The organism is Frankia sp. QA3 (assembly GCF_000262465.1).
Taxonomy (GTDB): domain Bacteria; phylum Actinomycetota; class Actinomycetes; order Frankiales; family Frankiaceae; genus Frankia.
Genome location: NZ_CM001489.1, coordinates 2336072 through 2392525, shown reverse-complemented (window position 1 = coordinate 2392525; position 56454 = coordinate 2336072). Strand labels below are relative to the sequence as shown.

Below are 56454 nucleotides of genomic sequence, written 5' to 3'. Positions count from 1 at the left end.
CGCCATGCCCGAGGTCGGTATCGGGTTCGTCCCGGACGTCGGCGGCACCTACCTGCTGTCCCGGGCGCCGGGTGAACTGGGCCTCCACGCCGCGCTCACGACCACCCAGCTCACCGGTGCCGACGCGATTCACTGTGGACTCGCCGACCATTTCGTGCCCAGCCACCGGCTCGATGCCCTGGCCGATGCCCTGGGCCGCGGCGGGCGGGACGGCGACGAGCCGGCGAGCGTCGTGGCGGCGTTCGCCGAACCGGCCCCGGCGAGCGATCTCGCCGCCCAGGCCGGGTGGATCGACGCCTGCTACGCCGCGCCGACGGTCGAGGAGATCCTGGTTCGGCTCGGCGAGGGTGGGCAGGAGGCCGCGTCCACGGCCAAGGAGATCGGGTGCAAGTCCCCGACCGCGCTCAAGGTCACCCTGCGCGCGCTGCGGCTCGCCGCCGGGCTGCCGACCCTCGAGGCGGCGCTCGACCAGGAGTTCCGGGTCTCCAGCGCCTGCCTGCACTCGCCCGACCTGGCGGAGGGCATCCGGGCGCAGATCATCGACAAGGACCGCAACCCGCACTGGTCTCCGCGCAGGCCGGCGGACGTCGGCGACGGCCTCGTCGCCGACTTCTTCGCGCCGCTCGGTGAACACGAGCTCGGACTTGGACTCACCGAGTGGGGAGCACACCGGTGAGCGCCGACGAGGTCGACGAGGTCGACGAGAAGGTCGACATCACCGAACTCGCCGACCGGAGAATCGCCTTCCTCGGCCTGGGCAACATGGGCCGGCCCATGGCGGTCAACCTCGTGCGGGCCGGCGCGTCGGTGACCGGGTTCGACCCGGTGCCGGAGGCGGTCGCGCGGGCCGCGAGTGCCGCCGTCGGCACCGCCGCGAGCGCCGCCGACGCCGCCCGGGGCGCCGAGATCGTCATCACCATGCTGCCCAGCGGCCGCCACGTCCTGGACTGCTACCGGGAGATCCTCCCCGCGGTCGGGCCGGGAACCCTGTTCATCGACTGCTCCACCATCGACGTCGCCGACGCGCGGGCCGCCGCCGCCATGGTGATCGAGGCGGGAGGCCGCGGCATCGACGCGCCGGTCTCCGGCGGCGTGGTCGGCGCCGAGGCGGCGACTCTGACGTTCATGGTCGGGGGGGACCCGGCGTCCGCCGCCTCGGCCGAACCGCTGCTGCGCGCGATGGGCTCACGGGCGATCCACTGCGGAGCGTCCGGGGCCGGTCAGGCCGCCAAGATCTGCAACAACATGATCCTCGGCATTTCGATGATCGCGGTGAGCGAGGCGTTCGTCCTCGGTGAACGTCTCGGCCTCACCGACCAGGCCCTGTTCGACGTCGCCTCCACCGCGTCCGGGCAGTGCTGGGCCCTGACGACCAACTGTCCCGTCCCCGGGCCGGTGCCGACCAGCCCCGCCAACCGGGCCTACGGCGGCGGCTTCGCCTCCGGTCTGATGCTCAAGGATCTCCGGCTCGCCCGGTCGGCCGCCGACGCCGAAGGGGTGCGGACGCTGCTGGGGCGCACCGCCGCCGAGATCTACGCGGACTTCGTCCGCGCGGACGGTCCGGGACGGGACTTCTCGGCCGTCATCACCGCCATCCGCGAGGGCGCCGTGGGCGCCCGCCACGACGAGGAAACCGCAGATGACTAACGCGAACGGCGCCGCTGGAACCGTCGACGCCGGAGCCACCGGCGTGGAGGCAACCACCGGCGTGCCCGAGAGCAACGGTTACGAGACCATCGCCGTCGATCGGCCCCGTCCCCGCGTCGCCCTGATCACCCTCAACCGGCCGAAGGCGCTGAACGCCCTCAACCTCCGAGTGATGGGGGAGGTCATCGCGGCCGCGGCGGAGCTGGACCGTGACCCGTCGGTCGGGGCGATCGTCCTCACCGGTTCGGCGAAGGCGTTCGCCGCCGGGGCGGACATCAAGGAGATGCAGCCGAAGAGCTTCAGCGACGTCTACGCGGCCGACTGGTTCGCCGGCTGGGACGCCCTGACCAGGGTGCGTACTCCGCTGATCGCCGCGGTCGCCGGGTACGCGCTGGGTGGCGGCTGCGAACTGGCGATGATGTGCGACGTGCTGCTCGCCGCGGACACCGCGAAGTTCGGCCAGCCGGAGATCACCCTCGGGGTGATTCCCGGCATGGGGGGCTCGCAGCGGCTGACCCGCGCGGTGGGCAAGGCGAAGGCGATGGACCTGTGCCTGACCGGCCGCATGATGGACGCCGACGAGGCCGAGCGCGCCGGGCTCGTCTCGCGGATCGTTCCCGCCGCGGACCTGTTGGACGAGGCCCTGGCGGTGGCCGGGAAGATCGCCGCAGTGTCGGCGCCGGCGGCGGTGATGGTCACGGAGGCGGTCGACCGCGCCTTCGAGACAACGCTCACCGAGGGCATCCTGTTCGAGCGCCGCCTGTTCCATTCCACCTTCGCGACCGCCGACCAGAAGGAGGGTATGGCCGCGTTCGTCGAGAAGCGGCCACCGGTCTTCCGCAACGTCTGACGCCCGCGTGTTGCCGATGGGCGCGCATCCCCGGAGCGGCCCTGTGCGTCGGGGCCGTCGTGCTGGCCGCCTCCGGGGGTCGTGGGAGAGGTGATCGCGGCGTTCTCTGCGCTGACGGCGACGACGGTCGTGGCCGGGATCGGCGCTGAGGGTGTCGCTGGCCTCCCTCGGCGGCCAGTTCGCCGGCTCGGCCTTCGACGAAAGCAGGCCCACCCTGAGAACCTGACCATTGCTGGCCCCGGACACTCCCACCCCGGTCGCGGGATGAGACGGTGCCTGGGCGGCGCAGCGGCGAGCGCCCCGTGGCGGCGGAGAGGATGGGCATGGTGGCCAAGGATGGCGAGGCCGGCACGGACGGGCCGGCGGCGGAGCAGCCGACCGGCGTGACCGGCACGGCGGACACTGCGCGGGCGTCCGGTGACGGGGATGACGACGCCCGGTTGCGGGTGGGGGCGCCGGCGTCGGCGGCGGCGGGGCTGGCGGGGGTGGGGCACGCGCTGGGGCAGGCGTGGGAGCGGATGGGGCCGCGCCGGGCGGTGCGGACGTTGCGGCTGGTCAACCAGGATCACGGGTTCGACTGTCCGGGCTGCGCCTGGCCGGAGCCGGCGCCGGGGGAGCGGTCGGTGGTCGAGTTCTGCGAGAACGGCGCGAAGGCGGTGGCGGAGGAGGCGACGCGTAGCCGGGTGACGCGGGAGTTCTTCGCCGCGCATCCGGTGTCCGACCTCGCCGGCCGCTCGGGCCACTGGCTGGGTAGCCGGGGGCGGATCGTGGAGCCGGTGTACCGGGCGCCGGGTGCGGATCATTACGTCCCGGTTGGCTGGGAGGAGGCGTTCGGGATCGTCGCCGCCGAGCTGGCGGCACTCGACAGCCCGGACGAGGCAGCGTTCTACACGTCGGGGCGCACCAGCAACGAGGCGGCGTTCGTGTGGCAGTTGTTCGCGCGGATGTTCGGGACGAACAACCTGCCGGACTGTTCGAACATGTGTCATGAGTCGTCGGGGGCGGCGTTGACGTCGACGATCGGGGTGGGTAAGGGGTCGGTGACGTTGGCGGATCTGGAGTCGGCGGATCTGGTGCTGGTGGTGGGTCAGAATCCGGGGACGAATCATCCGCGGATGCTCAGCTCGTTGGAGCGGGTGAAGCGGGCCGGGGGCAGCATCGTCGCGGTGAACCCGTTGCCGGAGGCGGGGCTGCTGCGTTTCCGTAATCCGCAGCATGCGCGGGGGGTTTTGGGGCGTGGCACGGCGTTGGCCGACCAGTTCCTGCAGATCCGTCTCAACGGTGACATGGCGCTGTTCCAGGCGTTGTCGCGGCGGCTGTTGGCGGCGGAGGACGCGGCTCCGGGCACGGTGCTCGATCATGCTTTCCTGGCTGAGCACACCACCGGTTTCGCGGAGTTCGCCGCGCATGTTCGTGGCCATCTGTCCGAGGCGGACATCGCCGCGGCGACGGGGCTCGCCGCCGCCGAGATCGACGAGCTGGCCCGCCGGGTGCTGGCCGCGGAGCGGGTGGTGGTGTGCTGGGCGATGGGTCTGACCCAGCATGCGAACGCGGTCGCGACGATCCAGGAGGTGGTGAACTTCCTGCTGTTGCGGGGGAACATCGGCCGGCCGGGGGCGGGAGTGTGTCCGGTGCGTGGCCATTCCAACGTTCAGGGTGATCGCACGATGGGGATCTGGGAGAAGATGCCCGACGCGTTCCTCGACGCGCTCGGTGCCGAGTTCGACTTCGCTCCGCCGCGTGCGCATGGCCATGACGTGGTGGAGACGATCCGGGCGATGCGCGACGGCCGGGTGAAGGTGTTCCTCGGCCTGGGTGGGAACTTCGTCGCCGCCACCCCCGACTCGGCGGTGACCGAGGCGGCGATGCGCGCCTGCCGGCTGACGGTGCAGGTGTCGACGACGCTGAACCGCTCGCATGCGGTGACGGGCCGGGCGGCGCTGATCCTGCCGACGCTGGGGCGCACCGAGGTTGACGTGCGGGCCGGCGGGCCGCAGCAGGTCAGCGTCGAGGACTCGATGGGCATGGTGCACGCCTCCCGCGGCACGCTCGCCCCGGCCGGGGTGGACCTGCGCTCGGAGGTCGCGATCGTCTGTGGCCTCGCCGAGGCCACCCTCGCCCACCGGGCGGCCCGCCCGGCGCCGGTCGGGACGGCGACCGCGGTGGGCGGCGGGTCGGTGGACTGGGCGGGGCTGGCCGCGGACTACCGGCGCATCCGCGGCCACATCGCCCGCGTCGTGCCCGGCTTCGACGACTACGACGCCCGGCTCGCCGCACCCGGCGGCTTCCGGCTTCCGCATCCGCCGCGCGACAGCCGCACCTTCCCGACGCCGGACGGGCGGGCGGCGTTCACCGCGAACGTCTGCGAGGTGCTGCGCGTGCCGGCGGGGCACCTGCTGTTGCAGACCGTGCGCTCGCATGACCAGTACAACACGACGATCTATGGGATGGACGACCGTTACCGCGGGGTCCGCCGGGGGCGGCGCGTCGTGTTCGTCCACCCGGACGACCTCGCCGCGCTCGGGCTCGCCGACGGCGCGCACGTCGATCTGGTCGGCGTCTGGACGGACGGGGAACGGCGGGCGGAGAACTTCCGGGCGGTGGCGTACCCGACCGCGCGGGGCTGCGCCGCCGCCTACTTCCCGGAGACCAACGTGCTGGTCCCGCTGGACTCCACCGCCGCCCGCAGCAACACCCCGACATCGAAGTCGCTGGTCATCCGGCTGGAGCCACATGTCGACGCGCCCGGGACAGACGCGCCCGGGACAGACGCGCGGACCGGGCGCTGAAGCCGGCCTGGGCCAGGCCCCGGCCGGTCGAACGCCGGGCCGCGCCCGGCGCGGGGCCGATGCGCGCGATCGGGTGAGATCATCATGTCGTGCGGTCAAGATCGAATCGGATCGGCGGATGCAACGGATCCGACCGGGATTTCTTCGCCGACGATCTCTTCGAGGCGATCCTGGCGTCGCTCCACGACCCCGGCGACACCGCCGGCCGGGCCCTCGCACGCGGCTTCACGTGGCGGCGTACCGCCGAACTCACCGCCGCCGTCTACCGGCGGGTCGCCGAGCTTCCATAGGGCGACGGCCAGCAGGAAACCGCCGACCAGGGCGAATCCCGCCAGACCGGACAGTACGAGATCGGGCGGCCCGGGAGCCTCGGCCGCCCACGCGGTCCGCAGCCGGTCCACCGTCGTGAGGGGCGCGAGCGCGGGATTCCTCCACGCCAGTTCACGGCTGATCATCACCACGGTGAGCATGACGAGCGCCGCGACGAGCACGACCGTCGGCAGCCCCCGCCGTCCCAGCGGGAGCGACCAGCAGGAGAACGCGACGACGAACGCGAGCACCGGCAGCATCGGCAGCAGGTAACGGGCGAACGCCGCGCCGCCGGCGGCCGCGTATCCCACCAGCGTGGCGACGACGAGCAGGCAGTGCACGGCAAGCAGGATCCAGATGATGCTCTCGGCCAGCCGAGCACCCGGCTGACGCGGCTCCGGCTCCGGCTCCGGCGGGCTGCTCTCCCGCGTCCCACCGCCGGACACCCCACCGCCGGACACCCCACCGCCGGACACCCCACCGCCGGACACCCCACCGCCGGACACCCCACCGCCGGACACCCCACCGCCGGACACCTGGGCACCGATCGCCCGGGAGCCCGGGGCCCGGGCGGCCAGGATCCGTGCGGTCAGACCCCGTACCACCGCAGCCACCACACCCGCACCGGCGACGATCGCGAACCCGACGGCGATCTTCTCGGTGTAGCCAGTCAGTAGGGAGACACGACCAAAGAAGCCGCGATAGACGTTCCACCAGAAATCGGGGTCGCGCGCCACCTGCTGGGCCGACAGCCGCGGCCCTCGAATCGGAAGCATGGCGGAGATCCGGCCGAAGGCGGTGGGATCGCCGTACCGGTGCATGTTGCGCAGGTAGAACCAGCCGGTCGCGGCGAAAGTCAGCGCGGTGAGCCCACCGGCCACGGCCAAGGCACGGCCGGCTCGCCGGGCCGAGCGGCCGGCTGTATGCGCCGCGACGGCGACACCGACGGCCGGAACGACGGCCAGGAACGCCACCGCCCCGCTCGCCCGGCTGGCCGCGGCGGCCGGGCCGAGCACCGCGAGCGCCAGTAACGTTCGCGGCCCCGGTCCCCGGCGCGCGATCGCGACGGTCACCGCGAGCAGACCGGTGATGGTCGCCACGGCCATCGTGTCGTTGTAGACCTGCCCGGACGGGAACACGAACAGGCCGACAACGCCGGTGATCGCCGCCGCGCCGACCGCGACGGCCGGTCGCCTCGGCAGCACGCCCCGGACCAGGGCCGACGTCGCGATCAGGACGGTCACCCCGAGCGCCACGTTGATTCCTCGGGCGGCACGGAAACCGGCCAGCGGGTGATCCAACGCGATGCCCGCCCGAAGCGGGACGGCCTCGACCGCGTAGAACAACGGCGGATGGTTCGCGGTGTAGACAAGATCGAAGTTCGTCAGCGGCCGGCGGAGCCGCTGCCCGCAAAGGCGGTCGGCGCGCGTGTTCACCGCGGCCCGGGTCTGCCGGGGTGATGCGCGGCAGTCGGCCGGCAGCCCCGGCATGCCCGGGATGAGGGAGCGCACGGGTGAGTCCAGCACGGGCAACGATCCGTCGGCCACGTCAAGCGCGTACGCGGTGTGCTGCGCTTCGTCGGCGCTGATGAAGGGCGGCATGACCACGGCGACCAGCAGCCCGAGCGATGAGAAGATCATCCCGGCCGCAGCCACTCCCACCACCAGCCACCGGTGCCCGGATCGATTACCCGGCCCGGAACCGACTCGGTCTGCGACCTTCAACTATCACACCCCAACGCGGGTCGGCCGAGGAGACATCGGCCGCGCTCGGCCTGGCGGCTACCGTAGCGCCTGCCGCGCCACGGCTATCTGGCGGATCGGACTTGCAGTGCGTCGACGAGACCGACGACACCAAGGACCGCGGCCAATCCGACGGGCCCGATAATCGCGGCCGGGCTGTTGCGCGGAGTCACGGCATGACGCGCCCTACCCAACGGCTGATCAGATCGGCCGGCTCCTGGCCGTGGGACAGCGCCCGAGTGAAGAACCGTCGGGCCGCGGCCAGATGCAACAGTGCCCCCGCAGGCGGTTAGTCGCGTCTCGACCTGACCAGACGGCCGAGCTGCCGGCGCAGGCCGACGGGATGAGCCGGCAGCCGAAGCGCAGCGGTGGACCGAAGACCACGAGAGAGACCCGAGGAGCTCCGGGCGCCCGCAAGAGCCAATTGTTAGCCTGAAAAAGAAAGTCGAGAACCGGCCTCTTTCCGTGGCGCATAAACGCCGTGACGTCGAGCGCAACGAACAAGATCGCGATGGTGTTGGTAGTCACCACCTCGCGTTACATGTGGATCTACCGCCCAGTCTTCGGTGGCCGGAACATCTTTCGGCGACCCAGGGTAAGGACTGTACACGGTCAATTTCCATTCGTCCACTTTCCCGGCCATATCTAGAACGTCAAAGGCGCTGGCGCCGGCCGGTAGGGAACCGACCGGGAAAGAATGTCCTTGGTAAATTGAGACCCGTAGAACAGCGCATCGCCGTGCAGCTCGAAGAAGTAGAAGCCGATGAGGGCGCCATCGTCGTCGCGCGCGGCGAAGAAACGCTCGGGATTCTTCACGGGTAGGCCGTCGCTACTGTAGAAGTCGTAGGGTGGGTCGTAACGCCAGGTGTCGTGCTCGCGGAACATGGCGTCGTCCGCTGGTTCTATCCGCATCGCTTGTGCCCGTCCCGAACGCCGGTCCCATTCCGGCAGCGCGATTCTCCCATGACCTGGGTGGCCGGACGCCGCGGTGGATGCGGCCCTGCCGCGTCCGGTGGCGCCGGGTTCCACCGCGCTCGGCACCGGCAGGCACGGCTCAGCTGTCCCGACGTCAACGGCGGCGGCCGTCGGGGTCGGTGAGCCCGACGATTTTGGCGAGAAAGCGGTCGAGCTGTTCGACGGCCGGCGGCCAGGGCAGGTCGGGTTCGTTGATGCGCTGCGTCAACATTCCGTTCACGGCGGTCCGGAGGTCGATCGCGACGGTGGTCGCGTCGTCGGGCGGCGCGATTCCGGCGTCCATGCAACGCTGCACCGCCGCCGTGGTGCGCGCGATGAGTACCTCCTTGAACGGCATTCCATGCAGCCGGCTGACCTTGCTCTCGTGTAGCACCTTGTAGAGGCCGGGGTGTTCTCGCGCCCACGCGGCCTGCGCCAGGATGCGTGCGCGTAGCCGGGCCGCCGGGTCCTCGTGCGCGGCGTCGGCCTCGTCGCCCGTGCGGACCAGCTCCTCGTGACAGCGCCGCATGGCCGCCAGCACGAGCGCGTCGCGGTCGGGAAAGTACAGGTAGACCGATGTGGCCGCGATCGACACCGCGCGCGCCACGGCACGCAGGGACAGGGCTTCGTCGTCGGCGAGCTGATCGAGCATCCGTACGGCGGCAGAAACGATCTCCTCGCGCAACCGTTCGCCCTGCCCGCGCGCGTTGGGCCGGCGACGGGCGGCGGCGCTCGGGTCCGGCGTGGGGAGCGGGGTCGGGGTCGTGTCCATCGCCGGGCCATCGTAACCGGACACCTTTTACGCTACGGTTGTAGCGCTACACACGTCCATCAAGGAAAGGCGCCAACATGACCATGACCTCCGACACCGGCAGGGACGTCATGACCGTCCCACCTGGTTCCCTCGACCGTGATGTGCTGACCGCGCTGGACCCGGTGTTCGGCCAGATGGCCGCCGCCACCGAGAGGCATGTTTGGGCGCTCCCCCAGCTGACCGGACGCGAGAAGATCTTCCTGTGTGTCGTCGCGGACGTCTGCCAACCGAGCCTCGGGATCCCCTTCGAGACGCACGTACGGGCGGGCCTGGCGGGTGGGGTGTCCACGGCGGACATCCGCGCGCTGCTGCGCCTGATCTCCTACGACAGCCGGTATCCAGCGGCGATGGCCGCGTTCGATCGGCTAGCCGAGATCGAGACGGCGGCGGGCCTGCCCCGCCCGGACGCCGAACCGCTGCCCGCCGAACTGGTGGAGACTGGCCCCGGCGCGGCGCCGACGCCCCTACCCGAGCCGATCCGCGCCATGCTGCGCGAGTTGGACCCGCACTTCGCGGAGCACTTCGATCTGCAGTCACGGATGCGCACCGGCACCGGCCCCGGCACGCTCGCCATTCGGGAGCGGGCATTCGCGACCATGAGCATCGACGTGCATTACCAGACGCTGGAGGAGACGTTCCAGCTGCACGTCGGTCGAGCCCTGGGCTCCGGCGCGTCCCACGAGGACCTACGGGCCGTCCTGCGCTTCAACGCTCAGTTCGGGGTGACGAGGGCCTGGCGCGCATGGAAGGCGTTGAACGCGTATCTCGCCACACTCGACCCGGCGAGCTGAGCCCGGCCGAGCCCGGTGGGAGAACCACCGGATCGAAGCCGACCACAGCAGGCTCCAGGCCAGGGGTGCCGGGAGTAGCGTGTAGCCGTGGCGCCAACCGCGAAGACGCCGTCAGAGCGGGACGGACTGGCGTCACTCGCGCGGCTGGAGACTGCTTTGTCGGCGTTGATCCGGTGGAGCGAGAGCAAGCACATCCGGCTTGAGGTGGCGCGGCGGTCAGGCTGTGATGTCTCGCCGAGCGAGATGCGGCTGCTGGAGCATTTCGATCTTTCCGGCCCGATGCGGGTGAGTGACATCGCCGAGTGCATGCACATCGACATCTCGACCGTATCGCTTCAGCTTCGCCAGCTCCGACGCAAGCTGCTGGTCGACCAGAGCAAGGATCCGCGCGACCGCCGGGTCTCACTGATCACCATTACCGACGACGGACGTGATGCCGTGCGGCGCACCCGGCGCGCCCGCTGCGAGCTGCTGGAGAAGGTCTTCGTCCAGGTCGAGCCGGACGAGCTGGAGCAGGCGGCCGCGGTGCTGCTGCGTGTCCAGGAGCACATGTTGCAGGGCATGGCCGACTTCATGCGCTCCCGGGACTGACGCCCGCGCGTCCGACGGTCGTCGCGCTCGCGGGTCCGACCGTCTTCCTCCGTCGGGGTTGCGCGATCGTCAGGGCAGATGGTTTTATTCATCAAAGCAGTTGGAAAACCCGGTGTACGCCACCTGTCGCGCTACGCGGAAGTGATCGTAAAGGAAGCGCTGATGCCGCCGCCTCGACCCGGCCCGCTGCCGGGGGCCGTGCGCCGTTGCGAGGTCACCGAGGCGCGGGCGCAGGACGGGCCCACCGGCCCCACGCCACCATCCACGATCCGCCAGACCGAGTTGGTCAAGGAGACGCAGTGAAGACCGTTGTGGTTCAGGGCGGTACCGACGGCATCGGCCGGGAGGTCGCTCTCCTTCATCTCCGCCGTGGCGACACTGTTCTCATCGTCGGCCGGACCGCGTCGAAGGGGGAGGCCTTCCTGCGCGCCGCGCGCGACCTCGATGCCGGCGAGCGGGCGTTCTTCGTGGCGGCGGACCTGAGCCTCATAAGCGAGAACAGGAGGGTCCTCGAGCAGATCACGTCGCTGTTTCCGGTGGTGGACGTCCTAGTGATGTGCGCGCGGCACTGCCTGTCGACCCGGCGGGAGACGCCGGAGGGGCTGGAGGAGACCTTCGCACTGTTCTACCTCAGCCGCTTTCTGTTCAGCCACGGGCTCGTCGACCGGCTGGAGAAGTCCGCGAACCCGATCGTGTTCAACGTGGCCGGGCCGGGTGACCGGCAGGTGGTCCGCTGGCACGATCTCCAGTACACCCAGGACTACCACGGTGCCGCGGCGCTCGGGTACAACGGCCGGCTGGTCGACCTGCTCGCCGTCTCCTGCGCCGACCGGTACGCGGCGGCCGGGATCCGCCAGGTCATGTTCCATCCGGGTGTCGTGTCGACCAGCTTCTCCGGGGAGTACGACGAGCAGACTGCGGCCCAGGTGGAGCTGCTCAAGCTGGCCGGGAAGTCGCTGGCCGAGAGCCTCGCGCAGCTGGTTCCCTGCCTGGACAACCCGCCGCCGGAGCCGCTGAGCGCGTTCGTGGAGGGCCGCCGGATCCAGCTGCATCCCAGCCTGTTCGACGCCGACGACGCGAAGCGTCTCCACGACATCACCGAGAAACTGCTGGCGCGCTGACAACGCTCGCCTGATCTCGCCCGGGCGGTCTGGTCAGCCGTTGGGCAGGGCGCGCCATGCTGTGACTCCGTGCAACGCACCAGCCCCGACTTCTCCCGTATCCGACACGGCTGGTGACATTACGTGTAGGCCATCGCTCGTTGTGTCCGGACCAGCCCTGGAGTTAACGTGGAGGAAGCCTGGCTTAATTTTGGATGAATCCGCGTGTGCGACTCTGTGGTATGCAGCCAGGTGGTGATCCCAAGGCCGATATCGTCAGGATAGCCGCGTCGATCGACGACATCCCCACCATAGAGGAAACCGACGCGATGCTGGAAGTGCTACGCAAGCTTCCCCGCACCGCAGACACGGTCAAGCTGATCGACGACCTGCTGGGGATCCGATCGCTACTCGACGCGACGTGCTGAGAACGCGCGCCGAGTAGCGAACGAAAGCTGGGTGGCGCACCGGCTTCTCCAGGGTGCGCCGAGGTCTGCTGGACCTGACCTCGGACGGCTACTGCTGGGAGCCGAACGGCTGGCCCTGCTGGCCACCCTGGCCACCCTGGCCACCCTGGCCACCGCCGAAACGCTCGCCGGACACTCCGCCCTGGCCACCGCCGACGCCCACCAGCTCCCGCAGGCGGTTCTCGACGTACCGCTCGCTGTGGTGCGTCTTGTCCGCAATCCGCGCGACGAGGTCCTCGATGTCCGTCGCGGCATCGAGGTCCGCCGCACTGACCTGATTGAACTGGTCAAGGATGCGGTAGCGGAGCTGCCGCCAGTTCTGGCGAAGCTGCTGCTCCACCTGCTGGCGCTGCTGCTGCTGCTCCTGCTGGGCCATCTTGTGATCCCTTCTCGGTGGTCATTCTCCGAACGCACTGAAGATGCGGGAGGGACGCTACCCCAGCCAGTTCGGGCAGTGCCAAACCGAGATCGAATTCGAATGTATACACCCAGCCCAGGGCATCTGACATCCAACGACCCGCAGCGACCCGGACGCGTGTCCCCGCCGGGAATCAAAGCGGAAACACGGCCATAAAGAGAGGAAGTTGTAGCCGTTGCGTTCGTAGCGCAGGGTCAACCGGCGACGGCCACCGAGCCGGGCGATCGTCCGTTCGATCTTCCACCGGTGCCGGCCGAGATATGCCGGGAGCGGATCGCGGGGATACCGGCGACCAGCGGCAGGAGGGTCTGACTGTCGGGCAGGTTCGCCGCCGAGACCGCCACGACCAGCGGCAGGCCGGCCGCGCCGGTCAGGTCAGGACGGGACGGGAATCTTCGAGCCGGGTTTGCCGCGCCGGATATGTACCCGCCACGGCCACACGAGGCACGCTCCAAAGACGGCGTGCGGCGCAGGGGAGATCCTCCCGGGCCGACGGTACCGCCGTACGCGGCGCGCCGTCGCTTCGCGAGGAGGTTGCCCGTCCACAGCGGACGATCAAGGAGAAGGAGAGTGCCCACTCCTTTCCACTCTTAACGTATAGCACGTTGGGGGGCTTGCGGCAAGACCCGGGTCGTGCCGCAGAATCGCTGGCCGAGGCCAGAAGCTGCGGAAAAGGGGAGTCACGGAATGCGGGTGTTGTCGTCGACGATGGGGTCGCGCGGGGTCACGAGCCTCAGATCGGAACTGATACCGTGAACCCCCTGACTACCAGCGCGTTTGACCTGCCCGACCACCTCGGTCCCAAGGCCGACCCGGCGCTGATCGCCGGCGACGAGCGGCACTTCGCGGCCATCGCGGAGAGCCTCGAGCAGTCGATCGCCGAGCTGTCCGGCCGCCTCGATGCCGAGCGCAGGGCGCCCGGCGGCATAGGCCAGCAGGCGTTGGACCGGGACCTGGAGATCCACCGGCTGACCGCTCGCCTGCGCGCCCTGCGTCGCTTCGGTCTGGACCTGTGCCTCGGGCACATCGTCCGCGAGGACAGCCCCGCGCCCGTGTACGTCGGACGACTTGGCCTCGCGGACAGCGCGGGTCGTCGGCTGCTGCTCGACTGGCGCTCTCCCGCGGCCGAGCCGTTCTTCGGAGCGACCCACGCCAACCCGATGGGTCTGGCCAGCCGCCGCAGGTATCGCTGGACCCGCGGGCGGATCAGCGACTACTGGGACGAGGTGTTCACCCCGGACGGGTTTGACGGGCACGCCGCGCTCGACGACCAGTCCGCCTTCATCGCCAGCCTGGGCGGCAACCGGTCGACCCGGATGCGAGACGTGCTCGGCACCATCCAGGCCGACCAGGACGCCATCATCCGCGCGGGATCCCACGGCGCTCTCGTCGTCGACGGCGGTCCGGGTACGGGCAAGACCGTCGTCGCTCTGCACCGCTCCGCCTACCTGCTCTACTCCGACCCTCGCCTCGGTCACCGCCGGGGCGGCGTGCTGTTCGTCGGTCCGCACCAGCCCTACCTGACCTACGTCGCCGACGTCATCCCCAGCCTCGGCGAGGAGGGCGTGCAGACCTGCACCCTGCGGGACCTCGTCGCCGAGGGAGCCGCGGCAGCGATCGAGACCGACCCGCACGTGGCCCGCCTGAAGTCGTCCGCGAACCTGGTGAAGGCGATCGAGACGGCCGTCAGGTTCTACGAGGAGCCGCCCACGAAGCCGATGACGGTCACGACCCACTGGAACGACATCTCCCTGAGCGCCGACGACTGGGCCGAGGCGTTCGACGCACCGGCGCCCGGTACCGCGCACAACGAGGCGCGCGAGGAGGTCTGGGCGGAGCTGCTCACGATCCTGCTGGACTCCCACGACGGCGATGCCCCGGCTGACCTGCTCCGAAGGTCGCTGCTGCGCAACAGGGAGCTGCGCGCGGCCTTCAACCGGGCGTGGCCGCTGCTCGAAGCGGCCGACCTCGTCGCAGACCTGTGGTCGGTACCCGCCTACCTGCGCAAGTGCGCTCCCTGGCTCAGCCCCGACGAGGTCGCGCGGCTCCAGCGCCCGGACGCCCGGGCCTGGACGGTGTCCGACCTGCCGCTGCTGGACGCGGCACGGCAGCGGCTCGGCGACCCGGAGGCGTCACGACGTCAGCGTCGGCATGACGCCCGTGTCGCCGCCGACCGTGAGCACATGGCCAGGGTCGTGGATAACCTCAGCGCGGCCGCCGACGACGAGTACGGTGCGGGCCTGGTGACGATGCTGCGCGGCGAGGACTTCAAAGACGCCCTGGTCGACAAGACCGGGCAGCCCGGCATCAATGCTGACCTGCTCGCCGGCCCGTTCGCGCACATCGTCGTGGACGAGGCGCAGGAACTGACCGACGCGCAGTGGCAGATGCTGCTGCTGCGCTGCCCGTCGCGGAGCTTCACCATCGTCGGGGACCGCGCCCAGGCCAGGCACGGGTTCACCGAGTCGTGGTCGGAACGGCTCTCCCGGATCGGGTTCGACCGGATCACCCTCGCCTCGCTGAGCATCAACTACCGGACGCCAGAAGAGGTCATGGCGCAAGCCGAGCCGGTCATCCGGGCCGTGCTCCCGGACGCCAACGTGCCGACCTCCATCCGCAGCAGCGGCGTCCCCGTCGTGCACGGATCCGCTTCGGAGCTGGGCTCGATCCTCGACACCTGGCTCGCCGCGCAGGCCGACGGGATCGCCTGCGTCATCGGCACTGGTGACATCGAAGACGCAACGTTCCGGGCGACGTCCCGCGTCCGGTCGCTGACCCCGGAGCTGTCGAAGGGGCTCGAGTTCGACCTGGTCGTCCTCATCGACCCGGAGGCGTTCGGCGACGGCATCGAAGGAGCGGTCGACCGCTATGTCGCGATGACCCGAGCGACCCAGCAACTCGTCATCCTCACGAGCTCCTGACGTCGGCCAGGACAACGTGATCGCCGGCTGCGACGACCAGGCAGGCCCATGCCGGCGCCGAGGCCGCTCACACCCCGGACGGCCTGACGGCCTACGAGATTCCCCTCCACGCGAACGACGACTACCTCACCGCCTGGAACATCCTCGCCATCCTGCGCGCCCTGACCGCCGGCCCCCACTACTACTCCAGCGACAGCGTCAGCACCGTGATGGGCATGACCCTCGTCCGCGTGGACCCCACGACCGTGGAGCCGGCTGCCTACGCGTCAGATCGTCCTCACCGGGTCTGACGCATCCGGCCGGTTCCTTGATCGGGCAGGCTGGGTGGAGGCGTCGCCGGCACGTCCGGCCAGCCGTTCCGGTCTCGGAGTTCACCGGATTCCGGTTCCCACCTGAGGTGAGCGTGCCGGCGGTCCGCTGGTAGAGATCTTTAAAGGCTGGGGTGGTTCAGGCCGGCGATAGCCGCCGAGCAGCCCGGCCGGTGCGGGCATGCCCCGGGTACTGGGTCCACCGGCCGGCGACCTTGACGTAGGCCTCGTCGACGAACCACCTGTCTCCCGGCGAGTGCCGGCACGGCCGGGCGGTGCCGATGAGCAGCGGGGTGAAACGCTGCATCCACCGATACACCGCCACATGGTCGACTTCGATGCCACGTTCGACGAGAAGCTCCTCGACCTCCCGGTACGAGAGGGCGAGCCGCAGATACCACCGGTGCGCTGCTGAGTCTCGACCAGGCCGAGCCGACCCTGTTCCTCGATCAGGCGGCGGGAAGCACCCGGCCGCACAGGTTCTCATCGACGACGGTGAACGCGGTTCCCGTGTCGTTGGCCTGGACGAAGGACCAGCAGGTGGTCTGTTTGCCGAGGCCGTTCTTGACATCGATCGGCGGCTGGACCAATCCGCCGGCGTCGTAGCTGGTCACCGAGCGCAGGGCGTCGACGAAGCCTTTCCGGGTCGGGCAGGGGCCGGCGAGCTGCAGCCCCTTGAGGAACAGGTCGGTGTTGATGTAGGCGATCAGGGCCAGTTCCTGTTCGGGGTGCTGGACCTGCGGTGCGTAGCGGGTCATCGCGGCGGTGTAGCTGGCGATCGCGGGGCCGCCGGCCTCGAACGGCCGGTAGAACACCGGGACGACGACCCCGGCCATCGCGGGACCGGCTTCGCGTAGCAGGTGGTTGTCGTAACCGCTGACCGACATGATCACTTTCATGTTCTTGCCGGCGGCGCGCAGAGCGGTGAGCACCGGGGGGAGGGCGACGCCGGCATCGACGACGGCGAGCAGAGTGTCGGCGCCGGAAGAGATGATCTTCTGGGCGGTCGCGGCCGGGATGTCCACGTTGGACGTGTAGGGGACCTCGGCCACGGTGGGGATCCCGACGGCCTGCATGCTCTGCACCAGCTTGGCGCCGGTGTTCCCGACCTCGGCGGCCAGCGCGGTCCGCAGCAGCGCGGCCCTGGTCCCGCCGCGGGACTTCACGAACTGGCCGTAGGTGTCGACGGCGTCGCCGGTGGTGTAGGAGAAGGAGAACATGTTCCGGTATCTCGGCCAGGCGTCGCCGACGGCCAGGCCGCTCACCGGAACGCTCCGGTCGGCGAGGTACTGGGCACTTGCGCCCGCGGCCAGGGAGTACTCCAGGAGGCCGAAGTCGTGCTTGTCCTCGATCAACTTTCGTGCACCCAGCGCGTTCGCCGCGGGGGTGCCCGAGTCGTCCTGCCAGTCGTAGACGACCTTGCGGCCGTTGATTCCGCCGCTGGCGTTGGCCAGGCCGAGACGGGCGTCGATCCCGGCCCGCGTGACGGCCAGTGAGGCGGAGCTCGGCCCGGTGTCGGAGTAAAGCAGGCCAAGCCTGATCTCCTGCGGGGTCACCCCCGGAGTGGTGCAGCGGACGGCCGTGGTGGACGGAGTCGTCCCGGGCGAGCAGGCGCTCGCTCCGGCGGCCAGCGCTAGGACGGCCGCGGCGGTACCTAGCGATAAGTGACGACGCATATCTGGATACTCCAGAAGAACGGGCAGGGACGGAGACGCCGACGCGAGCCGGGGTTCCTCGCTCGCCAAGGACGAGAGCGCGAACATTTTCATACAGGCAGCAAAAGTAATTTACTTGGTATGAACTGAAACATTTTGCTGACGACAGGACCCTACCGAAAGGTGGGGGAGACGGACGGGTCGGCCTCCAGGACGGAGAGGCATGAGGGCTCTTCCCTGACCTCCGGGTGGGGAAGAGTGGCGGGCGGCGAACCCGTTGCGGGCCGGCCGATCCGGGTCCCACCCCGGATGACCTGGGCTTCCTACTGATTATAGGAAATATGTCCGAAATGTGTGATTCTGGGGAATGTCCGCGCGGGCCGGGTGCCGCTGATCGTTCCCCCTGTACCGGTTCCCGCCTCGCCGGGAAGGGCCGGGTAATCGACCGCGGCGAGCCGCCGTTCATCCTCGGCTGGGACATCGGCGGCGTGGTCGACGAGGCGCCGCAGACGTGGCGGTTCAGGCCCGGCGACGAGGTGTTCGGGATGCCGCTGTTCCCGCGGGTGGCGAGCGCGTACGCCGAGGTCGTGTCGGCGCCGGCGTTGCACCTGGCACGCAGGCCGGCGTCGCTCTCGCACGTCGAGGCGTCGGCGCTGCCGGTCGTCGGGCTGACGGCGTGGCAGGGCCTCGTCGACCTCGGCGGCGTGACCGAGGGCGACCGCGTCCTGCTCCACGGCGGTGGTGGCGGGGTCGGCCACGTCGCGATCCAGATCGCGAAAGCGCTCGGGGCGCATGTGATCGCGACCGCCAGCGGGAGCAAGCGGAAGTTCGTCGAGGGGTTCGGCGGGGATGGTCGGATCGTTGTCGGCGTAGACGACCCTGGTGTCCGCGGCGATCGCCTGGGCCACCTCGTGCAGGTTGGGTGAGGTGGGGATCCCGGTTCCCTGCTCCCGTTTCGGTCACTGCAACCAACCCCCTCACACCCGGATGATTCCCGTTAATCACCCTGGGCGCAGCAGCTTCCACGGATCCACAAGGCGTCACAATCCGGTTGCGGATCGGCTTAAAAACTCCAAACGGACACCCCGGGACAACGGGAGAGCAGTAACGCTGCCGCTGGTCGCCAGGGGTGCACTGACGACATGTAAGCCCGAACGGGCGGACAGTCGAACAGGCTGTCAGATCGCGGACGCGACCCGGTCGATGGGGTCGAAGCCGTGGTCCCATGAGGTGGACCCCAATGCCCTGACCTGGGAAAACGCCGCAATGTCAACGATGCCAGGCGGGACGCGCGGATTGCGCAGAGAGTCGCCTTGGACACGCATATCACCACATCGACACATCGGGGGTGGGTCCCGGTCATGCCAGACGGATCGTCGCGTACCGTTCTAACCTCCACTGTGATCGCCGACCCGGGGATGGATCCCCCCTAGGAGCTCATGTCTCTTCCGACGTTCACTCGACCGCCGAGCTGGCGCTTCCGATTCCACACCGGCGTCCACCCCTGGACCCGCCGGGTTCCGCGCCCGTGAGCGATACGGCCGCCGTGCAGCTGCCCCGCCCCAGAAGCATCGCGAAACACGCGGTGCCGCATCTGGTCGAAGCGACTGTCATTCCCGCGGCGCTCTTCCTGATCTTTCTGCATCTGGGTGGCCTCACCCTCGCCGCGCTGACCGCCGTGGCCTGGGGCTACGTCGCCCTCGGCCGACGGGTCGTGAGGCGGCAACGCATTCCCGCCCTGCTGATCCTTTCCTCGGTCGGGCTCACCGTCCGCACGGTGATCGTGATCATCAACGGCAATGCCTTCATCTACTTTCTGCAGCCGGTGATCGTCGCCGGGGTGATCGGCATGATCTTCCTCTTGTCGGCGTTAACCCCCCGACCACTGGTCCACCGGTTGGCTGGCGACTTCTGCCCGCTGCCACCGGGCGTCACCGAGCGGATCGGGGTGCGCCGGCTCTTCCTCGGCCTGACCCTCTTCTGGGCCGCGGTGAATCTCGGCAACGCCGCCTTCACCTTCTGGCTGCTGGTGTCGCAGTCCACTGTCGTGTTCGTGGCGATCCGAGGGATCACCGGCACGGCCGTGACCGCGACCGCGGTGGCGATCACCGTCGCCTGGTCCTGGCGTGTCGCTCGGCTGGAGGGCCTGCGCGGCCCCAGTTCCCGCCTGGCCTGAGCCGTCCCGCCGCCGAGCAGGCGAACCGGGCGAGCGCAAGAACGGTGTCTGCCGCGTCAGCGACGCCTTCAGTCCCTTGAAAGAGACCGATCGGCAGCTGGCTGGTGTCGTCGATGACGCGGTCCGTGAAGGCCGTGTTGCTTTCTTCCGGAAACGGCGAGTGCCCGCTCGTCCGGTGGACCGGGTCGAGGACCGGTTTCGGTGGTGGGATCGACACGTACCGTGGTGCGCAGCGTGGTTTCCCGGATGAAGAGGATGATGATTCCGGCCACGACGATGAGCGGAACCGCGCTCAGGAAGGCGTCGGGAACCGCCGTCCCATAGGCGTGGCGGACGACGGAGGCCACCGGAGCACCGAGCGTGTCAAGATCCGGGATGTCCCGGCCGTCACCCAGCGTGTTCGCTGGTAGGCCGTTGGCCGCCAACCCGGAGGCGGTGAGGTCGGTGATCCGGTGCGCGATCAGCGCGCCGAGCACGGCGACGCCGGTCGTGCCGCCGAGGCTGCGGATGAACTGCACGGTCGCGCTCGCGGCCCCGAGATCGGTGAGCGGGGCGGTGTTCTGGGCGATCACGATCAGGTTCTGCTGGACCATGCCCAGGCCGAGACCGACCGGCACCATGGCGAGGCCGACGAGCACTGGCGTCGTCATCGGACCGATCAGGCCGAGCAGCAGCAGGCCGGTGATCACGAGGACGGAGCCGAGGACGAGGAAGCGCTTCCAGCGCCCGGTCCGCGAGATCATCCGGCCGACGTGGATCGAGGAGTAGGCCATCGCGCCCACCAGGGGAACCGCGAGCAACCCGGAGATCACCGGGGACCGCCCCTGGCCGAGCTGGAAGTACTGGCTGAGCATGACCGGGGTCGAGAACATCACGGTCCCGACGCAGAACGCCGCGATCACGCAGAGCACGAGCGTGCGGTCGCGGAACAGGCGGGGCGGGATCATCGGCTCGCGGACCCGGAACTCGACCGCCACCGCGATGGCCAGCAGGAGCACGCCGCCGCCGATCAGCCCGCCGGTCTGCGCCGAGGCCCAGCCGAAGGCGTCCCCGGCCAGCGAGATCCAGACCAGCAGGCAGCTCGCGCCGCCGGAGATCAGCAGGGCGCCGGCGTAGTCGATGGAGACCTCGCGGACACCGATCGGCAGCCGCAGCGTGCGCTGGATCAGCACTCCGGCGGCCGCCGCGATCGGCAGGCCCAGGTAGAAGCACCAGCGCCAGCCCAGCCAGGGGGTGTCGACGACAAGGCCGCCGACGAGGGGCCCGGTGACCGTCGCCACGGCGAAGGTCGCCCCGACGTACCCGTTGTACTTGCCCCGGTCCCGAGCCGGGATGATCGCGCCCATCGCCACCTGGACCAGGGAGGACATCCCGCCGCTGCCGATGCCCTGGATGAACCGGCAGGCGATCAGCATCCCGGGGGAGGTGGACAGCCCCGCGAGCACGGAGCCGAGGACGAAGACGCCCAGGGCAGACTGGACCAGCCGCTTCTTGTTGACCAGGTCCGCCAGCTTGCCCCAGATCGGCATGCTGGCCGTCATCGCGAGCAGGTTGGCGGTGACCACCCAGGTGTAGCTGGTGGCGCTGCCATGCAGGTCGGACATGATTGCCGGAAGCGCGTTCGTCACGATCGTGGACGACAGCATCGAGACGAAGAGTCCGAGCAGCAGACCGGAGATGGCGCGCATCGTCTGCCGGTGGGCCATCGCGGACGGGGAGGACGGTCCCGGCTTGGCGGCGCCCTCGTCTCGTGTCGTGGTCGTTGCCGTGGAGATCCACCCCTCGCGTCACATCGGCCGGCCCGGATGTGGCCGATACACATGAAAACACGGAGATGGCGTCAGGTTCCCGACTTGAAAGTCGGCCGCTCAGGCCGGGCGCGACGTCACTCGGCGGCGTAGACGACGACGTTGCCGAGATAGTGCCCCGGGCGTGGTCGAAGGTGCCGCCGCAGGTGATCAGGCGCAAGCCGGGCCCCGGGCTCCCGCGGTAGACCTCGGCGTCCGGGACCGCGGACTTGGGATAGCGCGCCAGTCGGTCCACGACAAACGTCACGGTCGAGCCGTCCGCGCGGTCGATGAGCACCCGGGCCCCGGGATGCAGCGCGCCGAGGCGCCGGTGGCGCCACCTGCCCCTCGGCCGGGCCGGCCGGATCAACGCTCGCCACCGCCGCCGGCGGGCGCGAGTCCCGGGTGGAGGTGCCGTCGGGCCCGCACCCGGCGATCAGGACGAGGGCGACCGTGGCGGCCAGGACCGCCGCGACCCGGACGGTCCTGACGGCCGTGACCGCGGCGGGACCCCGCTTCCCGCCGCGGTGGCCCGCCTTCCGGCAGGGCGCCGCGTCCTGGCCGCCGTCGGGCCGGCTACCCGACGCCTCGCCCAGCCCGGGCCGAAGCCCGCTGGGCGCGGCGCCTTACCCATGGTCCCCATGGGGCTTCGGGGTGAGACGGGCGAGGAGACGGCCCTCGGCGACGCGCCTGCCCCGCCGCGCCGGTACCGGCGGCCGATGCCCCGCATGTTGATGTTGGCGGGGATCGCCGCCGCCGTCCCGCTCGCGCTGTACGTTCTCCAGGCCGCCTTCGGAACCGGCGATCGGGCGGCCCCACCCGATCTGGGCGGGCCCATCCTGGTGCGCAATGCCACCACCCCTCGGCCCGACCGTCATCGCGGTCCGGCCCCCACCGACCATGACCTCGACGGCCGGGAACGTCGGCCACTGAGCCGGCGGCGTCCCTCGCCGAGCCGGCCGACGTCGCTCATCGAGCCGGCGCGACATGAAGGGGATGGGACGCAATGAGAAGGTCCTCATGGCCCTCTCATGCTCGCCCCGTTATCGCCCGTCAGGCTGAGGTCAGGCCGGCATGGATGAGGGTGGCTGCCGGCGCGTCGCCCGAGGCCGGCGGCGCTGGCCCGCGACGCGGCGACGTCGGCGCGGCTGCGCATCCTCGGCTGGCAGGTGCTGCTCGTTGCCGTGGCGCTGGCCGGGTCGGTCCTGGTCTCGCGCGGGGTGCTGCTGTCCCGGATGGACGAGCGGATCGGCCGCGGACTCGCCCTGCAGGTCGCCCAGCTGCGGCGGTTCGCCGAGCAGACCGTCGACCCGCGGACGTCGGCGCCCTTTCCCGACGTGCGCAGCCTGCTTCAGGCCTATCTGGAGCGCAACATCCCCGACCGGTCGGGTACCTTCGCCGTAAAGTCGGAGCGGAGCGAATCTCCACCGTGCGGGGGATGGGATACCGCCTCGAACCCCGCTGATTCGTAGCCGACCCGACCTGCGCGGGGCTACGTCCCGGCGAACCTCCCGAGAAACCTCCCGATGACCACCAGCACGACCGGGGCGACATGGTCCGCGGCCCGTACTGGCTACCGGTGGGGCGGTCCTGGCCTGGCCGCCGGAGCTGTCCCGGGCACCCGTTACGGTCAGCGGATGCCGCTCGTGACGAAGTCCATCCACCGGTGAGCCTGGCCATCATCGGGCAGGCGGCTGGCTTGTTCGCCGTCACCAACATCGACGACATACTGATCCTCTCGCTGTTCTTCGCCCGCGGCGCCGGCCACCCCGGTTCCACCGCCCGGATCGTCGCCGGCCAGTACCTCGGCTTTGCCGCGATCCTCGCGGCGGCGATCGCCGCCGCGTTCGGCGCCACCTTCCTGCCCGAGTCCGCCGTGCCCTACCTCGGGCTGCTCCCCCTCGCCCTGGGCCTCAAAGCCGCCTGGCAGACATGGAAGGACCGCCACGGCGATCAGGACGAGGACGAGACCGAGGGCGACGAACGCGGACCGAACCCGCTGGAAGTCGCCGCCGTCACCGTCGCCAACGGCGGCGACAACATCGGCGTCTACGTGCCGGTCTTCGCCACCGCAGGAATCGGCGGCATGAGCGTCTACGTCGCGGTCTTCCTCATCCTGACCGCCGTCTGGTGCGCCGCCGGATGGTTCCTCGCAACCCGCCCCGTCGTGGCCAAAACCCTCAGCCGTCGGGGACGCATTCTGCTGCCGCTGGTCCTGATCGCCATCGGTCTTCTCATCCTCATCGAAGGCGGCGCCTTCGGCCTCTAGTACTGAGCCGTCGCGATGCCCCACCCGCCCGGCGTGTCAGAGCTGCCGTCCGCTCTCAAGGAGTTCGAGCATCTCGCCCGACCTGGCAGACGAAGCGGTCCACATTGTCGCGGCCGAGTGAACCATATGTATGAAAATAATTGATTGTTTAGAAATGGTGGATCGGTGGTCGCTGTTGCACAAAGTGGAGATCATGGATGAGGCCGAGGTGACAACTCGCTGTCACCTCGGCCTCGACGGTTGCGGGGCCGCGCCGCGTGGTCCTGACGGCCAGACGGCATGCAGGACTCCTCAATCAAGATCTTTGGCGGTGCACCGGCCTACTACGATGTCGCAATCTAGATCAGGTGGTCAGGGGTCTTGAGCAACCCTCCATGAAAACACGGTCAGCCGCAGGCGGTCGGTCCAACCCCGTACCAGCCGTTCGACGTGGAGTCCTGGCCACCGTAGTAGACGCATGTACCCGGCGCATGCACGTAGACAGGCCCCGCGTAATAAGCGTAGTTGTTACTATCCGCATGCCACGCGGAGGGATCGGTCGTGACATAAACTCCGTCAGCGTCCGAGTTCCAATTTCGGTCGACTTGGTGGTGGCGCAGTTGTTGTCGTTGGCGGAGTTGTACAGCAGCTAGACGGTCGAGCCGCCGCCCGACAGGGCGAAATGGTGCTTTACTGCATAGCCGGAGCCGCGGACCTCCTCGGGCGTGTACGGGTTTGTCGCAGCCTGGGCCGGCGCGGAACCTGTGGCAAGCGCGAGGAAAATCGTGGTGATGATCGCGCCTGTGCCAGCATAGATCTTACGTGTTCGTAAAGCGATCTCCTCTGTCTGCGTGAATCGGACGGACGCCGAACGGCAAGGGGCCAAACTGAAACCAGTCGGATTCATGTGGCCTGCGACCTGGGCTGATGTGTTCGAGTGGTTCCAGGCTCGTACCTCCAAGAATGTTCCACAGCCGATTCCGGCCTCTTGCCGCGCAAAAGTTTTCTGCTCGCGACCGGGGGAGCCGGGGTGCTCGTTGCGGGTCGCCGACGGCATCGCCGGGGAGCGGTATGGTGTTGCCTGGGATCGGACTGGCTGATCATCCGGAAGTCGAGCGGCTCCGCCGTGGGTAAATCCTCGCTCGGGAACACCGCCTCGATAAGAATCTTCCCTCCTTCCTCCCCTTGAGTGCCATTCCCGCGACGCCCAGGTCCTCAACATCGCACACGGTCCGACGGCGCCAGGCCATTACCCCCGGATTCTCGGAGGAAATGGACGGCTCACGGGTCGGATGCTCGCCGGTCCACCTGATGGCGGTTCCGTCGCACCTCTCTGGAACGAGCCCGCTGCGTGTTGCGGTGTGCCCCATCATGCGCGACCCGGCAGTTGGTCGACAGGGACGTGGTGGCCGATCGATCAATTCCAGACAATCAACTCATGGCGGCCCGGCGGTCGGGCTAACGATGCTGCTGGTTTCTGTTCCGGTGCGCCTTCTGGTCGGGCCGCGGCGGCGGACCACAGCTCCGAGGCGGGTGACCGCACCGGCATCTTCCTGGACCGGAATAGATTCGTCGTGGCTACATTAGTGGCCGGCTGGTCGTCTTCTGTCGCCGACGTCGTCGCCGCGTTGATCTACCTCTGCTCGGCCGAGGGCGGCTTCGTCACCGGCGGCTATCCGCTGAGAGCCGGGGGATGATCGGGCAGGTGCGCTCGGCCCCGGCTCACCGACCGGCGGGGTAGTGGCAGGCGGAGACGGACGCGGCGGAGAGGTCGGCCGGGCTCAACGGCATGCGGTCGATCGGGGAGCGGGGGGTCCAGCGCACCCCCCGCACGTCGCTCACCCGGGTAGGACTGTCCCCACCCAGACAGGCGACGGCGACGACGGCCGCCTGCGCCCGCGACGTCGGGGTGCCGAGCCCCGCCGGCGTCCAGGTGGCGTAGAACGACGAGTTCGCCGAGTCGACGAGATCGACGTGGTGCCAGGTGCGGGCACCGGAAAGTCGGGTGTCCGGGGTGTAGGAGATGGCGAACCCGACGATGTCGACGGTGTTCCCGGTCGCCTGCAGATCGATGGTCCACGGGTCTGCCGAATTCGGACCCACGGTCAGGCGCAGGGATACCGGCCCGGGCCGGTCGCCCCCGCAGCGCTGCGGGGGCGCGGCCGGCGGTGGGTTGCCGTGGATCATCGCGGAGGTCGTCACACCGCCGCCGATGACCCGGAACCAGCGGACGTCCGGCGTTCCGGCGGTCCTGTCGTAGACCTTCTCGCCGATGCAGTACCCGGCGAATCCGGTGTCGCAGTTCCCCGGCAGGATGCGCAGGACCTGCGCGTCGGCGCGGGGCTCGGCCCGGACCCGGGCGCCCGCGGGATAGGTCTTGCCGATGAACGCCGAGCCCGCGGGGATCGCCGGGCAGCTCGGCGCGCCCGCCGGCAGCGGCCGGGTGCCCTTGGCCGTCCGCGTCGACCAGCCCGTCGTCGCGGTCACGACGACGGCCGCGACGACCACGAGCGCCACCATCGCGGCCACGACGCCGCGGCGGCGCCACGGCCGGCGCCCTCCCCTCGGCGCCGGCCGTGGGTCGTCCGCGCCGGCCCCGGAGCCGACCGGCTCGCTCGCCTCGGCGGGCGACCCGGACCCGGCGGGGGTGGCGGTGGCAGGGTCGATGGTGACAACGGTCGAGCCGGACACGACCGCGGTCTGATCGGCGCAGGCGGCGGTGGAACCGCCGGTGGGGGCCGTGCCGGTGGCGGAGCCGACGATAGCGGCCGGCGAGCCGGCAGCAGGCGCGGAACCGGTTTTGCGCGGTCCGCACAGCGCGGCGTCGAGCTCGTACCACCGCCGCCGCCAGACGGACACGTCCGCGCCGCAGGCACCCGCGTAGGCAAGGGTGACCTCCAGGCTGGGCTGACGTTGCCCGCCGGCCGCCTCCGACAGGGTGCTGGCGCTGTAGCCCGCCTTTCTCGCGAGCAGACGATAGGTCGGCCCACCGGCGTCCTCACGGACCTTTCGTAGTTCAGAGGCAAATGCCTCCAACGGTCCGGCCGCCGGGTCGACGGGTCGTTCCTGACGGGCCACACCGCCTCCTGTCCCACGCCCGAGACCGTCTGACCAGCCACTCGGTGGGGCGCGCCATGCCGTGACTCCTCGCGGCCCGCCCGGCCCCGGAGCCGCGTCTCAGCCTGCCCGGCAGTCGCCGCCTCGTCGTTAGCACCGAGTTCCCGATCACCTTGGCAATGCGTCTACTGCACCCGGTGCGGCCAGACGTGAGCAACAGGTCTTCGTGCTCTGACCGCACACGTGCTCCGGTCTGCTACGAGGCCTGCCCTGGAAGCGATGGGGCCTGCTGTCTGTGGTCTGTAGGCGTGGTGCCGTAGGCGGTGCGGAACGCCCGGGTGAAGTCGGCTGCGCGAGGGAAACCCCAGCGGGTGGCGATGACATGGACGGGGGTTGCCCTCAGCGCCGGGTCGATGAGGTCGCGGCGGGCGCCTTCCAGGCGCTGGCTGCGGATGTAGGAGGCGACGGTGTCGGCTTCAGCCTGGAAGAGGCGATGCAGGTAGCCGCGCGAGACGTGGTGCACGGCGGCGATGTGACCTGGCGTCAGGTCGGGGTCGTGCAGGTTGCTCCGGATGAAGGCTTTGATGCGGAGGGTCAGCGTCCGAGCGCGGGTCTCCGGCGGCAGGGCCGGCTCGGCTTCCAGGGTGTGGGCGAACATGGTTGCCACGAGGTCGACCAGGACGGTGCCCAGGCGTGGGCCATCAGTGGGCTGGTAGTGCCCGGCGTCAGCGGCGAGCGTGGTGAGGAACTGCGCCAACAGCGCGCCGATTCCCGCCCGCCCCGACATGTGTTGCCCGATCACCTGATCGACCTTGTTCCCCGGTATGGGCAGCAGGGCCTTGGGGATCTCGATGCCCACGGACGAGATCGGCCCCTGCCCGGTCCAGATCTCATACGGCCGTGAGGAGTCGTTGGTGTGGAAGTCGAACGGCTGATAAGAACTTCCCTGCCGCCCCCACGAAGCCACTGCCTCGCCCCGGAGCATGAGGGATAGATGGTAGACCTCCGGGTCGGACTGCCGGATCAGCCGGGGCGTCCTCATGAAGACCAACTGTTCGAAGGTCGCGGGCCATACCGAAACAGCCCCCAGCCCGATCAACCGCTGGTGTGCCCGAAAGTTCGCGGCACACTCGCTGTCCAGCTGCAGGGGCGCGTGCGTACGGCTCATACACGCCTGCCAGGCGTCGAACCGCTCCGATGCAGGTAGGTCCTCGCTGTGGAACACTGTTTCGGGCAGCATGTTCCCCCAACTCCCGGAATCGTTATTGCCGCGCCTTCGACCGACGGCCCTGAGCACCCCGGTCAGCCGCCCACCTCTTGGCCGAGATGCGCCGGACGGTTTGTGGTGTGTACCGGTGTGGTGGGCATGAAGATGCCCTCCGGGCTTCAGGAGATGGGAGTTCCTGACACTTCCACCAGCCAGCCCGAGAGGGCGACCCGCAGGTGCGATTGTTTTATATCACCGCGGAAACGCGCATCCGTGTCCGTGATACGACACCGGTGTCGTGCCAGGCCGGGTCTGACGCCCCCGGGTCTGACGCACCCGGCCGGCTCCCTGCTTGGTCTCACAGCCCGGGGCGACGTCGTCGAGGTCGTCGACGTCGAGCAGGACCTCGTCCTCGTGCTGTTTGTGCCATCGTCGCGCTTGGCCTGCGACAGTCGATGCCATCGTCACCTCGCATAACGGGCCTGGAGCTGGGTCAGGGTCGCCTCGATGCCAGCCGCGTTGAACTTCGGGGCGCGGATGAGGTCGTAGTATCGGATCCTGGCCTTGATCCGTCCCGCTCTGCTGTAGTCGAAGGTCTCGGTGACACGGGTGGTGCCGTTCGACTCCGGGCTGAACTGCCAGCGCCACCGGTGTCCGACCGGGTGCCGCCACTCGATGAGGCGGTTCTCCTCGAACGCCGTGACCCTGCTGGTGATGCGGTACGGCAGGCCGTAGGCTTTCATGTTCACCGAGAAGGTCGCGCCTTCGGTCAGCCGCGGTGGGCCGGAGACGGTGGTGCGTACCGTGCCGGAGCCGTCGAGCTCGCCGTGCCGGCGCGGGTCGGCCACGATTGAAAACAGTTCGCTCACCGGCGCGTTCACCAGGATCGATCGGCTGACCTGGTTCGGTCCGGTGTCGATGATGGACACGGTCATGGTTTTCGTCCTTGTTGCTCGTAGGGACATTGGCCGGCGATCCGGGTGATCGGGACGGCCGTGATGGGGCGAGGGGGGGCCTTGGTATGCCGACACCTGCTCGATCGTCCACCTGCCGATACCCCCGACCCTGGCACCGCGGAACCCGCGCTGCACCGAAGCGTGCGGCCAATCACTCCCGGCGCCACACCGGTCCGTGCAGGCCACCGGACCAGCCTGGCGAAAAGGACCGGGCGCTCGACGCCGGCCGCAGATCTCCGCTGCGCTGCCGTCCTTTCGGATTCGCCACGGTGGGATGCTGTGGGATGACCGGTGGGGGCGTCGACGGTGACGGCTGGGATTCCTTCGTCTCGTATGCGCCGGCGGACCGGGCGTGGGCCGAATGGATCGCCTGGACGCTGGAAGAGGCTGGGTTCCACGTAGCGGTTCAGGCCTGGGATTCCTCAAGAGCGCCCTGGCGTTGGAGTACGTCCACCGGCACGCCGCCGAGCTCGACGTCGTGTGGTGGGTACCGGCGGAACGCCCGGAGCTGGTCGTCGACCATCTGCGGATACTTCGCGACGCATTGGGACTGCCTGCCGGAGTCGAACCGGCCGGCGTGGTGACGGCGCTGGGCCGGCGCGAGGTCCGGTGGCTGCTCGTACTCGACGATGCCGAGGACACCGAGACCGTGTGAGGCAGCAGTGCGGCACCCCGGTCGGGCGACGGGTAGTGAGGTTGCCCGTTCCGCCGGGGTGCGCCTGCTGGTGACGACGTGCGTTCAGGCCTCGGTCTGGATGGAGAGCGTGACGGGCTTTGCGAACTGCAGCGGCCCGTAGGAGTCGGAGCACCAGACCGTGAAGCTCGACGTGCCGGCGGTCGTGGGGATTCCGCTGACCCGAGCTCCTGGGACGGGTCGTGGGCGGGGTGCCACGGCGGGGCCGGGATGGCCTGGACCTCGTCGGTGATCGCTGGCCACATCCAGCTCCGGTTCGCCCGTCCGCTCGCTGTCGACTTGTGGCGGCCCCGGGAGAACAAGACCGAGACCGACCGGCCAGATGGATCGGAGGAGTCTGTGCCGTCGATGTGGACCCCGCTGGCTGTTCCTAGGCGGCGGCGTCCAGCGCCGGTGCGATGACGGCGAAGGCCTGGTCGGCCAGTGCGGCGGGGTCCTCGGCGCCGTCGCTGGCGCTCCACCGCTGGAGCACTGTGTCGAAGGCGGTCAGGGCAATTCCGGCGGCCAGTTGCGGGTACAGGTCGGTGGCGGGGTCGAGGGCCAGCCGGCGGGCCACCTCCGCGGCCAGCTCGTCGCGCCACTGCGCCTGGCGTTCCAGGAAGCGGGCGAGCAGGGCGGGCGTGCCCAGGATCAGCTGCACCACGCGCAGCGCTCGGTCGCCGTGGCCGGCGCAGGCGTCGATGGAGACCCAGACGGTGTGCCGCAGCGCCACCGACGGGGGCTCCGGTGCGGGGCGGCCCGCCAGTTCCGCGCGCATGCCGGCGCCCATCTCGGTCAGGAAGTGGACGACCACGTCCTCCTTGGACGCGAAGTACCGGAAGAACGTCCGCTTGGACACGCCTGCGGCGGCCACGATCTCGTCGACCGTGACCGCGTCGAATCCTTTCCGGGCCAGCAGGTTCAGCGCGGCCTCGGTCAGCACGTCCGAGACGAGCTGACGCTTGCGCTGGGCCAGGCTCACTCCAGGGCGGGTAGTCACCACGCGTCCATCGTATACGCCATGCCATCGCTGACACCAAGGCGCGGCTTGACACTGAATGCCACCCGGGGCAACTTGTGTCGCATGATGAGTCAGCGGAGCTGGACCGCCGAGCAGATTCCGGACCAGACCAAGCGGGTGTTCGTCGTCACCGGAGCCAACAGCGGCCTCGGCCTTGCGACCACCCGGGCGCTCGCCCGCAAGGGCGCGCACGTGATCCTTGCCGTACGCGACGAGGCCAAGGGTCACCGGGCGGTCGCGGAGATCATCGCCGAGCAGCCGGGCGCCCACCTTGAGGTGCGCCAGCTCGACCTGGCCGATCTGGACTCGGTCCGCGCCTTCGCCGACCGGTTGTGCTCCGACGGCGCGCGCCTGGACGTACTCGTCAACAACGCCGGTGTGATGGCGCCGCCCCGGAGGGTCGGCGCGCAGGGTCACGAGCTGCAGTTCGCCGTCAACCACCTCGGCCACTTCGCGCTCACCGGTCTGCTGCTCGACCTGCTGGCGGACGGGAACGACCCCCGTGTGGTGACGGTGAGTTCGACCAATCACCGGCAGGGGCGCATCTTCTTCGACGACCTCTCCGGCGAGCGCACGTATTCACCCATGGGGTTCTACAATCAGTCGAAGTTCGCCAACGCCGTCTTCGGCTGGGAACTTCACCGGCGGCTGACCGCGGCCGGAAGCCCGGTGCGCAGCGTGCTCGCCCACCCCGGCTACACCTCTACCAACCTGCAGACGAGCGCCCCGGTCGGCATGGTGAAACTGCTGTTCGGCCGCATTCTCACCCCGCTCGCCCAGTCCCCGGACCAGGGTGCGCTGCCCCAGCTGTACGCGGCGACCGCTCCGGATGTGGAAAGCGGGCAGTTCATCGGGCCGGACGGCATGGCCGAGCTGCGCGGCGCACCGAAGCGGGTGCGGCTGGCCCCGGCGGCCGCCGACGCCGAGACCGGCCGCCGACTGTGGGAGTTGTCGGAACGGCTGACCGCCGCGTGGAGGCGTGAATCCGAATAAGTATCCAATGCGTTCGGATGCGCAGCGTGAACGGCGGCCCCGGGCTGCTCCGTGCCCGTCCGGCGGGGTGCGCGCCCCGCCACGGGAGGCGACGACATCGTGGTCGGGGAGGTCCTGAAGGTGAAGGCCCATCGGCGCTCCGAGGACCCCCCGGTGTTCTACCGGGGCGCCGCGCACGCCCTGACGGAGCTGGCCGAGTAGGAGCTCGCCGCGCGGGGGACCACGGGCGGCAGGCGCATGCTCACAGGCGGCGGCCCGCGCGGCTGGTCTGCGCCGTGTCGAAGGACTGCCGGGCCTGCTCGACCCGGTCCAGGTTGGCCTGCGACCAGTCGGCGAGCGTGGCGAACAGCGGAGCGAGGCTGTTGCCGAGCTCGCTGATCTCGTACTCCACCCGCGGCGGCACCTCCTGGTGGTAGGTGCGCACCACCAGCCCGTCACGTTCGAGCTGGCGCAGCCGCTGCGTGAGCACCTTGGGGCTGATGGTGCCGATCCGCCGCTCCAACTCCACGAAACGCTGCCGGCCGAAGGCGTGCAGCGCCCACAGGATGGGGGTGGTCCAGCGGCTGAAGACGATGTCGACCACCGGCGAGATCGGGCACGCCTGCTCCGGGTGCAGCGAGGTCGCCGGCCCGTCCGGGGCGGGCCGGGTCTGGGACGCGTCGAGCACGGTCACCTCCAGGAAAGTGGCTTTCGACTAGGTTCCTAAAACATTCGGAATGCTAGCTTCTCAAGGCATTCACCGAACGCTGTCGAACCGGCTCGCGCCGGGCCCGGGGAGTCCCCGCTCCGATGTTGCTCGACGCGGTATGCCCCCGAGGCAGGAGGGCTGTCATGTCCATTCCGGAATCCGTGCAGAGCACGGAGACCATCTCCCCGCCGCTGGCCGGGACCGTCCGTAAGCCCGGGCTCATCCTTGCCTTCCTGAGCATTGCCGGCTTCATGACCTTCCTCGACGTCTCCATCGTGAATGTCGCCCTGCCGACCATCGAGGACAAGCTCGACATCTCCGCGACCCGGCTACCGTATGTCGTGACGACCTACGGCATGCTGCTCGGCGGATTCCTGCTGCTGTGCGGACGCCTCGCGGACACCTACGGCCGCCGCCTGATGCTGCAGACCGGGCTGACGCTGTTCGCACTGTCCTCCCTGATGGCGGGCCTCGCCCAGGAATCGGTCATGCTGATCGTCGCGCGCGGGCTGCAGGGCCTGGGCGCGGCCTTCATCGCCACGTCGGCGCTGAGCCTGCTGACCAACAGCTTTCCCGAGGGGCCCGAACGCAACAAGGCGCTCGGCGTGTGGGGCGCGCTCAGCGGACTGGCGGCGGTGGCCGGGGTGACCCTGGGCGGCCTGCTGACCGACGGCCCCGGTTGGCGCTGGATCTTCTTCATCAACGTCCCGATCGGTCTGCTCGGCGCGTTCCTCGCGCCGAGCGTGGTGGCCGAGAGCAGGGCCGCCCAACGCAGCTCCTCGTTCGACATCGCCGGCGCCGTCGCCCTCACCGCCGGCCTGGTAGTGCTGATCTTCTCCCTCGGGCAGACCGTCGACGACTCCGACCCGCCCGTCGGGCGCACAGCGGCCGGGTTCGCCGTCTCCGCGCTGCTGCTCGCGGCGTTCCTGCTCATCGAGCGCCGCGCCCGCGACCCGTTGATCACGCTGGGCATCTTCCGCCGGCCGTCGTTGCGCGCGGCGAACCTCGCCGCCGTGCTCCTGCTCGGCAACGTCGTGACGCTGTTCTTCTTCGCCAGCCTGTTCATGCAGCAGGTCCTCGACTACTCGCCCCTGCGGACCGGGCTGGCCTACGTGCCCCTGGCGGCCGTCGTGGCGGTCGGCGCGGGTGTCGCCGCCCAGCTCGTCACCAAGGTCCCCGCCAAGCTGGTGCTCATGATCGGACTGCTGCTCACCGGTGGCGGCATGTTGCTGCTGTGGCGTGCGCCCGTAGACTCCTCCTACCCGGTCGACCTGCTACCCGCGTTCCTCGTCACCGGCCTGGGTCTCGGCCTGTCCTTCGTGCCGATCCAGGTTGTGGCGTTCACCGGCGTCCGCGAACACGAGTCGGGTCTCGCCGCCGGCTTGATCAACACCAGTCAGGAGGTGGGCGGCGCGATCGGCCTGGCCGTCGCCGCCACCTACGCCTTCCGCAACCTCGCCGAGCTGACGGACCGGGCGCACGGCGGGCCCGAGCTGGTGCACCAGGCGCGCAGTGACGTCTTCCATGACGCCTTCCTCACCGGCGTGATCTTCGTTGCCGCGGCCTTCCTGGTCACGCTGGTGCTGCTGCCCCTCATCCGGCCCGAGGACGCCCCCGATCCCTCGACCCTGCCCGGCTGACCGCTGGGCGGCCCTGCCACGCCGGCCTCGCGACGTCAGCTACGACCCGGATACGGACCCGGACAGGAGCGGCCCATGCGGCGGCACACGGTGATCCCGCCTCCCGCGGCCGAGGCGTTCCTCGCCGAGGACCATCTGTGCACCTTCATCACCCTGCGGCCCGACGGCTCGCCGCACGCGGCCCCGGTCCGGTTCACCTGGGACCCCGACGCCCGGCTCGCCCGCGTCATGACCGTGGCCTCCCGGTGCAAGGCCCGCAACGTGCTGGCGCGACCGGGCGGGCGGGTGTCCATCTGCCAGGTCGACGGCGGCCGCTGGCTCACCCTGGAGGGCCCCGCGGTGGCCTCGGACGACCCGGGCCGGGTCGCCGACGGGGTGCGCCAGTACACGCGACGGTACCGGTCGCGTCCGCCCAACCCGCGCGGGCTCCTCGTCATCGAGATCACCGTCGATCGGGTGATGGGCCTGTACTGAACCGCCCCCGGTGATCCGCCGCGTCTACACCGGTGCACAGAATACGGCCCTTCACGATCAGCGGCGGCGGGACAAACGCGAGTACGCGAGTAGCAGTCTCGGGTTCCTCGGACCCTTCCGAGGGGACAGCCGCTGGTGGGCGGACGTCGAGCCGAGGCAGGAGCTGGGTGGGCTCGACGCGTCTGTGTCCGCCGGCTGGTCCCGCCGCGTGCGGGTGCCCCCGGGCTGACGGCAGCCGAATCACGGGTGCTGTGTGACGCGCTGGTCGAGTTGGCGTTGGCGACCATCGACCCCGGTGACGATCGACGTCGGGAATGCCTGCAATTACCTGATCATAGCCATGCGGCGTTGCGTCACCGGGCTGCTGGCGAGGTAGCAGGGTTGCAGCGGCGGTTCCTCGACTCCTTCCGGGCGGATGTCGGAGTCGAGCAGGACGGTGCCAGCCGCTGGTGGGAGTTGCCGGCGGATGAGCCGTACCTGTGGACCTACCTGACGCACCATCTTGCTGCCGCCCGGGCCGGCTGTGCCGGCGGCGGGGAGTTGGATCGGCTGCCGGGTGATCTGCGTTGGGCGGTGGCTCAGCTCGAACGGTCAGGCCCGGCAGTCCTCGACGCGGATCTGGCCCGGTCCGCCAGTGCCTGGGCACGGCGGCTGCGGCATCACTGTGCGCAGACAGCGCATCTGTTCACCGCGGTGGAACCGTCCCATGGGCTGGCGGTGACGCTGCTCAGCCGCCTGCACGGCGACGAGATGTTCGCCGCCGCTGTCGAGCGCTACCGCGCCGGCGCCGCGGGGGTCTACGTGTTCACCTACCGACCCGGTCATCCGCATCTGCTCGACCCGGACAGCTGAACCCCCAGCTCTGCCGGTGGAAGTGAAACCGACCCGGGTGCGAGCGGCGGTCCTTCGCGAACGCGGTCGGCCCGGCGGGGACGCTGCTGAGCGCGACCATGCTGGACGCCACCGGCGATCCGAGCCTGCGCCCGGCCGCGCGGCGGCTCATCGGGTTCGGGCTGCTGTCGGCCGGCCCCGCCGCGCTGGCCGGTGGTCGGGCTGGCTCGACACCGAGGGCGCCGAACGCCGCGTCACTGCCCGCAGGGTGCGGCTACCGGGCTACGGTTGATATGAGGCTGGTGCCTTTCCTTCCTGCGCAGGCAAGGGAGGCGGTGGGGGCGGGGGCGCCGAGGAGGTAGCCCTGGCCGTAGGGGATGTGCACGTCGAGGGCTGTGTGAAGTTCGGCGGGGGATTCGATGCCCTCCGCGATGACGCAGCCACCGAACTCCATGCTGATCATGACGAGTGCCGCGGCGGTCGTCCGGCGGGCCGGGTCGGTGTCCATGCCGTGGGTGATCAGATAGTCCAGCTTCACGATGTCCGGGTGCAGTTCGATGAGCTGTTCCAGACCCGCGTAGCCGGTCCCGATGTCATCGACCGCGATCCGCACGCCGCGGGCGCGTAGCTCCCGCACGGCGCACAGGACCTTCGTGTCATCGCAGAAGTACTCGTGTTCGGTGATTTCCACGACCAGACGTCGACAGGTCTCGTCGTCGTGGAGAACGTCGAGCAGCCCGGAGGTGATGGTGGTCGGTGAGGCGTTCACCGCGAGACAGACCGCGGCGGGTAGCTGGGGTATCACCTGTAGCGCCCGGCGGATCGCGGCCAGTTCCAGTTCGGCGCTGAGGCCGACGGTCGTGGCGTCGGAGTACCAGCCCTGCGGGCCTCGGGGCGGCTCCCGGTGCTCGTAGGGGAACCGGGACAGCGCCTCCACCCCGGCGATCCGACCCGTCGCCAGGTCGATGACGGGCTGGTAGACGATCTTCGGGCCGCCCGCGTCGATCATCTGGCTGACGCTGCGCCAGACCTGGCTGCGGGCCTCCCAGATCCGGTGCAGGTCGATGACGGCGTCGCTGAGGTATGCGGCGACCAGGCCCAGGAACCGACTGTCCCGCTCGCGAAGATCCGGCCGCGGATCACGGCTGATGCACCCGAGTACCCCGAAGACCTCGCCGTCGTTGTCGGTCACCACCGTCGCCGCGTAGCACCCGATGCCCAGCTCCTCCATGACCGGCACATCGACCATGTGGTGATCACGTCGGGTGTCCGCGACCACCTTCGGGAGCGTGCCGGCCAGCAGACTCCTGTACAACCCGGGATTGGGCCGGACCCTGACCCCTGGTGCCAGCCCGAACCGCCTACCGTCTCCGTTGATCACCTGAAGGACGAGGTACTCCCCGTCCGCCCGTGCCAGGTAGGCGAGATCCATCGCCAGGTGGCGGCGCAGTATCCCCAGCAGCTCCGTGACCGTCGTATCCGGTTCGATGCCACCCGAGGGCGGTCCGAACGCCGACTCCGCCCGTGACATCGCCCTCACCCCGTCCACGCCATCCGGCACCCATCACCGCCATGCCCCCCGTAACTGGTCGTACACCAACATGTACGCTCCGACTGTGATCTTGGCCGTGTCTGGCCGACACGAGCGGCCTGATCGCCGTGACCAGCGGCACGGACGGGACGGGACCGGACCGGACCGGCAGACGGACCGGGCTGCGTGCGCTGCGCCTGGCGATTGGTCAGTTGGTTCTGATCGCGTCTCCGTCGGGGATCCAGACAAGGGAGAAGTAGGGCTGCGGGCTCTCCGGGACGCTGGGCGGGTCAAGGTGGCGGCAGACCGCGGTGACCTGGGCGCCGCGCCGGATCGGGAGGTGGAACGGGGTTTCCGCGGGGAGCTTGGCGGTGTCGGAGTTGTCGGAGGCGAAGTCGTTGACGTACTCCACGGTGCCGGTGCCGGTGCCGGGGGCCCTGGCGGTGACCTTGATGCCGGTGGCCCGGCCGCCGGCGTTCGCCGATACCCGGCCGAGGAGGATTCCGTCGGTGGGCGCGGTGAAGGAGTGGGTGGTGCCCAGGCCGACCTCGATGGGTTGGCTGGTGCCCATCATCTGGACGGTGTCCAGGGCGGTGAGGTCGTGGACCGACAGGTGGGGACGGGCCACGGAGACGAGTGCGGTGAGTACCCGTTCGGCCGTTGCCCCGGGCATGCTCGCGGCCAGGCGGAAGACCGTGGTGTCGTGGAGGGCCGGGGAGGTCCACGGGTTCTGGTCGCTGACGACGGCCGAGCCGCCGCGGCCGCCGGAGTGGCTCTGCCAGGTCATCGTGTAGACGGCGGGAGAGCCGTTCCAGGACAGGACGGCGTGGCCGCCGTTGGGGACGAGCATGGTGTCCGGCCGGAAGTCCGCGAAGAAGAAGTTCGCCGGGAACTTGGGCAGGGCCAGCCGGGTGGTGCGGGTCTGCCAGGAGGAGCCGTCCAGGGAGCTGTCCTCGGCGATCTGCAACTCGGCTGTCCCGGGCGCGGCGTTCACGGCGATGTCGGCGAGGCCGAAGGTGAGCGGCGTGACGGCCAGCAGCCATCCCCGGGCGAGGGTCGGGGTGGCGGTGAACGACCCGCCGGAGGGGGCCGCGATGCGCCAGCCCTCGCCCTGGTGGGGGTGGTCGCCGCCGGTTACCGCCAACCGCCGGATCCCGCTCGGGTTGGCGGTGAGGGCGGTGGCGCCGGTGCCGATGGGCAGGGTCAGGACGGTCCTGCGGATGTACACGGGGGTGTTCCCGGCCCGTGCGGTCACCCGCAGGGTGCAGGGGCGGCCGGCCTGGATCGGGTCCGGGTCGAAGGCGAGTGTGTAGTCGAGCAGGGGCGCGGCCTCGGTGGCGGCGACGGGCTGGGACACGGGGACTCCGAGGTCAGGATGCGGGCGGGGTGATCGCGGTGAGCTGTCCGACGCCGCGCGGCAGCCAGGTCAGGCCGCTGCTGTCGCCCTGCTGGCCGAACAGGCGGACCGTCAGCTGGGCGCCTCTGGGTACCGGGACGTTGATCGGGGTCTCGGTGGGCGGCCGGGAGGAGACGCTGTTGTCGGAGGTGAACCGCATCGTGTACTCGTTGACGCCGGTCCGGCTGACCGTCACGGCGACGGTCGCGGCGGGGCCGCCGCTGGCTGCCTGCACATAGCCCACGACGGTGCCGTCAGTGGGCGCTTGGAAGTATCTGATGTTGTCGGTGGGGGCGGGGGTGGGCGCGTCGAGGTCCTGGCGGGCGCCCTGGACCTGGACGATGCCGTTGACCTCCAGGTTGCCGACCTTGAGATCGGGTTCGCGGACGGTGACGGCGGTGGTGAGCGCGTAGATCATCGGGGTGCCGCCGCCGTCCACCGACCGCTCGGCGACCAGCATGAAGGCTGTCGTGCTGGTCAGTTCCGGTGAGGGCCAGGTCGACAGGCCGGTGACGGACGTCTTGTCGCTGTCCCAGTGCATCCAGTACCGGGGGCCCAGGCTCGCCTCCCATCTCAGCGTGACGCTTTCGCCCCGCTCGACCGAGATGTGGTCGGGACGCAGATTGTGGAAGGTGAAGTCGGTCGGCCACTTGTCGACCGGCAGCGGGTCCACCGGCCGGGGCTGGTAGCCGCTGTCGGTCGTCGAGGTCCACTCGGTGACGTCGACGTAGCAGGTCCCGATCGTCTCGCTGGCCGACAGGCCGGTGAGCGCCAGGGTGACGGTGTCGCTGCCGGACAGCTCGCACGGGTCGAAGTCGGTTTCGGGGGTGAAAGTGAAGACGGCGTTCTCGCCGTCGCGCCTCTTGCTCCTGGTCCAGGTTCCGCCGAGGTCGGTGGGGCTGCGCCGCTCGACGACCATGCCGACCGTGGACGGTTCGGTCGGTGACAGGGCGGCCTCGTCGTTTCCGATCCGATACCTGATCTCGATCTTCTGCAGGTAGGTGGTGGATCCCTCCCCGGCGGTGATCTTGAGCATGACCCGCAGGGGCTCGGGGTCGTCCTTGCCACTCGCCCGCACCACCGGGGGGTCGGTCAGGAGCGTGTAGGCCAGCAGGGTGCCGGCGCGGGGAGCGTGAATGGCCATGCGGGGGCTTCCTCTCGGGCAGGTCACTCGTCGCGGTCGGTCGGCGGGTCGAGCAGCAGGTAGCCGGCCCGGGCGTGCGGGACCGGATCGTCCAGGTGCGCCTGCTGGTCGGCGGCCAGCAGCGGCAGTTCCGTCCAGCTCAGCTCCGTCTCGCCCGGCGCGGTGTACGGCTGGGCCCAGGTCCAGGTGCCGTGGTGCGCGGCCGGGTGGACCACCACCAGGTGTTCGGTCGCCCCATCCGTCCGGCTCGCGGGTGGGGCCTCCCGGGGCTCGAAGACCCGGACCGGGGCCAGCAGCGGGCTGAGCCGGAACGCCGCGCGGATGCGGCGCAACGCCTGGTGGACCAGGTCGCCGGGCAGCTGCGTCGCGATGACCGGCAGGATGTGCGTGGTGGCGTGGACCGGCACATGCGGATCGGCCAGGACCGTCAGGTGGTGGATCCGCTCCTCGGAGCCCGGTGGGGTGGCCGGCAGCGCGATCCCCTCCCCGTTTCCGATCTCGACCAGGTAGGGGTCCGCGCAGACGGGTCGGGTCACGTGCAGCTGGGTGTAGTCGGTGTTGCCGCCCGGCCCGGAGTCGCTGGCGTAGTAGCCGATCAGTCCGTCGGCGAGCCGGTCGGGGTCGCCCAGGCGGATCGGCCACGGGTAGGTGGGGTATTCGGGGGTGTCGGGGGTGACCGCCTGGTCCCACGCCTGGCTGGTCAGCGGTTCACCGCGCAGTTCCAGGTTGAGCCGGGCGCGGTAGAGCGCGAGGGGACGGCCGATCAGCTTGGCCGGGCTGCGGTCGTCTTCGGCGGCCGGGTCGAGGATGCTCTGGACGGAGTGGTTGATCGTGTTGAGCAGCGCGGTGAACCGGGCGGGTGGCCCGACCAGCGCGTGGACGAACCCGGCGAGGTGGGGATGGTCGGTGCGCAACGCCGGGTCGGTCTCGTCGCGGTAGGCCGAGCCGGGTAGCGGGGTGAACACCACCCCTGAGCCGACTTCCCGCAGTTCACCGACCGGATCCCCGGCGGCGGCGTAGAGGAGCAGGTTCTGGTCGAGATGGTTGACCAGCAGCCACCCGGCGATCGGTGTGTGGGTGCCGGCCGGGGTGGCGCGGCCCGGGGGCAGCGCCTGGTCGTCCTGCGCGCGGGCAACCTCGAACCGGAGGCGGGCGTCGTGCAGCAAGCGGGGCGGCAGCTGCAGGAACCGTTGCGGGGCGGTGGAATGAAGCGGTTCGGTCGGGGTGACGCTGTCGGCCAGAACGGGGGTGAACTGTTTGAACCGGTCCCCGGGCACACTGGTGATCACCACGGAGCGGCCGAACCGGTCTATGACCCGCAGATCCCGGAAGTAGAGCTGCCCGGCGCGCAGCGGCTGGAACCGGGGCCGGGAGCCGTCCCCGTCGTCCCCGGGGGCCGGGACGTAGGCGACGTCCCCGGTCAGCGGGGTGATGTCGCCGGGCAGTACCGCGCGCACCCCGATGTCGCGCATCAGCAGATGGTCGTTGAACCCTTCCAGGGTCTGCGCGAGCAGGTCCATGTCCCGGTAGTCGTCGCGCAGCGCCCGCAGCCCGGCGTCCCGGGCCGCGCCGTGGGTTTCCAGCAGCCGGTCGATCTGTGCCGCCGCCACGTACGGCGCCGACGGGGTGATCGGCGCCCGCCCGGTGAACGCAAGCCAGGACGGGCCGTCGATGCCGTCGCCGGGAGCGTCCCCGGTGCCCAGCCAGGCGTACTCGGTCCCGTCGTCGTTGATCGCCCAGTGTCTGCCCGTCTCATCCTGGTAAGGGATCGCGTGGTAGCGCAGGTCCCACTGGACGTACAGGGGCAGCCAGGGCTGCCGCCACATCCCCGCGTATTCCGGTGGGGTCCCCTCGATCAGCGACCGGTCCTCGAGCGCGACCTCCAGGGCGGGCCGGTTCGACCCGTGGTCGATGCTGATCGCGGCCAGGTCCAGGGCGGCGAACTCACGCAGCAGCGGGCCGGCCGCCGCCGGAAGACCGGCCAGGTTCACCTGCGGCGGCGGCGGCGGCGACTCGGGACGCCCGTTGACCGTGACGGCGGTGATCAGCTCCGATTCCAGCCGGGTCGGCAGGGGTTCGCCGGGATTGCGGGTGAGGGGCTGGGTCAGCCCGCCGCCCGCGATCACCATCGCCGGGTCCGCGGTGGAGTGGAAGTCGCCGCGGGCGAGCCGCCGTAGCTCCAGCGAGTCGTCCAGGCCGACCTTCTCCGCGTACGCCGCGATCTGCGGCTCCAGGTCCGCGGGGAGCAGTGCGTCGGGGAGCCCCTCGGTCTGCACCAGCCGTCGCAGGGTCGCCGCCGCCGTGACCGCCCGGTGGGCCAGCGTCGTGTCGGACGAGGCGTTGAACTGTGCCTGCGCCGCCGCGGCATCGAAGCTGTCGGGATGCTCGGGCAGCTCCTTGAGCCACCACAGGGTCCGCAGCCGCGCCTGCGCGTCGTCCAGCTCCTGCGCCGCTGTTTCGTAGTCGGCCTGCAAGGCGTTGAGTTCGTCCAGCCATTGCGGTGCGGCGGAGGTGGACGGCGGTGGTTCCCCGTCGCCGTTGTCGCGCGGCACCACCAGCCAGGTGTAGCCACCCGAGCGGGCGGAGAACCAGGCCCGGCGGGTGACCTCGTCGAAGTCGTACTCGCCGTCGGCCGCGTCCAGGCCGTCGATCGTTCCGCTGTACAGCGCCGACAGCAGCCGCCCGGTCTCCCGTGACCCCGTCTGGTGGGCGGCGAGTGCCTCCAGCGCGTCGGCGGTGCTGTGCCCGAAGGCGACCTTCTGGGCCTCGTGGCCGGGACGAGGGTCCGACGGGGGCCTCTCAAGGTCGGCGTAGTTCCACCGGATGCCCAGCGCGCTCCCCGCGTACAGCGACCGGGTCGGTTTCGGCGCGCCCTTCCCGTCGGAGTCCGCCGGCAGGTCGGTGAGGCCCGGCAGATGCCAGCGCAGGCCGTGCAGCACCCGCTGTGCCGTGCGCAGGTCGTCGGGGAGCGGGTGGTTCTCCCCGGGGGGCAGCGCGTCGGCGGGGTCGGGTGGCAGCAGCCCGGGAATCTCCTCGGCCCTGGCGAGGATGTCCGCCGCGTCCTGCGAGTACCAGCCGATCACCGCGTAGCTGAGGGTGCTCGGCCCCGGATAGTCCGGCCAGGCGGGTCCCGTCAGATCTTCGAGGGTGTCGTAGAAGGAGAACACGTTCTCGTGGTAGGGCTGGAATCCCGCGAATGCCGGGATCCCCGGCCCCGCCGCGGTCAGGAACAGCTCGTTTCCGGGCTCCTCCCAGCCGCCGGCCCGCAGGTCGTGTGCCCGCCCGAGCTGGTCGGCCCGCAGCTCGCCCGTCGCCGCGTCCCTCACCAGGAACTGCACGGTGCCCCGCTGGGACCCGCCGTGGGTCAGGCGCAGATAGTCCGACTGCACCACCCACGCGGCGGCGTGGCGCCGCCCCTCGTCGGGCAGCCCGCTGGGTACCTCGTAGGTGCGCACCACCAGCCACCGGTTCGGCACCAGCGGAAACGACGTCTGCCCGTCCTCGGGATCGAAAAGCCCGGAGGTGAGGGCCTCGGGGAGCTGCCACTGCACATAGACGCCGGTATTGATGTCGACGGTGTCCCCGGGGGGCGGCTCGGCGGGGGGTTTGTCGTCGGAGAGCATCGCCGTGAAGTTCAGCTTCCACCGGGCGAAGCTCTCCTGCTCGGTCACCGCCCGGTTCACGACCAGCGCGTGCACCTGGACGGGGACGATCAGGTCGATGTCGGGCATCACATGCTCCCCGGCTTGGAAAGATAACGGAACTGCTGCAGCAACGGCGCGTTCACCAGTTGCAGCGCGAACTCGCTCTGCGTCAGGTCGGTCCGGTCCGGCCCCAACGCGCCGCCCAGACCACGCGCGAGGTCGCGCACTCGCAGCACGTCGGGGGTGTCGCCGCCGGGGGCCGGCCGCAGGTAACGCTCGAAGACGGTCTCGCCGCCGGTGGGGAACGCCTCCTCCAGCGACCAGCCCGGATCGGCCGGATCCAGGCTGCGCAGCATCACCACGCCGCCGTGATCGATCCCGAAATGGATGCCCTGCCCCGGCTCGCGGAACTCCACCGTGTCGGGGACCTGCCCGAACAGGACCAGGAGGATCTCCGGGCCGAGCAGATCCCGGCGCAGCTCGGTGACCGGCTGCCTTTTCCGGTAGGCGGTGACCTCGAGGCCGGGCAGCGCCCGCAGCAGCCGGGAGTGGACGAGCAGTCCCGCCTCGGGTAGTTCCCTGCCGCGGGCCCGGGCGACCGCGCCGCGGATCTGCGGGTCCAGCGCCACGTCGAGCGAGGTGTGCAACCCCACGTCCGCCGCGCCCGCCACCAGCACCCGCAGCCACGCCTGGTCCACCCGGAACAGCCGCAGCGACTCGCCCGGCAGCATCTCGGCCGACGGCACCAGATAGCAGAACGGCACCCCCTCGAACCGGGCGAGCCGGTCCAGCCACGCGGGCATCGCCCCCGTGGCCCGTTCGGCGGCCGCCCGCAGCAGGCCCGCGGCCCGCTCGTCGGCCAGCAGCTGCGGGACGCCCAACGGCGCCGCGCGGCGCCTGGGCCTGGGCGGTGGCGTCTCGGCGAGGGGGGCGGCGAGGGCGGCGGCCAGGGAGCGACCGCCGAATGCCTCGAGCTGCCGCAGCCCGCGCAGGGTCCGCTCACGGTCGGGGTCGGCGGCGGCGCGGGCGGGATCGGCGGCGAGTTTGCGCAGTGTCGCGGCCCGGTTGTGCAGCTGGCGGCGGGCCCGGATGATGTCGGCGGCGTAGTCGGGGTCGGCCAGGCCGAGCGTGCGCCCGAGAGTCCAGGCGGTGGCGTAGGAAACGTCGAACAGACCGTGCTCCTCCTCGTAGATGAGGGCATGGTCGGAGGTGGTGTGCCCGGCGGCGAGCCCCGGGTCCGGGAGGTCGGGGGTGGCGACCGGGGCGAACGGTCCCCGGTACCAGGCGAAGGTGGTCTCCCCGGACAGTGTCCGAAACGGGGTGGCCACGTAGCCAAGTCGCAGCCGTTCCCGCACGTAGGTCTCGGAGCTGGACCCGCTGGTTCGCGCCGACGACGCGGACGATGTCGACGGCGTGGACGGCGCCGGGGGATTGAGCCGCAGCAGCAGGTTGTCGGCGTGGTCCTCCCTGCTCGGCGCGGCGAGGTTGGCGAGCATGCCGGCGATGTCCGCAACGTTGTCGGGGTCGTTCTGGAACGACCAGGACCGCAGGGAGCACAACCGGACCGTGCTGTGGCCGGTGGGCGGGTTCGGGCCGACGTGCGGCTCGAAGCCCTCCAGGGACACCAGGTGGCAGGCGTAGAAGCCGGTGTCGCGGGGGAACCGGTTCCCGGTGATCACCGCGAACATGCCCTCGGTGAGGACCTCCCCGCCCGCCCGCCGCGTCGCCGTCGTGACGTCGCGGACGTGTTGCAGGTAGAACATCTCCTCGCGGGTGGGGAGGATCCGGGCGAAGACCGCCGCGGGCACGTCGATCGTCTGGCATCTGCTGGCCAGGACCTCGGGGGTCAGGGAGGGCCCGCTCAGGTCCGGGCCGATCACTGCCGCGTCGCCGGAGTCGATCAGGTCCCGCACCGGGCGTTCGACGGTCACGCCGCCCGCCTTCGGGTCGTCCGGCAACTCGCCTTCCTTGAACAGCAGCAGCGCCAGCCACCCGGCGTGTGCCTCGGCGCGGTCGCCGGCAAGCTCCCGCTCCCACGGCAGCACCGCCCGGTTGAGGGTGATGTGCGGCAGCACGTTCGCGTACCTGCCGGCGCAGTCGTGCGGCGGGTAGTAGGCGTGGACCGAGTTCGGGCTGAGGGTGAACCTGACCGGCCGGATCTCGAAGGTCTGGGACGACTCCGGCAGCGCCGCCGTGTCCACCCGCTGGCCGTCCTTCCACAGCTCATGCCGGGACCGGACGGTGTAGATGCCGGCGGTGGCGCGGGGCGTGTACTGGTCGACAAGGGTGACCTGCAGCCTCTCGTCGGTCCCGGGAGCGACGTCGGTCCTGGGGGCTGCGTCGGTCCTGGGGGCTGTGTCGGTCAACGGGGCTCCCTCGTGGGGGCGGTGGAGACGGGGACGGGCGCGGCCGTGACCAACGGATTGTTGATCATGGTGCGGGGGATCAGCTCGGCGTACTCCGCCAGAGACCCGTCGGTGTCCTCGCCGACTTCCAGCCCCAGGCGGGCGAGGGCCTCGTGGACGGCGGTCCGCTCGGCCGCAGTCGCCTCAGCCAGGGTCTCGGCAATCCGCTGGATGGTGGCGTCTGCGACGCGGGGGGCGGGCCCCGCCGCGGTGGCGTCGCGCAGGGGCAGGTCGCCGTCGTCCAGCGGCTCATAGCTCAGCGCCGCGGCCGTCACGGGGCCGACCGAACCGCCCCGGCGCGGCGGCGGCACCTCGATCAGCAGCCCGGTCACGCGGTCTTTCACCAGCCCGGGCCCGGCGGCCATCTCCTCCGGCGAGGGCGCGGGCGTCCCCCACAGCGCGCCGGGCAGGTCCTGCCTGATCGGGGTGAACTCCCAGCCCTGGAGGTCGGATGGGACCTCCTGCCCGCCCTCGGACCGGGTGATCGTGACCAGCTGCCGGGAGTCGACGCCGGTGAGCCGCATCGGCCGAATGTCGATCTTCGGGCCGTCGTACTCCGAGGTGCCGTTCACCGTGATCTGCGAGGTCGGCAACGCCGCTTCGGTGGCCAGGGTGAACCCGTCGATCGATGCCAGGGGCGGGCCCTGGCGCGCAGCCCGCGCCTGCGACTCGCCCTTCTCCACGTCGGCGAGGAACCCCTTCACCGCCGTGGTGCGGATCGGGGCGGGCAGCTGCGTCTGGAACTCGCCCCACAGCACCGGAGGCGCTCCGAGGCGGGCCGACCCGAGATCGAAGCCGAACTCGATGAACCAGAGCTTCACGGTCACCCGGCCGCCGGTCGGCGGCGTCCAGAACTGCAGCGTGATCCCGACCTCGATCGCGATCCGCACCTTGATGAAGGCAATCTTGAGGGTGGCCGAGACCCCGATGGAGATCCCCATCGCCAGGTCCAGATAGAACGGCTTCCACTGGATCAGCGCGTCCACATGCGCGGTGAACCAGGCGCTGAGCTGCACGACGCCGCCCAGGTCGTAGCGGGCGCTGAGCGCCCCGCCGAACATGATCGCCCCTGGGGTGAGCGCGGTGTACCCCTGCGCCTGCACCACCACCTGGCTGCTGGGCTCCCAGCGGAAGCCCAGCCGGGCCGCCGCCGGGTAGTGCTTCGGCATGTTCACCAGGAACTGCGGGTGGTACCCGCCCAGGGTGAGGACGAAGTCGCCGCCCTTGCCGCCGCCTGTCCAGACGCAGAACGCCAGCCCGCCGGTGAGCTCGGCGGTCTCGGTGAACAGGAACGATCCCTGTCCCACCGCCACCTCCAGCGTCAGCAGATGCTGGTCGGACAGGTAGGCGAACCGCAGGTCGAGGTTGAGCCGCGCGTGCACCTTCCTGCTGGGGTCGGCGTGCTTGGGCAACGTGATCGACGTCCGCCCGAGAATCATGATGTTGAGCCGGTTGCCGAACTCCACCAGCGCCAGGGCCTTGGTCTCCACGAACCGGAACGAGGTGAACGTCAACCCCATCGCGATCCAGTAGGAGCCCTCTTCGGGGCGCACCCAGCCGGTCTTGCTCACCAGATCGTTGAGCATCTCCAGCGGCTCGGGGGGCGGCGGGGCATCCTCGCCCGAGCCCGGCGCCGCCTGCAGCCGGTTCATCAGCGGGAACGCCGGCAACTGCGCCGCCGTCGGCGCGCGCACCGTCGCGTTGATCCCGAACCCGCCCGACAGCCCGATCACCGTGAACGGCGGCGGCCCGAACAACGCCGTGCCCGGTTTGAGCAGCGCCTCCGCGTACAGGAACACCATCGAGTAGTCGGCGACCGCCCGGGAGAACGCGCCGGCTCCCAGCACCGTCACCGCATTGGTCTGCACCCGGACCAGGCCCGCCAGCCCGTAGGAGATCTGGTCGTCGCCCAGCCCGGTGTACCGCAGGGCCGCGTCGACGTTCAGCTTGGGGATCAGCCGGTGCAGCGACAGCGCCGCCCCCGCGAGCTCCGGCTTGGGCTTGAGTCCTTTCAATCCGACCGGGATCGCCAGCCCGAGCCCGTCCAGCGAGAAATCCTGCCCGCCGACGATCAGGTTCGCGACCAGCTCCACCCGCCAGTGGTCCCGGACGGTGCCCCGTCGCACCCCCACCAGCGTCAACGGCCCGAACGACACCGGCATCCCCGGGAAGGAGATGCTCTTCTCCTTGTTGCCGTCCGACTCGTCCTCCGACGCCCAGAAGATCGACAGTGCGGGCATCGTGCCGCCCTTGAGCTGCCAGGGGATGCACACCGACAGATACTTCGACCACGTGTGCGCGCTCATCGCGTTGGGCAGCGGCACCTCCAGGTTCACCCCGTACCCGGCGAGGACCCCGTTGAGGACCCCCACCGTGCCCACGTCGAGCTCCTTGGTCGTGAGGACCACCTGAACCCTGGGGAACGCCAGCGCCCCGTTCGGGATGAACTCGCCCACGAGCGTGAACCGCGAGCCGTCGAACCCCAGCGGGGCATCCAGCAGCCCCACCACCAGCGTCGAGCCGGGAATCACCGCCTTGGTGACCAGCAGCACGAACCGGGCGGGCGACGGCACGCCCGTCTCGTCACCGAACCCCGGGGTCCACGCCGTGACCAGCGTGTCGCCACGCCCGCCCGCGTCCTCGTCGACGACGATCTCTTCCAGTATCGGTGCGAACGCCGCCGGCCACGGGAGCGTGATTCCCAACGGGCGCAGGTACTCGTTGACGAGCTCGGACAGCGGCATCGGCGCGCGTGCGGCCATCATCTCTCCCAGGTGACAATGGAACGGGGCGGGGCTCTGACCGGATTCAGCGGATGGAGTGCGCCACGCCGACCGGTATCGACCCGGCGGGGAAGCCCGGCGGCATCGGTACCGCTATCGAGGCGTCCTTGGACCGCGCGGTCGTGCTGATCACCGCCACCGAGAAGGGGGAACCGCTGTCGCACACGTACGCGCGCGTTCCGCCATGGCTGAAGGTGATTCCCCGCGGTGTACCCGGACCTCCGCCGGCGGCGACGGGGATCCGACCGACCTCGGCGAAGGTGGCGGGCTCGATCACCCTGACGCCGCCGCCCGCTCCCCTGACCAAGCCGTACAGCTCCCCCGTGGGCCGGCAGAGACCCAGGCCGGAGAACTCGGGCAGATGACCGGCGCGGCGGACCTCCTCGGTCTGTAGGTTGAAGGAGGCCAGTCTGTAGTTTTCCAGGAAGTACAGGGTGTGTCCGTCGGGGTGTACGCGCAGATCCAGCACCCCGTAGGGTCCGACGATCCGCTCATTCCGGGTGACCCGCTTTTCCTGGAGATCCACCTGCAGCACGTGGAGTGTGTCGGAATAGTTCTGAGCTATGTACACGTACCGCCCCTCGGGACCGACCGCGAAGCTGAAGCCCGGGGAGCTTCCGTCCGAACGAGGGTCCGCCCCCGCCTCGGCGGCCTCAGCGGAATTCGGGGTCGCGGAAAATGGGATCTGGCTCACCAGGTCGAAGGTCCCGGTCCGGGCCGTGACCAGCTGGGTGGTGAAACCCTGAAACAGGCCCACGTAGTGAGCCAGCTGCCCATCGGGGCTGAACTGCACTCCCGCCAACAGGGCGACGCCGCCCGCGAGGTCCTCCAGGTGCTCTCCGGTACCTATGTTCCAGCACACGCGCGGCTTCAGGACGGGCGGGCAGTAGTAGAGATAACGGCCATCGGGACTGAAGTTGAGGCTGTCATACGGGATGGTGAAGGCGTGCACTCCGGCGACCACCCCGGTTTCGCGTCCCGATGCCAGATCCACGCCCCGGAGGTTGGGTAGATCCAGATTGGGTTCCTCCTGGGGCTTCCAGTGGTACTGGACCAGTAGCCGGCCCGGAGTGAACGCGGCCACCAGTCCCGGCCACGACGTGTCGTTGATCTCGGCCGCCGCCTGGTCCACCCGGCTTTCGGCGAGCACTCCGCTCGTGTACCGGTCGCCTTTGAACAGGTAGAACCGGCCGTCTCCGGGGTCGGACGTCGCCGCGGTGATCCCGGTGGCGAACTGCGGCGCGTAGTTCCCGAGCCCAGTCAGGGTCGCCTCGATCGATTTCACCTCGATGAGCTCGGAGGAGCGCATGTCGTACAAGGCGCACTGGCTGCCCTTGAACAGGTGGAACCGGTTGTTGCCGGGAGCCGGTAGCGCCGCGTCGATCCCACTCTGGAACGCGGGCGGCAGTCCCGGGAGATATTCGTCGATTTTGAACGGGGAGGTTGCCGTGCCGGTGAGCGGCTGTAGCTCCACGCACATGTCCCCACACAGCACCACCGTCCACGGATTACGCGACGGAGGAGTAAACGCCGCATCGAACCCGGCTGTGAACTGAGGTGCCTTGTCGGCCAGTTCTGGCCATCTCTCGCCGATCCTCAGGGTGTTGGCGGCAACCTGCCGGGCCGCCCAGTCCCACCCGGCCACCCGCCCACCCTGGACGACAAACCCGATCCGACTCGTCCCGTCCCGCACCGTGAAGAACGCTTGCACCAGTTCGTCCGACATGCCAACGGTCCCTCTTCCTGGAGAGCGAGATCCACGGTGCATCGGTTCTCGACTCTCAGGCATCTGAAGAGACCGCGTCAAGATCAGGGATTTCGAGCCGCGGAAATGCGGGCGCCGCAGATTGATTTAGGGGCTTTCGTGGCCATCTTGTCGGCGGTCGCCTCGGATGGGGCGGCGGCCGTGGGAGGTTCAGCGCTGGAGCAGCTCGTCGGGCTGGTAGCCGTAGGCGGCCTCGCGCACCACCTCGTCGCTCTCCAGCCCAGCGCGCCTGCACCGCCACCCCGTCGATCGGTCGGCGGGACGGCGCGTTGTCACCGGGTCGCGGACCAGCGATCCGGGCGCCGGATGAGTCGACGGGGAAAACGTGCCCCGCGCCGGGCCACCGTCAGTTCACGGAAAGACGCCACGGGAGCGGCCTCGCGCTGCGACGATGACCATGCGCGCGCCGAGCGGGGCCTCCCCGTGGGCAGCGCGGATTGACAGTGCCTTCGGGGGAAGGCCGGCGGTCAGGCCGTTGTGCGACGGGCTCGTCCGGCGGACTCCGGATGCCATGGCAGTCCGATTACCGGAGCTTCGCCGACGAGGTGGCCGAGGTGACCGGCAGGTTCGGCTCCTTCCTCGGCACCGCCAACGAGCTCGCCGCGAAGCTGCGGAAGAAGGCCGGGCCGCTCGACGACTATCTCGGCGGTCCCTGAGTCGTCGTCAGGACACGGCACTTTCGGGGTGAGGGCGGATGGCACTCGCATCGGTGAATCCCGATGCGCTCGCCGCGCATGTCGGGCTGCTGGCCACCACCATTGCCGGTGTCAACGGGACGGTTGCCGAGCTGAGTGGCTGGTTGACCCGCCTGGCCGGCCAGGCCGAGGACAATGTGCGACACCTCCGCCGCCGCGGCTGCCGTCGGCCGCGCCAAGGCGGAGCTTGCCGCGAGCCGGCATCGACTCGACCAGGCGACGGAGGGGCTCGAACAGGCCCGGGAGGCGCGGCGCGTCGCCGATCCCCACCCTCCGGTTGACGAGCAACCGTGACCGTCGACGGGCATCGGAACGGAGAACGGCGATGAGCGAGGCGCACGGGCCCGACGAGCCCTTTCTCGACGAGCTGGAGCAGCTCCGGATTCACACCAACCGGGTGATCCAGGAGACCGAACGGGCGGTGCGGGTGACCTCGACGGTGGCCGCCCTCGCCGCGGCGGGTGTCGGCCGCGATCCCCTGCGCCCGGACGTCGTCTCGGTGATCGACTTCACCCCGGCGAACCACCGCTACGGCGCCGTCCACGCCGACCTGGCGACGCTGCCGCCCGGCCTGCAACGGCACGGCGCCGTGCACTGCCTCGAGCATCTCGAAGCGCTCGCGGACCTGGTGAAGACGCGGGCGCCCGACGATGCCTACACCGTGGACCTGGTCGCCGACTGCAGGTTCGTCATCCTCAACGGTCTGCACCGCTGCCGCGGGCTGGACGCCTCGCCCTACGGGTACGGCGCGGCCGGAGTCGGGGTGCCGCTCGACTTCCTGCTCAAGGAGGGTTCCGAGGCCGGGGTGTTCGTGATCGCGACCATCGACACGGGCGGCCTGCGCCGCGTGCACCGCGACATTCTGAACCAGTTCGGCATCGTGCTGACCCGCCGGCACAGCGAGTCCTACGACGGGCGCGTCGGCGCCCTGGTCGGACGGCCGACGAGCCGGCTGCGTGATGGCCAGGCGCTGCTTGTCGACGACGGCCACATGACCCGGCTGCGGCCGTACGAGATTCCGCCGCCCGGCTGGCTGGAGGCATTCGGCCGCACTCTGCCACCGGTCTGGCCGCCCACAGCCAGCTGATCGGCCGCCGAGGATCCTCGCCGACCGTGGCGACGTCGACTGCGCTACCGGCCGACTGGCCGGGGCGAGAATCCGCTGATCCCGGGGAGTTCCCTCGGATCGCTCCGCGGGTCCCTACCCGACCTGAACGGGGACCGGTACCTCGGCCTGGGTTCCGCCCGGGGGTTCGTCGCGGGTGGGAGCCCGACCCAGACCGAAGGCGCTGACGACGGCGCCCAGGATGGCCGCCGACAGCGGCACGAGAAGGGCGGCGTGATAGCCGTCCAACAGGGTCTGCGTCGAACCGTCCTCCCCGGTGGCCGCGATGTTCACGGCGGTCGCCGCGCAGAGGCCGAGTGCGGCACCGAACTGGAACGAGGTGTAGAGCAGGCCACCGGCAAGCCCCTGCTCCTCCTCGTCGACGCCGTCCGTGGCGGCGATCGTCAGCGGGCCGTACGTCAGCGAGAACGCGATACCGAGCAGCAGCATCGTGGGGAACATCGCCGCGTAAGTCCAGTCGGCCCCGACCCGCAGGAACAAGGCGTAGGACAGCACCGCCAGGAGCATCCCGCCGAAGATCACCCGATGGTTGCCGAAACGGTTCACCAGCCGTGGCGTGAGGGTCGGAGACAACACCGAGTCCACGCCGATCGCCAGCAGTGCCAGGCTCGTCTCGACGGTTGACCAGCGCCGCAGCTCCTGCAGGTAGAGCACGGCGATGAACTGGAAGGCGAAGAAGCCGCCGGAGAAGACCAGGGCCCCGATGTTAAAACGGACCAGTGAGCCGTTGCGGAGGATCCCCAGCCGAACCAGGGGCATCGGCGCGACCCGCTCGGCCACCACGAACGCGACGAAGAGCAGGAAGCTGGCGGCGGCGGTGCCGATCGTCCAGCCCACGTCGACGTGGGTGGCCCGCTCGACCGTGAGCACGAGCAGCAGAATCGCGCCGGTCACCGTGACCGCTCCGAACAGGTCGACCCGCTGGCCCGTCCGGTCGGGCCGGGGGAACTTCTCGATCAGGGAAACGGACGCGATCATGATGATGATCGACAGGATGACCGGAGTGAAGAACACCCAACGCCAGCTGACCGTGGTGAGCAGTCCGCCGACGACCAGCCCGATCGAGAACCCCGCTGCCGCGACGCCCGCGTAGATCAGGAGAGCCCGGTTGCGCACCGCGCCCTCCTCGAATGTGGTGGTGATGATCGACAGGCCGGCCGGGGCCATGAACGCGGCGGCCACCCCGGTCACGAACCGGGCGAGGATCAGTACCCACCCCTCGTTGGCCAGGCCGCCCAGCCCGGAGAAGAGGATGAACGCCCCCAGCCAGAACAGGAACATCTGCCGGCGGCCGAACAGGTCGGCGGCGCGGCCGCCGAGCAGCATGAAGCCGCCGTATCCGAGCACATAGGCGCTCATCACCCATTGCAGCTCGCCGGTGGACATCCCCAGGTCGGACCTGATCGAAGGCAGGGCCACGTTGAGCATTGCCACGTCGATGCCCTCGAGAAAAATCGCGCCACACAGCACGAGCAGCACGCCTCGGGCGCGCCCGCTCATGCGGTCGGTGCCGCTGCTCAGTGTTGATTCCGGTGTGGACACGAATAGTACTCCTTCGCAACAGTTTTCATGCGCACGAAAATGGCCGTCTGCACGCGGACCCGACTTCATGGAAACGCGTGGCACGGTTTCACGGAGACCGGCTGGATCCGGCTACGCCAGTCGGTTCCCTCTTGTGACTACGAAGGATGATGGGCTAGCATCGCGGAGCATGGAAGAAGGCACTTCGAAGTCACCGGGTTACTGCCTCGATACCGAGGACTACGACGTTCTCCAGTGGGACGTCCGGGAGGGCTGCGAGGTTCGCCAGATCCTTGATCGAATCGCGGACAAGTGGTCGTTGCTGGTCATCGCCCTGCTCGACCGCCGGACCCTGCGCTTCACCGAGCTCCGCCGCGCCATCGACGGCATCAGTCAGCGAATGCTGAGCGTTACATTGCGTCAGCTCGAGCGTGACGGCCTGGTCCTCCGGACCGTGCATCCCGTTGTTCCTCCGCGCGTGGACTACGCGCTCACCCCGCTGGGGTCGACCCTGCACGCCACGATCCAGGCCCTGGTCGACTGGACGGAGGGGTCCCAGCACGAGATCGCCGCGGCCCGGGCGGAGTACGACCGCCGGAGGGCCGAGGAAGCGGTCCTCGACGAGGCAAACTGACCGGCGACCGGGTACGAGAGCGAGGGGCGGGCGACCCGAGTGGTCGCCTGGCTCGACGCCTACAACGACGCCTTCGACCAGCCTCTTCAAGATGGACGCACGCCACGACACCAGCCGGGCGCGGTACGTGGGGGACATGCCCCGTTCCGCCGTCGAACGCACCGTGTACCGCCGTGGTCCTTACCACCTGGTTGCCAGGCTTGTCGACATCTGCTGGCATCTGACGCCGGGCGGCATCCTTCGCTAGGTTCTCCCAATGGCCTTCTCCCTCATCGTCGTCGGCGGGACTGGAAACGTCGGGCGTGGCATCGTCGCCGCGGCTCGCCAGCGGGGTTGGGAGGTGACGGCCGTCGACCGCGACACCGTCGGCTTCGACGCACTGCCCGACGAGTTCGCGGGCGTCAAGACCGTCGTCGGCAGCGTCGCGGACGCCGAGCAGGCGGCCGAGCTGGCGGCGCGCCTCGACCTGGCCTCGGCCGATGCCGTCGTCGTGGCCGTCAACATCCCGTGGACGCCCACGCCGGTTCTCTCGACGACCTGGGAGCAGGCCCACAACCACCTCGGCCCCTACCTTCAGCTGCACCTGAGCGCGGCGACGACTTTTCTGCCGGCCCTGTCGGCGGGCGCGGTCTACCTGGGTATGGGCGGCGGCATGGCCGACATCCCGGCTCGTGGGATGGGTGTGGTGTCGATGGCCCAGGCGGCGCAGCGGATGCTGTACCGGCACCTGGAGCGGGAAGCTCGCGCCAGCGAGGTGCTGGTCCGCGAGGTCATGATCCGCGCAATGGTCCACGGCTTCGGCCAGCCGGGTGAGCCGGGCAAGGGCATGCTCGGCTCCGACGTCATCGGCGAACGGGTGTGCGACGTCCTGGTCGACGCGAAGGAGCAGGACGTCGTCGTCGTGCTCGAGGCGTAGGCCCCGCGGCGACTCCTACGCCTACTCCTACGCGTGCGCCGCCGGGCCCGGGTCCGGGTCCGGGTCCGGGTCCGGCAGCAGGGTGTCGTCGCGGCGGCGCAGGATCTCGTCGACCGTCTGCTCCGGCGTCAGCGCCCCGCTGTCCAGCCACAGGCCGATGCGCGGGGTCTCGGTGCGCAGGACGGCGTCGAGCTGGGCGGGACTCCACCGGGTGCCGTACGCGACCTTGTCGCGCCCCGCCTCCCGTCGTTGCACCACGTTGACGTCGGGAGCCAGGATCACGAGCCGCAGCGGACGGCTTCGCAGATACGACAGGAATACCTCCAGGAGCCGGCCGACAATCACGTCCTCGAGAACGGTGTGGAACCCTTCTCGACAATAGGAATCGGCGATCATGGCGGCGTGTCGATACCGCAGATCGAGCTGGGCCAGAGCCGGCGCGGTGGGCTGCGCAGTCATCTCCTCCCGACCATTGCGGACCATCACCCGCAGCACGTCGCCCTCGACCAGGACACTGGGCGAAAGGCGGTCCGCAAGCAGGCGGGCCACCGTCGACTTTCCGCTGGCCGAGATGCCGGTGACGACGTAAAGGTCGCGCTCGGGGCCCTGGGACATGCGGCGCAGTCTACGGTTCCAGGGCGGCGGCGACGGTGTCGGCGAACTTGGTGGCGTAGGGCGAGAGCGCCCGCCAGCTGCGGGCCGCCCAGCCCACGGCGAGTGGCGTGAGTGCGGGAATCGGGATCATCCTGGTGCGGCTTTCCGGTAGCGGCGTAGGTCCGGGCAGCGCCGGGAGGATGGCCGGGGCGGTGCCGAGTTCGGCGAGGAGAAGGGCCGTGTCCCAGTCGGCGATTCCCGCCGGTGCCGGGGGGCTGATGCCGAGTCGGACGAGGCTTTCCTCGAGTCGCAGACGTGAGGTCGAGTTCTCGGGCTGAGCAATATAACTGATGTGGCCCAGATCCTCCGGCCGGATCACGGCGCGCTCGGCGAGCGGGTCGTCGGGGCGCACGACGAGCACCCACGGAAGGTCGATCACGGGCCGCTGCTCGATGCCGGGCAGCGGCTGACCCAGCGTGATCCAGGCCAGGTCGACCTGGCCCGCCTGCAGGATCTGGACACAGTGCTGGGTCGAGTTCGCCGCGTGGAACTCCAGCGTCACCTTCGGATAGCGCTCACGGAACGCGGCGACGGCCTCGGCCATGAAGTGCCGCACGGTGACGCCGCCGGTGGTGATCCGGACGGCCCCGCCGACGCCCCGGCGAAGGTCGTCCAGATGCTGCAGCGCATCGTCCAGGGAGGCGGTGGCGCTCAGGGCGGCCAGATACAGCAGCCGACCGGCGGGCGTCGGAACGACTCCGCGCGTCTGCCGCTCGATGAGCGTCAGGCCCGTCGCCCGCTCGAGCCGCTTCACGTGCTGACTCACGGCGGACTGGGATCGGGAGCTGTCCCGGGCGACGCTGGCCAGGCTGCCGGCCGCACAGACGGCGACGAACACCCGCAGATCCTCGAGGGTCACCTGACCCAAGCTATCACTTGGGTCTGATGAACCAAACCCTCTGATTGACTTGGGTCCGGGTTCGTCTCACGATGACGGTGCACGGAATCACAGCGTGGCGGCAACCCGTCCGCGGTCTCGAATGCGGCGTGTCCACGGACCCGGGTCCTGGTCACGGATGCCCGAGTGCTGCTGGACGGGTGCCGACCCCGACAGTTTCGGCGGCGGATATCCAGGACCAGGGAGAGATCCGACAATGCCCCTCCTCATCGGGATCGCCGGGCCGGTCGCCGTC

Annotated in this window: 47 protein-coding genes and 5 pseudogenes (2 of these 52 only partly in view); 26 read left to right on the top strand and 26 right to left on the bottom strand. The window is 70.1% G+C overall.

Annotated elements, in window-relative coordinates; all coding sequences use genetic code 11:
* The 4 genes from FRAQA3DRAFT_RS09800 to FRAQA3DRAFT_RS09785 form a co-directional block, all read left to right on the top strand.
* A protein-coding gene (locus FRAQA3DRAFT_RS09800; protein ID WP_009738900.1) for an enoyl-CoA hydratase/isomerase family protein crosses the window boundary here: on the top strand, window positions 1-676 show its 3' portion. The gene continues 392 nt to the left of window position 1, outside the view; the window shows 676 of its 1068 coding nt (coding positions 393-1068); its start codon lies off the left edge, out of view; it ends in the stop codon at window positions 674-676.
* Window positions 677-714: 38 nt separating this feature from the next.
* Window positions 715-1647, top strand: coding sequence for a 3-hydroxyisobutyrate dehydrogenase (gene mmsB / locus FRAQA3DRAFT_RS09795; protein ID WP_369809455.1), 933 nt, complete (start codon window positions 715-717; stop codon window positions 1645-1647).
* Complete coding sequence (locus FRAQA3DRAFT_RS09790) at window positions 1640-2497, top strand: enoyl-CoA hydratase (protein WP_009738898.1); 858 nt, start codon at window positions 1640-1642, stop codon at window positions 2495-2497. The genes mmsB and FRAQA3DRAFT_RS09790 overlap by 8 nt, the downstream gene beginning before the upstream one ends.
* Window positions 2498-2820: 323 nt before the next feature.
* Window positions 2821-5286 carry an FdhF/YdeP family oxidoreductase gene (locus FRAQA3DRAFT_RS09785; RefSeq protein ID WP_009738897.1) on the top strand — a complete coding sequence of 822 codons (2466 nt, stop codon included), beginning with the start codon at window positions 2821-2823 and terminating at the stop codon, window positions 5284-5286.
* Between the two features lie 95 nt (window positions 5287-5381).
* Here the strand turns inward: FRAQA3DRAFT_RS09785 and FRAQA3DRAFT_RS09780 are convergent, their stop codons facing one another.
* From FRAQA3DRAFT_RS09780 to FRAQA3DRAFT_RS09770, 4 genes are all read right to left on the bottom strand, one after another.
* Entirely contained in the window at window positions 5382-7256 is a 1875-nt protein-coding gene (locus FRAQA3DRAFT_RS09780; protein WP_232291992.1) for a hypothetical protein, read from the bottom strand.
* A 508-nt stretch (window positions 7257-7764) separates the two neighbouring features.
* The gene (locus FRAQA3DRAFT_RS38610; RefSeq protein ID WP_369809407.1) at window positions 7765-7980 is read right to left on the bottom strand and encodes an SUMF1/EgtB/PvdO family nonheme iron enzyme; all 216 of its coding nucleotides are present in this window, start codon (window positions 7978-7980) and stop codon (window positions 7765-7767) included.
* A gap of 2 nt (window positions 7981-7982) precedes the next feature.
* Window positions 7983-8249: a hypothetical protein gene (locus tag FRAQA3DRAFT_RS09775; RefSeq protein ID WP_232291991.1), complete on the bottom strand. Its 267-nt coding sequence runs from the start codon at window positions 8247-8249 to the stop codon at window positions 7983-7985.
* A gap of 157 nt (window positions 8250-8406) precedes the next feature.
* A complete protein-coding gene (locus FRAQA3DRAFT_RS09770; protein ID WP_009738895.1) occupies window positions 8407-9063 on the bottom strand; it encodes a TetR/AcrR family transcriptional regulator in 657 nt (218 codons plus the stop codon).
* A gap of 77 nt (window positions 9064-9140) precedes the next feature.
* Here FRAQA3DRAFT_RS09770 and FRAQA3DRAFT_RS09765 point away from each other — a divergent pair, with 77 nt between their 5' ends.
* From FRAQA3DRAFT_RS09765 to FRAQA3DRAFT_RS09750, 5 genes are all read left to right on the top strand, one after another.
* Window positions 9141-9896, top strand: coding sequence for a carboxymuconolactone decarboxylase family protein (locus FRAQA3DRAFT_RS09765; RefSeq protein WP_009738894.1), 756 nt, complete (start codon window positions 9141-9143; stop codon window positions 9894-9896).
* Window positions 9897-9983: 87 nt separating this feature from the next.
* Complete coding sequence (locus FRAQA3DRAFT_RS09760) at window positions 9984-10487, top strand: MarR family winged helix-turn-helix transcriptional regulator (RefSeq protein WP_009738893.1); 504 nt, start codon at window positions 9984-9986, stop codon at window positions 10485-10487.
* A 162-nt stretch (window positions 10488-10649) separates the two neighbouring features.
* Window positions 10650-10790: a hypothetical protein gene (locus FRAQA3DRAFT_RS34840; protein WP_009738892.1), complete on the top strand. Its 141-nt coding sequence runs from the start codon at window positions 10650-10652 to the stop codon at window positions 10788-10790.
* Complete coding sequence (locus FRAQA3DRAFT_RS09755; protein WP_009738891.1) at window positions 10787-11608, top strand: SDR family NAD(P)-dependent oxidoreductase; 822 nt, start codon at window positions 10787-10789, stop codon at window positions 11606-11608. Before FRAQA3DRAFT_RS34840 ends, FRAQA3DRAFT_RS09755 begins: the two co-directional genes overlap by 4 nt.
* Window positions 11609-11802: 194 nt before the next feature.
* Window positions 11803-12015 (top strand): hypothetical protein, encoded by a 213-nt coding sequence (locus tag FRAQA3DRAFT_RS09750; RefSeq protein WP_009738890.1) that lies wholly within the window; start codon window positions 11803-11805, stop codon window positions 12013-12015.
* Window positions 12016-12103: 88 nt separating this feature from the next.
* Here the strand turns inward: FRAQA3DRAFT_RS09750 and FRAQA3DRAFT_RS09745 are convergent, their stop codons facing one another.
* Window positions 12104-12430, bottom strand: coding sequence for a hypothetical protein (locus FRAQA3DRAFT_RS09745; protein WP_009738889.1), 327 nt, complete (start codon window positions 12428-12430; stop codon window positions 12104-12106).
* Between the two features lie 57 nt (window positions 12431-12487).
* Window positions 12488-12892, bottom strand: a pseudogene (locus tag FRAQA3DRAFT_RS38605) (hypothetical protein); the annotation flags it as partial.
* Between the two features lie 332 nt (window positions 12893-13224).
* Between FRAQA3DRAFT_RS38605 and helR the strand changes: the two are divergent.
* Window positions 13225-15393 (top strand): RNA polymerase recycling motor ATPase HelR, encoded by a 2169-nt coding sequence (gene helR, locus FRAQA3DRAFT_RS09740; RefSeq protein ID WP_009738888.1) that lies wholly within the window; start codon window positions 13225-13227, stop codon window positions 15391-15393.
* 504 nt (window positions 15394-15897) lie between these two features.
* On the opposite strand, the pseudogene FRAQA3DRAFT_RS32835 reads toward helR, so the two are convergent.
* Window positions 15898-16095, bottom strand: a pseudogene (locus FRAQA3DRAFT_RS32835) (IS6 family transposase); the annotation flags it as partial.
* Between the two features lie 55 nt (window positions 16096-16150).
* Window positions 16151-17377, bottom strand: a complete 1227-nt coding sequence (locus FRAQA3DRAFT_RS09730; protein WP_009738887.1) for an ABC transporter substrate-binding protein — start codon at window positions 17375-17377, stop codon at window positions 16151-16153.
* A 428-nt stretch (window positions 17378-17805) separates the two neighbouring features.
* Here FRAQA3DRAFT_RS09730 and FRAQA3DRAFT_RS38600 point away from each other — a divergent pair.
* Window positions 17806-18207, top strand: a pseudogene (locus tag FRAQA3DRAFT_RS38600) (NADP-dependent oxidoreductase); the annotation flags it as partial.
* On the opposite strand, the pseudogene FRAQA3DRAFT_RS34085 reads toward FRAQA3DRAFT_RS38600, so the two are convergent.
* Window positions 18204-18300, bottom strand: a pseudogene (locus tag FRAQA3DRAFT_RS34085) (SAM-dependent methyltransferase); the annotation flags it as partial. The pseudogenes FRAQA3DRAFT_RS38600 and FRAQA3DRAFT_RS34085 sit on opposite strands and share 4 nt — an antisense overlap.
* A 584-nt stretch (window positions 18301-18884) precedes the next feature.
* On the opposite strand from FRAQA3DRAFT_RS34085, the gene FRAQA3DRAFT_RS09720 reads away from it, so the two are divergent.
* The gene (locus FRAQA3DRAFT_RS09720; RefSeq protein WP_009738885.1) at window positions 18885-19532 is read left to right on the top strand and encodes a VC0807 family protein; all 648 of its coding nucleotides are present in this window, start codon (window positions 18885-18887) and stop codon (window positions 19530-19532) included.
* 68 nt (window positions 19533-19600) lie between these two features.
* Here FRAQA3DRAFT_RS09720 and FRAQA3DRAFT_RS09715 read toward each other — a convergent pair whose 3' ends face one another.
* The gene (locus FRAQA3DRAFT_RS09715) at window positions 19601-21220 is read right to left on the bottom strand and encodes an MFS transporter (protein WP_157467262.1); all 1620 of its coding nucleotides are present in this window, start codon (window positions 21218-21220) and stop codon (window positions 19601-19603) included.
* Window positions 21221-22703: 1483 nt separating this feature from the next.
* Between FRAQA3DRAFT_RS09715 and FRAQA3DRAFT_RS38595 the strand changes: the two are divergent.
* The 3 genes and pseudogenes from FRAQA3DRAFT_RS38595 to FRAQA3DRAFT_RS38030 all read left to right on the top strand — a co-directional run.
* Window positions 22704-22784: pseudogene (locus tag FRAQA3DRAFT_RS38595) on the top strand (DNA-binding response regulator); the annotation flags it as partial.
* A gap of 201 nt (window positions 22785-22985) precedes the next feature.
* Window positions 22986-23588 carry a cadmium resistance transporter gene (locus FRAQA3DRAFT_RS09700; protein WP_009738882.1) on the top strand — a complete coding sequence of 201 codons (603 nt, stop codon included), beginning with the start codon at window positions 22986-22988 and terminating at the stop codon, window positions 23586-23588.
* A 1553-nt stretch (window positions 23589-25141) separates the two neighbouring features.
* On the top strand, window positions 25142-25264 hold the full coding sequence (locus FRAQA3DRAFT_RS38030) for a hypothetical protein (protein WP_255347004.1): 123 nt from the start codon (window positions 25142-25144) through the stop codon (window positions 25262-25264).
* A gap of 25 nt (window positions 25265-25289) precedes the next feature.
* Here the strand turns inward: FRAQA3DRAFT_RS38030 and FRAQA3DRAFT_RS38230 are convergent, their stop codons facing one another.
* The 3 genes from FRAQA3DRAFT_RS38230 to FRAQA3DRAFT_RS09685 all read right to left on the bottom strand — a co-directional run bounded on the left by FRAQA3DRAFT_RS38230 (window position 25290) and on the right by FRAQA3DRAFT_RS09685 (window position 28766).
* Window positions 25290-26645 carry a helix-turn-helix transcriptional regulator gene (locus tag FRAQA3DRAFT_RS38230; protein WP_009738881.1) on the bottom strand — a complete coding sequence of 452 codons (1356 nt, stop codon included), beginning with the start codon at window positions 26643-26645 and terminating at the stop codon, window positions 25290-25292.
* A gap of 235 nt (window positions 26646-26880) precedes the next feature.
* Window positions 26881-27792 (bottom strand): helix-turn-helix domain-containing protein, encoded by a 912-nt coding sequence (locus FRAQA3DRAFT_RS09690; protein WP_198287059.1) that lies wholly within the window; start codon window positions 27790-27792, stop codon window positions 26881-26883.
* Window positions 27793-28295: 503 nt separating this feature from the next.
* The gene (locus tag FRAQA3DRAFT_RS09685) at window positions 28296-28766 is read right to left on the bottom strand and encodes an SRPBCC family protein (RefSeq protein ID WP_009738878.1); all 471 of its coding nucleotides are present in this window, start codon (window positions 28764-28766) and stop codon (window positions 28296-28298) included.
* Between the two features lie 86 nt (window positions 28767-28852).
* On the opposite strand from FRAQA3DRAFT_RS09685, the gene FRAQA3DRAFT_RS38590 reads away from it, so the two are divergent.
* Window positions 28853-29371, top strand: a complete 519-nt coding sequence (locus FRAQA3DRAFT_RS38590) for a toll/interleukin-1 receptor domain-containing protein (RefSeq protein ID WP_083873543.1) — start codon at window positions 28853-28855, stop codon at window positions 29369-29371.
* Between the two features lie 480 nt (window positions 29372-29851).
* Here FRAQA3DRAFT_RS38590 and FRAQA3DRAFT_RS09675 read toward each other — a convergent pair whose 3' ends face one another.
* The gene (locus tag FRAQA3DRAFT_RS09675; protein ID WP_157468207.1) at window positions 29852-30460 is read right to left on the bottom strand and encodes a TetR family transcriptional regulator; all 609 of its coding nucleotides are present in this window, start codon (window positions 30458-30460) and stop codon (window positions 29852-29854) included.
* Between the two features lie 84 nt (window positions 30461-30544).
* Here FRAQA3DRAFT_RS09675 and FRAQA3DRAFT_RS09670 point away from each other — a divergent pair, with 84 nt between their 5' ends.
* Window positions 30545-31474 (top strand): oxidoreductase, encoded by a 930-nt coding sequence (locus FRAQA3DRAFT_RS09670; protein WP_035920765.1) that lies wholly within the window; start codon window positions 30545-30547, stop codon window positions 31472-31474.
* Between the two features lie 241 nt (window positions 31475-31715).
* On the opposite strand, the gene FRAQA3DRAFT_RS09665 is transcribed toward FRAQA3DRAFT_RS09670, so the two are convergent.
* A complete protein-coding gene (locus tag FRAQA3DRAFT_RS09665; protein ID WP_009738874.1) occupies window positions 31716-32141 on the bottom strand; it encodes a helix-turn-helix domain-containing protein in 426 nt (141 codons plus the stop codon).
* A gap of 164 nt (window positions 32142-32305) precedes the next feature.
* On the opposite strand from FRAQA3DRAFT_RS09665, the gene FRAQA3DRAFT_RS09660 reads away from it, so the two are divergent.
* From FRAQA3DRAFT_RS09660 to FRAQA3DRAFT_RS09645, 3 genes are all read left to right on the top strand, one after another.
* A complete protein-coding gene (locus FRAQA3DRAFT_RS09660; RefSeq protein ID WP_009738873.1) occupies window positions 32306-33802 on the top strand; it encodes an MFS transporter in 1497 nt (498 codons plus the stop codon).
* Window positions 33803-33877: 75 nt separating this feature from the next.
* The gene (locus FRAQA3DRAFT_RS09655) at window positions 33878-34276 is read left to right on the top strand and encodes a TIGR03618 family F420-dependent PPOX class oxidoreductase (RefSeq protein ID WP_009738872.1); all 399 of its coding nucleotides are present in this window, start codon (window positions 33878-33880) and stop codon (window positions 34274-34276) included.
* A gap of 381 nt (window positions 34277-34657) precedes the next feature.
* The gene (locus FRAQA3DRAFT_RS09645) at window positions 34658-35128 is read left to right on the top strand and encodes a hypothetical protein (protein ID WP_035920761.1); all 471 of its coding nucleotides are present in this window, start codon (window positions 34658-34660) and stop codon (window positions 35126-35128) included.
* Window positions 35129-35381: 253 nt separating this feature from the next.
* On the opposite strand, the gene FRAQA3DRAFT_RS09640 is transcribed toward FRAQA3DRAFT_RS09645, so the two are convergent.
* From FRAQA3DRAFT_RS09640 to FRAQA3DRAFT_RS38025, 8 genes are all read right to left on the bottom strand, one after another.
* Window positions 35382-36638, bottom strand: coding sequence for an EAL domain-containing protein (locus FRAQA3DRAFT_RS09640; RefSeq protein ID WP_051054240.1), 1257 nt, complete (start codon window positions 36636-36638; stop codon window positions 35382-35384).
* 208 nt (window positions 36639-36846) lie between these two features.
* Entirely contained in the window at window positions 36847-37995 is a 1149-nt protein-coding gene (locus FRAQA3DRAFT_RS09635) for a hypothetical protein (protein WP_009738870.1), read from the bottom strand.
* A gap of 13 nt (window positions 37996-38008) precedes the next feature.
* Entirely contained in the window at window positions 38009-39178 is a 1170-nt protein-coding gene (locus FRAQA3DRAFT_RS09630; protein WP_009738869.1) for a hypothetical protein, read from the bottom strand.
* 23 nt (window positions 39179-39201) lie between these two features.
* Window positions 39202-42909, bottom strand: a complete 3708-nt coding sequence (locus tag FRAQA3DRAFT_RS09625; RefSeq protein WP_009738868.1) for a hypothetical protein — start codon at window positions 42907-42909, stop codon at window positions 39202-39204.
* A complete protein-coding gene (locus tag FRAQA3DRAFT_RS09620) occupies window positions 42909-45188 on the bottom strand; it encodes a hypothetical protein (protein ID WP_009738867.1) in 2280 nt (759 codons plus the stop codon). Before FRAQA3DRAFT_RS09620 ends, FRAQA3DRAFT_RS09625 begins: the two co-directional genes overlap by 1 nt.
* A complete protein-coding gene (locus FRAQA3DRAFT_RS09615; protein WP_157467258.1) occupies window positions 45185-47992 on the bottom strand; it encodes a DUF6603 domain-containing protein in 2808 nt (935 codons plus the stop codon). The genes FRAQA3DRAFT_RS09620 and FRAQA3DRAFT_RS09615 overlap by 4 nt, the downstream gene beginning before the upstream one ends.
* A 43-nt stretch (window positions 47993-48035) precedes the next feature.
* Window positions 48036-49736: a hypothetical protein gene (locus FRAQA3DRAFT_RS09610; RefSeq protein WP_009738865.1), complete on the bottom strand. Its 1701-nt coding sequence runs from the start codon at window positions 49734-49736 to the stop codon at window positions 48036-48038.
* A 189-nt stretch (window positions 49737-49925) separates the two neighbouring features.
* Window positions 49926-50051, bottom strand: coding sequence for a hypothetical protein (locus FRAQA3DRAFT_RS38025; protein ID WP_255347003.1), 126 nt, complete (start codon window positions 50049-50051; stop codon window positions 49926-49928).
* Window positions 50052-50281: 230 nt separating this feature from the next.
* Here FRAQA3DRAFT_RS38025 and FRAQA3DRAFT_RS34825 point away from each other — a divergent pair, with 230 nt between their 5' ends.
* The 3 genes from FRAQA3DRAFT_RS34825 (at window position 50282) to FRAQA3DRAFT_RS09605 (ending at window position 51557) form a co-directional block, all read left to right on the top strand.
* Window positions 50282-50431 (top strand): hypothetical protein, encoded by a 150-nt coding sequence (locus tag FRAQA3DRAFT_RS34825; protein ID WP_009738864.1) that lies wholly within the window; start codon window positions 50282-50284, stop codon window positions 50429-50431.
* Window positions 50432-50605: 174 nt separating this feature from the next.
* The gene (locus tag FRAQA3DRAFT_RS34820) at window positions 50606-50764 is read left to right on the top strand and encodes a hypothetical protein (protein WP_009738863.1); all 159 of its coding nucleotides are present in this window, start codon (window positions 50606-50608) and stop codon (window positions 50762-50764) included.
* A 31-nt stretch (window positions 50765-50795) separates the two neighbouring features.
* Window positions 50796-51557 carry a hypothetical protein gene (locus tag FRAQA3DRAFT_RS09605; protein ID WP_009738862.1) on the top strand — a complete coding sequence of 254 codons (762 nt, stop codon included), beginning with the start codon at window positions 50796-50798 and terminating at the stop codon, window positions 51555-51557.
* Window positions 51558-51671: 114 nt separating this feature from the next.
* Here the strand turns inward: FRAQA3DRAFT_RS09605 and FRAQA3DRAFT_RS09600 are convergent, their stop codons facing one another.
* Window positions 51672-53096 (bottom strand): MFS transporter, encoded by a 1425-nt coding sequence (locus FRAQA3DRAFT_RS09600; protein WP_051054238.1) that lies wholly within the window; start codon window positions 53094-53096, stop codon window positions 51672-51674.
* 211 nt (window positions 53097-53307) lie between these two features.
* On the opposite strand from FRAQA3DRAFT_RS09600, the gene FRAQA3DRAFT_RS09595 reads away from it, so the two are divergent.
* Both FRAQA3DRAFT_RS09595 and FRAQA3DRAFT_RS09590 read left to right on the top strand, forming a co-directional pair.
* Entirely contained in the window at window positions 53308-53751 is a 444-nt protein-coding gene (locus FRAQA3DRAFT_RS09595; RefSeq protein WP_009738860.1) for a helix-turn-helix domain-containing protein, read from the top strand.
* 256 nt (window positions 53752-54007) lie between these two features.
* On the top strand, window positions 54008-54667 hold the full coding sequence (locus FRAQA3DRAFT_RS09590; protein ID WP_009738859.1) for an NAD(P)H-binding protein: 660 nt from the start codon (window positions 54008-54010) through the stop codon (window positions 54665-54667).
* A 27-nt stretch (window positions 54668-54694) separates the two neighbouring features.
* Here the strand turns inward: FRAQA3DRAFT_RS09590 and FRAQA3DRAFT_RS09585 are convergent, their stop codons facing one another.
* Together FRAQA3DRAFT_RS09585 and FRAQA3DRAFT_RS09580 are read right to left on the bottom strand one after the other, a co-directional pair.
* Window positions 54695-55282 (bottom strand): AAA family ATPase, encoded by a 588-nt coding sequence (locus tag FRAQA3DRAFT_RS09585; protein WP_009738858.1) that lies wholly within the window; start codon window positions 55280-55282, stop codon window positions 54695-54697.
* 10 nt (window positions 55283-55292) lie between these two features.
* Window positions 55293-56180 (bottom strand): LysR family transcriptional regulator, encoded by an 888-nt coding sequence (locus tag FRAQA3DRAFT_RS09580; protein WP_009738857.1) that lies wholly within the window; start codon window positions 56178-56180, stop codon window positions 55293-55295.
* Between the two features lie 235 nt (window positions 56181-56415).
* Between FRAQA3DRAFT_RS09580 and coaA the strand changes: the two genes are divergently transcribed.
* Window positions 56416-56454, top strand: partial view of a type I pantothenate kinase gene (gene coaA, locus FRAQA3DRAFT_RS09575; RefSeq protein WP_009738856.1) — the beginning only. It continues 927 nt past the right edge of the window; only the first 39 of its 966 coding nucleotides appear in the window; the start codon lies at window positions 56416-56418; its stop codon lies off the right edge, out of view.

Bases quoted from the DNA above. Each gene is read 5' to 3' on its own strand.
- FRAQA3DRAFT_RS09790 (WP_009738898.1), top strand. From the start codon at position 1,640: ATGACTAACGCGAACGGCGCCGCTGGAACCGTCGACGCCGGAGCCACC.
- FRAQA3DRAFT_RS09785 (WP_009738897.1), top strand. From the start codon at position 2,821: ATGGTGGCCAAGGATGGCGAGGCCGGCACGGACGGGCCGGCGGCGGAG.
- FRAQA3DRAFT_RS38610 (WP_369809407.1), bottom strand. From the start codon at position 7,980: ATGGCCGGGAAAGTGGACGAATGGAAATTGACCGTGTACAGTCCTTAC.
- FRAQA3DRAFT_RS09775 (WP_232291991.1), bottom strand. From the start codon at position 8,249: ATGCGGATAGAACCAGCGGACGACGCCATGTTCCGCGAGCACGACACC.
- FRAQA3DRAFT_RS09770 (WP_009738895.1), bottom strand. From the start codon at position 9,063: ATGGACACGACCCCGACCCCGCTCCCCACGCCGGACCCGAGCGCCGCC.
- FRAQA3DRAFT_RS09765 (WP_009738894.1), top strand. From the start codon at position 9,141: ATGACCATGACCTCCGACACCGGCAGGGACGTCATGACCGTCCCACCT.
- FRAQA3DRAFT_RS34840 (WP_009738892.1), top strand. From the start codon at position 10,650: ATGCCGCCGCCTCGACCCGGCCCGCTGCCGGGGGCCGTGCGCCGTTGC.
- FRAQA3DRAFT_RS09750 (WP_009738890.1), top strand. From the start codon at position 11,803: ATGAATCCGCGTGTGCGACTCTGTGGTATGCAGCCAGGTGGTGATCCC.
- FRAQA3DRAFT_RS09745 (WP_009738889.1), bottom strand. From the start codon at position 12,430: ATGGCCCAGCAGGAGCAGCAGCAGCAGCGCCAGCAGGTGGAGCAGCAG.
- FRAQA3DRAFT_RS09730 (WP_009738887.1), bottom strand. From the start codon at position 17,377: ATGCGTCGTCACTTATCGCTAGGTACCGCCGCGGCCGTCCTAGCGCTG.
- FRAQA3DRAFT_RS09715 (WP_157467262.1), bottom strand. From the start codon at position 21,220: ATGCGCGCCATCTCCGGTCTGCTGCTCGGACTCTTCGTCTCGATGCTG.
- FRAQA3DRAFT_RS09690 (WP_198287059.1), bottom strand. From the start codon at position 27,792: ATGAGCCGTACGCACGCGCCCCTGCAGCTGGACAGCGAGTGTGCCGCG.
- FRAQA3DRAFT_RS09685 (WP_009738878.1), bottom strand. From the start codon at position 28,766: ATGACCGTGTCCATCATCGACACCGGACCGAACCAGGTCAGCCGATCG.
- FRAQA3DRAFT_RS38590 (WP_083873543.1), top strand. From the start codon at position 28,853: ATGCCGACACCTGCTCGATCGTCCACCTGCCGATACCCCCGACCCTGG.
- FRAQA3DRAFT_RS09670 (WP_035920765.1), top strand. From the start codon at position 30,545: ATGATGAGTCAGCGGAGCTGGACCGCCGAGCAGATTCCGGACCAGACC.
- FRAQA3DRAFT_RS09660 (WP_009738873.1), top strand. From the start codon at position 32,306: ATGTCCATTCCGGAATCCGTGCAGAGCACGGAGACCATCTCCCCGCCG.
- FRAQA3DRAFT_RS09655 (WP_009738872.1), top strand. From the start codon at position 33,878: ATGCGGCGGCACACGGTGATCCCGCCTCCCGCGGCCGAGGCGTTCCTC.
- FRAQA3DRAFT_RS09640 (WP_051054240.1), bottom strand. From the start codon at position 36,638: ATGTCACGGGCGGAGTCGGCGTTCGGACCGCCCTCGGGTGGCATCGAA.
- FRAQA3DRAFT_RS09630 (WP_009738869.1), bottom strand. From the start codon at position 39,178: ATGGCCATTCACGCTCCCCGCGCCGGCACCCTGCTGGCCTACACGCTC.
- FRAQA3DRAFT_RS09625 (WP_009738868.1), bottom strand. From the start codon at position 42,909: ATGCCCGACATCGACCTGATCGTCCCCGTCCAGGTGCACGCGCTGGTC.
- FRAQA3DRAFT_RS09615 (WP_157467258.1), bottom strand. From the start codon at position 47,992: ATGATGGCCGCACGCGCGCCGATGCCGCTGTCCGAGCTCGTCAACGAG.
- FRAQA3DRAFT_RS09610 (WP_009738865.1), bottom strand. From the start codon at position 49,736: ATGTCGGACGAACTGGTGCAAGCGTTCTTCACGGTGCGGGACGGGACG.
- FRAQA3DRAFT_RS34825 (WP_009738864.1), top strand. From the start codon at position 50,282: ATGCCATGGCAGTCCGATTACCGGAGCTTCGCCGACGAGGTGGCCGAG.
- FRAQA3DRAFT_RS34820 (WP_009738863.1), top strand. From the start codon at position 50,606: ATGTGCGACACCTCCGCCGCCGCGGCTGCCGTCGGCCGCGCCAAGGCG.
- FRAQA3DRAFT_RS09605 (WP_009738862.1), top strand. From the start codon at position 50,796: ATGAGCGAGGCGCACGGGCCCGACGAGCCCTTTCTCGACGAGCTGGAG.
- FRAQA3DRAFT_RS09600 (WP_051054238.1), bottom strand. From the start codon at position 53,096: ATGAGCGGGCGCGCCCGAGGCGTGCTGCTCGTGCTGTGTGGCGCGATT.
- FRAQA3DRAFT_RS09595 (WP_009738860.1), top strand. From the start codon at position 53,308: ATGGAAGAAGGCACTTCGAAGTCACCGGGTTACTGCCTCGATACCGAG.
- FRAQA3DRAFT_RS09590 (WP_009738859.1), top strand. From the start codon at position 54,008: ATGGCCTTCTCCCTCATCGTCGTCGGCGGGACTGGAAACGTCGGGCGT.
- FRAQA3DRAFT_RS09585 (WP_009738858.1), bottom strand. From the start codon at position 55,282: ATGTCCCAGGGCCCCGAGCGCGACCTTTACGTCGTCACCGGCATCTCG.